At 66.9% G+C, this 57,251-nt stretch carries 43 protein-coding genes (1 of these 43 running past the window's edge); 22 read left to right on the top strand and 21 right to left on the bottom strand.

The genetic code is table 11. The annotated features are described in order from the left end of the window. A protein-coding gene (mnmG, locus tag AC3WUT_RS23500; protein ID WP_492349496.1) for a tRNA uridine-5-carboxymethylaminomethyl(34) synthesis enzyme MnmG crosses the window boundary here: on the bottom strand, positions 1-1,989 show its 5' portion. It extends 9 nt beyond the left edge of the window; 1,989 of the gene's 1,998 nt are visible here — the first part of the coding sequence; its start codon is at positions 1,987-1,989; its stop codon lies beyond the left edge, outside the window. Between the two features lie 252 nt (positions 1,990-2,241). Between mnmG and AC3WUT_RS23495 the strand changes: the two genes are divergently transcribed. Further along, positions 2,242-2,568 carry a YkgJ family cysteine cluster protein gene (locus AC3WUT_RS23495; protein ID WP_492349495.1) on the top strand — a complete coding sequence of 109 codons (327 nt, stop codon included), beginning with the start codon at positions 2,242-2,244 and terminating at the stop codon, positions 2,566-2,568. Between the two features lie 14 nt (positions 2,569-2,582). Here the strand turns inward: AC3WUT_RS23495 and AC3WUT_RS23490 are convergent, their stop codons facing one another. The 3 genes from AC3WUT_RS23490 to AC3WUT_RS23480 form a co-directional block, all read right to left on the bottom strand. Then, entirely contained in the window at positions 2,583-6,329 is a 3,747-nt protein-coding gene (locus AC3WUT_RS23490) for a PAS domain-containing hybrid sensor histidine kinase/response regulator (protein ID WP_492349494.1), read from the bottom strand. 3 nt (positions 6,330-6,332) lie between these two features. Further along, positions 6,333-7,499 carry an HD domain-containing phosphohydrolase gene (locus tag AC3WUT_RS23485; RefSeq protein WP_492349493.1) on the bottom strand — a complete coding sequence of 389 codons (1,167 nt, stop codon included), beginning with the start codon at positions 7,497-7,499 and terminating at the stop codon, positions 6,333-6,335. A gap of 112 nt (positions 7,500-7,611) precedes the next feature. Beyond that, a complete protein-coding gene (locus tag AC3WUT_RS23480) occupies positions 7,612-8,832 on the bottom strand; it encodes a YbfB/YjiJ family MFS transporter (RefSeq protein ID WP_492349492.1) in 1,221 nt (406 codons plus the stop codon). A 218-nt stretch (positions 8,833-9,050) separates the two neighbouring features. Here AC3WUT_RS23480 and AC3WUT_RS23475 point away from each other — a divergent pair, with 218 nt between their 5' ends. The 7 genes from AC3WUT_RS23475 (at position 9,051) to AC3WUT_RS23445 (ending at position 18,389) form a co-directional block, all read left to right on the top strand. After that, entirely contained in the window at positions 9,051-10,148 is a 1,098-nt protein-coding gene (locus AC3WUT_RS23475; protein WP_492349491.1) for an alkene reductase, read from the top strand. Between the two features lie 78 nt (positions 10,149-10,226). Further along, positions 10,227-10,898, top strand: a complete 672-nt coding sequence (locus tag AC3WUT_RS23470; protein WP_492349490.1) for a response regulator — start codon at positions 10,227-10,229, stop codon at positions 10,896-10,898. Positions 10,899-10,903: 5 nt separating this feature from the next. Then, a complete protein-coding gene (locus AC3WUT_RS23465) occupies positions 10,904-12,313 on the top strand; it encodes a sensor histidine kinase (protein WP_492349489.1) in 1,410 nt (469 codons plus the stop codon). A 100-nt stretch (positions 12,314-12,413) separates the two neighbouring features. Then, on the top strand, positions 12,414-13,607 hold the full coding sequence (locus AC3WUT_RS23460) for an efflux RND transporter periplasmic adaptor subunit (protein WP_492349488.1): 1,194 nt from the start codon (positions 12,414-12,416) through the stop codon (positions 13,605-13,607). Then, the gene (locus AC3WUT_RS23455) at positions 13,607-16,702 is read left to right on the top strand and encodes an efflux RND transporter permease subunit (RefSeq protein WP_492349487.1); all 3,096 of its coding nucleotides are present in this window, start codon (positions 13,607-13,609) and stop codon (positions 16,700-16,702) included. The genes AC3WUT_RS23460 and AC3WUT_RS23455 overlap by 1 nt, the downstream gene beginning before the upstream one ends. Next, positions 16,699-17,052 (top strand): DUF3240 family protein, encoded by a 354-nt coding sequence (locus tag AC3WUT_RS23450; RefSeq protein WP_492349486.1) that lies wholly within the window; start codon positions 16,699-16,701, stop codon positions 17,050-17,052. Before AC3WUT_RS23455 ends, AC3WUT_RS23450 begins: the two co-directional genes overlap by 4 nt. Continuing rightward, on the top strand, positions 17,049-18,389 hold the full coding sequence (locus AC3WUT_RS23445) for a TolC family protein (RefSeq protein ID WP_492349485.1): 1,341 nt from the start codon (positions 17,049-17,051) through the stop codon (positions 18,387-18,389). Before AC3WUT_RS23450 ends, AC3WUT_RS23445 begins: the two co-directional genes overlap by 4 nt. A gap of 33 nt (positions 18,390-18,422) precedes the next feature. On the opposite strand, the gene AC3WUT_RS23440 is transcribed toward AC3WUT_RS23445, so the two are convergent. From AC3WUT_RS23440 to AC3WUT_RS23430, 3 genes are all read right to left on the bottom strand, one after another. Beyond that, positions 18,423-19,001 (bottom strand): hemerythrin domain-containing protein, encoded by a 579-nt coding sequence (locus AC3WUT_RS23440; protein ID WP_027474890.1) that lies wholly within the window; start codon positions 18,999-19,001, stop codon positions 18,423-18,425. An 85-nt stretch (positions 19,002-19,086) separates the two neighbouring features. Further along, the gene (locus tag AC3WUT_RS23435; protein WP_492349484.1) at positions 19,087-20,523 is read right to left on the bottom strand and encodes a sensor histidine kinase; all 1,437 of its coding nucleotides are present in this window, start codon (positions 20,521-20,523) and stop codon (positions 19,087-19,089) included. Next, positions 20,520-21,206, bottom strand: coding sequence for a response regulator transcription factor (locus tag AC3WUT_RS23430; RefSeq protein ID WP_492349483.1), 687 nt, complete (start codon positions 21,204-21,206; stop codon positions 20,520-20,522). The genes AC3WUT_RS23435 and AC3WUT_RS23430 overlap by 4 nt, the downstream gene beginning before the upstream one ends. Before the next feature lie 209 nt (positions 21,207-21,415). On the opposite strand from AC3WUT_RS23430, the gene AC3WUT_RS23425 reads away from it, so the two are divergent. From AC3WUT_RS23425 to AC3WUT_RS23400, 6 genes are read left to right on the top strand one after another with little or no spacing between them, the layout of a single operon-like run. After that, positions 21,416-22,696 carry a TolC family protein gene (locus tag AC3WUT_RS23425; RefSeq protein ID WP_492349482.1) on the top strand — a complete coding sequence of 427 codons (1,281 nt, stop codon included), beginning with the start codon at positions 21,416-21,418 and terminating at the stop codon, positions 22,694-22,696. Between the two features lie 48 nt (positions 22,697-22,744). After that, positions 22,745-23,977 carry an efflux RND transporter periplasmic adaptor subunit gene (locus AC3WUT_RS23420; RefSeq protein WP_492349481.1) on the top strand — a complete coding sequence of 411 codons (1,233 nt, stop codon included), beginning with the start codon at positions 22,745-22,747 and terminating at the stop codon, positions 23,975-23,977. Further along, on the top strand, positions 23,974-27,057 hold the full coding sequence (locus AC3WUT_RS23415) for an efflux RND transporter permease subunit (RefSeq protein ID WP_492349480.1): 3,084 nt from the start codon (positions 23,974-23,976) through the stop codon (positions 27,055-27,057). Before AC3WUT_RS23420 ends, AC3WUT_RS23415 begins: the two co-directional genes overlap by 4 nt. 5 nt (positions 27,058-27,062) lie before the next feature. Further along, complete coding sequence (locus AC3WUT_RS23410) at positions 27,063-27,887, top strand: alpha/beta hydrolase (RefSeq protein WP_492349479.1); 825 nt, start codon at positions 27,063-27,065, stop codon at positions 27,885-27,887. Between the two features lie 19 nt (positions 27,888-27,906). Then, positions 27,907-28,176 (top strand): acyl carrier protein, encoded by a 270-nt coding sequence (locus AC3WUT_RS23405; RefSeq protein WP_492349478.1) that lies wholly within the window; start codon positions 27,907-27,909, stop codon positions 28,174-28,176. Next, a complete protein-coding gene (locus tag AC3WUT_RS23400; RefSeq protein ID WP_492349477.1) occupies positions 28,173-29,411 on the top strand; it encodes a beta-ketoacyl-[acyl-carrier-protein] synthase family protein in 1,239 nt (412 codons plus the stop codon). Before AC3WUT_RS23405 ends, AC3WUT_RS23400 begins: the two co-directional genes overlap by 4 nt. Before the next feature lie 45 nt (positions 29,412-29,456). Here AC3WUT_RS23400 and AC3WUT_RS23395 read toward each other — a convergent pair whose 3' ends face one another. Beyond that, on the bottom strand, positions 29,457-31,103 hold the full coding sequence (locus AC3WUT_RS23395) for a methyl-accepting chemotaxis protein (RefSeq protein ID WP_492349476.1): 1,647 nt from the start codon (positions 31,101-31,103) through the stop codon (positions 29,457-29,459). Positions 31,104-31,236: 133 nt separating this feature from the next. Further along, complete coding sequence (locus tag AC3WUT_RS23390; protein ID WP_492349475.1) at positions 31,237-33,468, bottom strand: heavy metal translocating P-type ATPase; 2,232 nt, start codon at positions 33,466-33,468, stop codon at positions 31,237-31,239. A gap of 145 nt (positions 33,469-33,613) precedes the next feature. Between AC3WUT_RS23390 and AC3WUT_RS23385 the strand changes: the two genes are divergently transcribed. The 3 genes from AC3WUT_RS23385 (at position 33,614) to AC3WUT_RS23375 (ending at position 34,551) form a co-directional block, all read left to right on the top strand. After that, positions 33,614-33,811: a heavy-metal-associated domain-containing protein gene (locus tag AC3WUT_RS23385; RefSeq protein ID WP_492349474.1), complete on the top strand. Its 198-nt coding sequence runs from the start codon at positions 33,614-33,616 to the stop codon at positions 33,809-33,811. After that, on the top strand, positions 33,808-34,287 hold the full coding sequence (gene cueR / locus AC3WUT_RS23380) for a Cu(I)-responsive transcriptional regulator (RefSeq protein WP_492349473.1): 480 nt from the start codon (positions 33,808-33,810) through the stop codon (positions 34,285-34,287). The genes AC3WUT_RS23385 and cueR overlap by 4 nt, the downstream gene beginning before the upstream one ends. Positions 34,288-34,356: 69 nt before the next feature. Continuing rightward, entirely contained in the window at positions 34,357-34,551 is a 195-nt protein-coding gene (locus AC3WUT_RS23375) for a YgaP family membrane protein (protein ID WP_492349472.1), read from the top strand. Between the two features lie 7 nt (positions 34,552-34,558). On the opposite strand, the gene AC3WUT_RS23370 is transcribed toward AC3WUT_RS23375, so the two are convergent. Next, positions 34,559-35,809 carry a nucleoside recognition domain-containing protein gene (locus tag AC3WUT_RS23370; RefSeq protein ID WP_492349471.1) on the bottom strand — a complete coding sequence of 417 codons (1,251 nt, stop codon included), beginning with the start codon at positions 35,807-35,809 and terminating at the stop codon, positions 34,559-34,561. 59 nt (positions 35,810-35,868) lie between these two features. Beyond that, positions 35,869-36,849, bottom strand: coding sequence for a recombination-associated protein RdgC (locus AC3WUT_RS23365; protein WP_492349470.1), 981 nt, complete (start codon positions 36,847-36,849; stop codon positions 35,869-35,871). A 197-nt stretch (positions 36,850-37,046) separates the two neighbouring features. Here AC3WUT_RS23365 and AC3WUT_RS23360 point away from each other — a divergent pair, with 197 nt between their 5' ends. Next, positions 37,047-37,568, top strand: a complete 522-nt coding sequence (locus AC3WUT_RS23360) for a Spy/CpxP family protein refolding chaperone (protein WP_492349469.1) — start codon at positions 37,047-37,049, stop codon at positions 37,566-37,568. 1,277 nt (positions 37,569-38,845) lie between these two features. Continuing rightward, a complete protein-coding gene (locus AC3WUT_RS23355; RefSeq protein WP_492349468.1) occupies positions 38,846-41,503 on the top strand; it encodes a sensor domain-containing phosphodiesterase in 2,658 nt (885 codons plus the stop codon). 29 nt (positions 41,504-41,532) lie between these two features. Here the strand turns inward: AC3WUT_RS23355 and AC3WUT_RS23350 are convergent, their stop codons facing one another. Beyond that, a complete protein-coding gene (locus AC3WUT_RS23350) occupies positions 41,533-45,984 on the bottom strand; it encodes an EAL domain-containing protein (protein WP_492349467.1) in 4,452 nt (1,483 codons plus the stop codon). 599 nt (positions 45,985-46,583) lie between these two features. Between AC3WUT_RS23350 and AC3WUT_RS23345 the strand changes: the two genes are divergently transcribed. Beyond that, positions 46,584-46,802, top strand: coding sequence for a DUF6566 family protein (locus AC3WUT_RS23345; protein WP_027474877.1), 219 nt, complete (start codon positions 46,584-46,586; stop codon positions 46,800-46,802). A 15-nt stretch (positions 46,803-46,817) separates the two neighbouring features. Continuing rightward, positions 46,818-47,072 (top strand): translation initiation factor IF-1, encoded by a 255-nt coding sequence (gene infA, locus AC3WUT_RS23340; RefSeq protein ID WP_019573714.1) that lies wholly within the window; start codon positions 46,818-46,820, stop codon positions 47,070-47,072. Positions 47,073-47,200: 128 nt separating this feature from the next. On the opposite strand, the gene AC3WUT_RS23335 is transcribed toward infA, so the two are convergent. Genes AC3WUT_RS23335 through AC3WUT_RS23325 form a run of 3 tightly spaced genes read right to left on the bottom strand, consistent with a single transcriptional unit; the run spans position 47,201 to position 50,749 of the window. Continuing rightward, a complete protein-coding gene (locus tag AC3WUT_RS23335) occupies positions 47,201-48,022 on the bottom strand; it encodes a VOC family protein (RefSeq protein WP_492349466.1) in 822 nt (273 codons plus the stop codon). A gap of 11 nt (positions 48,023-48,033) precedes the next feature. Then, a complete protein-coding gene (locus AC3WUT_RS23330) occupies positions 48,034-49,014 on the bottom strand; it encodes a tripartite tricarboxylate transporter substrate binding protein (RefSeq protein ID WP_492349465.1) in 981 nt (326 codons plus the stop codon). Between the two features lie 37 nt (positions 49,015-49,051). Further along, positions 49,052-50,749, bottom strand: a complete 1,698-nt coding sequence (locus AC3WUT_RS23325) for a thiamine pyrophosphate-binding protein (protein ID WP_492349464.1) — start codon at positions 50,747-50,749, stop codon at positions 49,052-49,054. Between the two features lie 117 nt (positions 50,750-50,866). On the opposite strand from AC3WUT_RS23325, the gene AC3WUT_RS23320 reads away from it, so the two are divergent. Next, complete coding sequence (locus tag AC3WUT_RS23320) at positions 50,867-51,544, top strand: GntR family transcriptional regulator (protein ID WP_492349463.1); 678 nt, start codon at positions 50,867-50,869, stop codon at positions 51,542-51,544. A gap of 21 nt (positions 51,545-51,565) precedes the next feature. Here the strand turns inward: AC3WUT_RS23320 and AC3WUT_RS23315 are convergent, their stop codons facing one another. The 6 genes from AC3WUT_RS23315 to AC3WUT_RS23290 all read right to left on the bottom strand — a co-directional run. Continuing rightward, complete coding sequence (locus AC3WUT_RS23315; protein WP_492349585.1) at positions 51,566-52,909, bottom strand: MATE family efflux transporter; 1,344 nt, start codon at positions 52,907-52,909, stop codon at positions 51,566-51,568. 215 nt (positions 52,910-53,124) lie between these two features. Continuing rightward, a complete protein-coding gene (locus AC3WUT_RS23310) occupies positions 53,125-54,009 on the bottom strand; it encodes an HDOD domain-containing protein (protein WP_492349462.1) in 885 nt (294 codons plus the stop codon). 112 nt (positions 54,010-54,121) lie between these two features. After that, positions 54,122-54,622: a GNAT family N-acetyltransferase gene (locus AC3WUT_RS23305; protein WP_492349461.1), complete on the bottom strand. Its 501-nt coding sequence runs from the start codon at positions 54,620-54,622 to the stop codon at positions 54,122-54,124. Next, entirely contained in the window at positions 54,619-56,316 is a 1,698-nt protein-coding gene (gene leuA, locus AC3WUT_RS23300; protein ID WP_492349460.1) for a 2-isopropylmalate synthase, read from the bottom strand. The genes AC3WUT_RS23305 and leuA overlap by 4 nt, the downstream gene beginning before the upstream one ends. A 359-nt stretch (positions 56,317-56,675) precedes the next feature. Next, positions 56,676-57,023 carry a MarR family transcriptional regulator gene (locus tag AC3WUT_RS23295; protein WP_492349459.1) on the bottom strand — a complete coding sequence of 116 codons (348 nt, stop codon included), beginning with the start codon at positions 57,021-57,023 and terminating at the stop codon, positions 56,676-56,678. After that, a partial coding sequence (locus tag AC3WUT_RS23290; protein ID WP_492349458.1) for a GIY-YIG nuclease family protein occupies positions 57,020-57,251 on the bottom strand: 232 nt, incomplete at its 5' end. The genes AC3WUT_RS23295 and AC3WUT_RS23290, both read right to left, overlap by 4 nt.

Here is a 57,251-nt window from a genome sequence, read left to right as displayed (position 1 = left end):
CACCGCCGTTTCGTCGGCCTGGGCAGCCTCGTTGGCAAAGCCACGGAAGCCGCCCTTTTTCAGGTGAATCATCAGCAACGAGATCGCCGCAGGGGTCACCCCCGAAATGCGCGAGGCCAGGCCCAGGGTTTCCGGCCGATGCTTGTTGAGCTTCTGGCGCACCTCGATCGACAACGCCCCCACCTGCATGTAGTCAAAGTCGGGTGGCAGTTTGAGGTTCTCGTAGTGAGCAGCACGCTGCACCTCGTCGCGCTGGCGATCGATGTAGCCCGAATACTTGGCCGCGATCTCAATCTGTTCCACCACGGGTTCGTACAACTCACCCAGGGCTTCGCGTGACACCACCACGGGCTGGGTCTCGCTGGCCACCGGCAGGTACTTGCCGCCGTCCAGCGACATCAGGGCTGCATAGCTCACATCGGGGCGGCGCAACAGATCGGCCAGGTTGTATTCGTGCTCGATGGCCTTGCCCAACACCCGCTCGGATTCGGCCGCCGGCAGGTTGCGCGGATTCACCCAGGTGCCGCGCAGGCGCTCTGTTTCACGTGAAACAGCTTCCAGCTTGCGACTGAAAGCGGCCCAACGCGCATCATCGACCAGGCCCAGGCGCCGGCCCGCCTCGGTCAGGCGCATGTCGGCATTGTCTTCGCGCAGCTGCAGCCGGAACTCGGCCCGGCTGGTGAACATGCGGTAGGGTTCGGTCACGCCCTTGGTGATCAGGTCGTCCACCAACACCCCCAGGTAGGCCTCGTCGCGACGCGGCAGCCAGGACTCGTCGCCACGGCATTGCAGGGCCGCGTTGATGCCGGCGAACAAGCCCTGGGCCGCCGCCTCTTCGTAGCCGGTGGTGCCGTTGATCTGGCCGGCAAAGAACAGGCCACCGATCTGGCGGGTCTCAAAGCTGCTCTTCAGGGCGCGAGGGTCGAAGTAGTCGTACTCGATGGCATAGCCCGGGCGCAGGATGTGGGCGTTCTCCAGCCCCACCATGCTGCGCACCAAGTCGTACTGGATGTCAAAGGGCAAGCTGGTGCTGATGCCGTTGGGGTAATACTCGTGGGTGCTCAGGCCTTCGGGCTCCAGAAAGATCTGGTGGCTGTCCTTGTCGGCAAAGCGGTTGATCTTGTCTTCCACGCTGGGGCAGTAGCGCGGGCCCACGCCTTCGATCTTGCCGGTGAACATGGGGCTGCGGTCAAAGCCGCTGCGGATGATCTCGTGCGTGCGCTCATTGGTGTGGGTGATCCAGCATGGCATCTGCTGCGGGTGCATGGCCACCGACCCCATGAAGCTGAACACCGGGATGGCCCCTGGCAGCCCGCCAGGCATGCCATCGCCGGGCTGTTCAGTGCACTTGGAGAAGTCGATGCTGCGCCCATCGATGCGCGGCGGGGTGCCGGTCTTGAGGCGGCCCTGGGGCAGCTTCAGCTCCTTGAGACGCGCCGACAAGCTGACCGCAGGCGGGTCACCGGCCCGGCCGGCCGAGTAGTTGTTCAGGCCGACGTGGATCTTGCCATCCAGGAAGGTGCCCGCCGTGAGCACCACGGTGCGCGAACGGAAGCGGATGCCCACCTGGGTGACGGCGCCCACCACGCGGTCGCCCTCCACCATCAGGTCATCCACCGCCTGCTGGAACAGCCACAGATTGGCCTGGTTTTCCAGCCGGTGGCGGATCGCCGCCTTGTACAGAATGCGGTCGGCCTGGGCCCGGGTGGCCCGCACGGCCGGCCCCTTGGAGCTGTTGAGGATGCGAAACTGGATGCCCGACTCGTCGGTGGCGATGCCCATGGCACCGCCCAGGGCATCGACCTCTTTCACCAGGTGGCCCTTGCCGATGCCCCCGATCGAGGGGTTGCAACTCATTTGCCCCAGGGTTTCGATGTTGTGCGAGAGCAGCAAGGTCTTGCAGCCCATGCGGGCCGCGGCCAGAGCGGCCTCGGTGCCGGCATGACCGCCGCCAACGACGATGACGTCGAATTCTTGTGGGTAAAGCATGGTGGTGAAAACGGGCCTGTTGAAGCCGCAGACAGAGGTGGCCAAACAAGACCCCAGCGCCGTGGGCGCCAGGCCGGGGGGCCAACGCCCCGGGAGGCGAGATTTTAACGGGCGCGCCCCACCCGCGCACCTGCCGTGGCCAAAGACCGCAACACCGCCTCTGCGAGCCCGTGCGCCACCGTGCGCCAGCGGCACCCCCACCCCATTCAAGCTGACCCAGCCAACCTCACAACAAGCATCACAATGGCGCCCATGAATCAGCCCGTGTTTCACGTGAAACCAAGCCCCCTGCCCCACCCGCCCGATCGGCCTGGGCGCCCCGATTGCCGTCCAGGCTGTGGCGCCTGCTGCACCGCCCCGTCCATTTCCAGCCCTATCCCGGGCATGCCGAAGGGCAAGCCGGCCGGGGTTCGCTGCATCCAGCTCGACCCTCAGGAGCGCTGCCAGATCTTCGGCCACCCGGATCGCCCGGCCGTGTGCGGCCAGTTGCAACCCAGCCATGAGATGTGCCGTGACAGCCGAGAGTCCGCTCTGCAAGGCTTGGCCGAACTCGAAGCATTGACCCGCCCTGGGGCCTGATCAAGCCCCTGGTCTCAACGCCCCAGGCGTTGTCGCAACTCGCGCAGCAGGCGCAAACCCAGCTCGTGCTCATAGCGGCGCACGCTCAGCTCCAGACGCCCCGCCAGCTCGGCCGACACCTCGGTCAGCTCCGCCAACAGGGGCCGCAGCAGTTCATGGGCTTCAAAGCCGGCCTCGATCAAGGCCAGCTCCAGCGCATCCAGCGCCTCGGCGGTCAGCGACGGGCACGACAGCCCTGCCGCCTCAACCAGCGACGGCGAGGCCATGAGGTCGTCCAGAGGCGCCTGCGACCGAGCCACGTCACTCCCTGCCTGGTGCAGCCAGCGGGTCAGGGCGGCATACAGGGCGGGCGGGTCCACCGGCTTGGCCACAAAGTCGTTCATGCCGGCCGCCAGGCAGTTGGATCGCACCTCGGCAAAGGCATTGGCTGTCATGGCCACAATGGGCAAACGGGCGCACCCCGGCAAGGCCCGCAACTGCCGCGTGGCCTCCAGGCCATCCATGCCCGGCATCTGCAGGTCCATCAGCACCAGGTCCGGCAGCACGGGCAAATCGGCACGCACCTGATCCAATGCACGCTGGCCCGACTCGGCGCAGCTCACCCGCAGCCCGACCGAACTCAGCAGCTCGCTGGCCACCTCGCGGTTGATCGGGTTGTCCTCCACCAGCAACACATGCGCGCCGTCAAAGCGGTGCTCGGGCCCCTGCCCGGCCACCCACTGCGCCGGCACGGCCTGCACGGCTTCGCGCACGCGGCTGACCAACAGCAGCAGGCAGTCCAGCAGCGACGAATAGGACACGGGCTTCTCCAGCACCATGGGCACCCCCAGGGTGGCGGCCTCGGCGCGCAGCTGGGCATCGACGCTGGCGCTGACCAGCAGACAGGCCGGCCCCTGCCCCTCGGGGTGGGCTGCACGCAGGGCCCGCACAGTGTCCAGGCCATTCAGGCCAGGCATCAACCAATCCAGCAACACCAAGGTGTAGGGGTCGCCGGCCTGCTCGGCCTGGGCCACCCGGGCCAGTGCCTGCGGACCCGAATCCGCCACATCGGTGCGCAGACCCAACTGGTTCAGCATGTCTGCCAGGGCCTCACGCGCCTCGGGCAGGTCGTCCACCAGCAAAGCGCGCAAACCCGCCAATGGCTGCACCGAGGGCGGGCGGGCCGGGTTTTCGGCTTCTTGCAGCAGCACGGTCACCCAAAAGCAGCTGCCCCGCCCCGGCTCGCTCTCCACCCCGGCATCGCCCCCCATCAGCTGCACCAGGTGGCGTGTGATGGTCAGGCCCAGACCCGTGCCCCCAAAGCGCCGTGTGGTCGAGGCATCGGCCTGCTCGAAGGCGCTGAACATGTGGGGCAGGCGGTCGGCCGGAATGCCGATGCCGGTGTCCCGCACCTCAAAGCGCACCCGCAGCGCGCCCGCCGGGGCCCCGGGCTGCAGCCGGGCCCGCAGCAGCACCAAGCCGCGCTCGGTGAACTTCACCGCATTGCTCAGCAGGTTCAGCAAGGCCTGCGACAGGCGGGTCGGGTCGCCCCGCAGGGTGCGCGGCAGGTGGTCGGTGTCCAGCACCAGCTCCAGGCCTTTCTCGCGGGCTGTCTCCATCACCAGGGCACAGGTGCGCGCCAGCATGGTGTCCAGCGCAAAGTCGATCGACTCCAGGCTCAGCTTGCCGGCCTCGATCTTGGACAGGTCCAGGATGTCATTGATCAAACTCAGTAGGTGGTGGGCCGCATCGTCGATCTTGATCAGGCGCTCGCGCGCCGAGGGGTCGCTCAGATCGCGCCGCAGCAGGTAGGTCAGACCCATGATGGCGTTCATGGGGGTGCGGATCTCATGGCTCATGTTGGCCAGAAAAGCCCCCTTGGCCCGTGCCGCCGACTCGGCCCGGTCGCGCGCGAGCCCCAGCTCTTCATTGAGCTCCAGCAGGCGCTGCTCGGCCTGCTTGGAGCGGGTGATGTCGGTGGCCAGCACGAAAAAGCCACGCACCTCGCCCTCGCGCCAGTCGGGCGTGTAATGCAACAGGGTCACCGCATGCGTGCCGCGGGCACTGAGCTCTTCGCGCTCAAAGCGCTGCGCCTCACCCGCCAGGGCGCCCTGCACCTGACGACCGAAGGTCTGCAGGCGGGCCGGGCCAAAAATTTCTTCCATGCTGCGGCCCGTCACCTGCTCCTCGCGCAGCCCGAACCAATCCAGGTAGCCTTTGTTGACAAAGCGGCAACGCAGATCGCGCCCCCAGTAAGCCACCCGGCCCGGGATGTTGTCGGCCACCAGGCGCAGCAGTTGCTCGGCCTCGCGCAGACCGACCACCAACTCCCGCTGCCGCGCCTCGGCGTCTTTCAGGGCCTGCACATTGGTGGCAAAGAAGTAATAGCCCTGCACCACCCCGTTCTGCCAGTCGGGCAGGCGCTTGACCAGAAAGTGGGCCGACTGCCCGGCCTGCCCGGGCATGTCGTAGTCATCGCTCAGCGTTTCACCTTGCAAAATTCGCTCGATGAAGGGCAACTGGCGCTGGAAGAAGGCCTCGCCCAGCACCTCGCTCACCGTGCGGCCCAGCACCTGCTCGGCACACTGACCGAACCAGTCCAGGTAGGCCTGGTTGGCAAAGCGCAGGCGCAGGCTGCGGTCCCAGTAGGCCACCAGCGCGGGCTGGTTGTCGGTCACGACCTGGGCCCGGGTCTCGCTGGCCAAGCGGGCCTGCACGGCCTGCTCCAGGGCCTGCGTGCGGGCCTCGACCAGCGTAGCCAGGTGCTCACGGTGGCGCGCCAGTTCGGCCGCCACGGCCCGGCTCTCGGTCACATCGGTGAATGACACCAGCACCCCTTGCAAGGCCTGGGTGGCAGGGTCGCGCAGGGGCTCGGCGTTGACGCTCAGCCACAGCATCGAGCCCTGTCCATCCGGGTGGCCCAGCAGGCACTGGTGCACCGCCTGCCCGTCGCGCAGCACCCGGGCCAACGGCAGGTCTTCGGGGGCCAGGATGTGGCCGTCTTCGCGGCGAGCCTGCCAATCCCGCGGGTGGGGAAAGCGCTGCTGCATGTCCTGCAGGGACAGGCCCAGGATGCGTTCCGCCGACGGGTTGCAGGTGCGAATCCGGCCATCGGGTGCGAACACCATCACCCCCTCGGTCAGCGACGACACCATGGTCCGATACACCGATTCGCTGTCGTGCAGGCGCTGCAACAAGCCGCTGCGCGCCCGCTCGGCCCGGTAGATGGCCACGCAAGCCCCCAGCAACAGCAGCAAGGCGGCCAGCAGGCCGGCATCAAAAGCCAGGTTCAGGCGCTGTGACAAGGCTTCGCTGTCCTGTTGCAATTGCCGGTTCACAGCAGCCACCCCGACATCCAGGTGATGCAACATCGTTCGCAGCGACAGGGCCTGCCGGGAATCGGCAGGCAGGCCATTCAAGGCCAGCGCCTGGCGACGGAACTCGGCCAGATCGCGTGGCAATTCAAGCACACCGGCCCGCTCCAGCACCGGCGCCACGGCGGTGGCGGTATAGCCGTTCAGGGCCTCCGTCAGCAGGGCCTCACCGCGCGAGCGCTGCCACGGTGAGGCCTCGTCGCTGGCCAGCATCAGGTGCAAAAAGCCCTGATGCAGATCCTCTCCCGCCTGGGCCAGGGTCTGCATCTGCCGCTGGGCTGCCGCCAGACGCTGTTGCTGGTGCCCATGCAGGCCGGCCATCGACAGGCAGATCAACACCGCGCCCAGCCCGGCCAGCACGACTCGCCGGGGCACCGGGTAGCGGATGGGGGAGCCTGGGAGCGCCATGCATCAATCCAGCAAAACCCCGCCCAAAGACTGGTACTTGGCAACCACCGCGTCCTCGGTATCGGCATGGCGCTCGGCCACAACACAGAAATCGGCAAATCGCTGGGCAAAGGCCGCCGCCACGTCGGGGTCGAAATGGCGCCCGGCCTCGGCCAGGATCATGTCGCGCGCCACCTCGAAGGCAAACGGCGGCTTGTACACCCGGCGCGAGATCAGGGCATCGAACACGTCGGCCAGGGCCATCAGGCGCGCCGCCAGCGGGATCGCCTCGCCGGCCAGGCCGTCGGGGTAACCGCTGCCATCCCAGCGCTCGTGGTGATGCCGGGCAATCTGCTTGGCGCAGGCCAGAAAATCGATGGGTGGGCCGCCCTCGTCCATCAGGTCCTGCTCCGCCCGCTCGATGGCCTGGGCGCCCAGCAGCGCGTGGGTCTTCATGAGCTGCCATTCCTCGGGCGTGAGCTTGCCGGGCTTGAGCAGCACGTGGTCCGGAATGCCCACTTTGCCGATGTCGTGCAGCGGCGCCGACTTGGCAAAGCGCTCGATGGTGTCGGCATCCAGATCGAGGGCATGGCGCGGGTGCAAGGCCAGTTGCGTGGCCAGCAGGCGCATGTAACCCTGGGTGCGCAGCAGGTGGTTGCCGGTCTCGGGGTCGCGGGTTTCGGCCAGCCGGGCCAGGGCGTGGATGCTGATGTGCTGGATGCGCTGGTTCTCGGCCATGCGCCGGGCCACCTCGGCCTCCAGGCTGGCATTGCGGTCGCTGAGCAGGTCCCGGGCACGCTTGAGCTCCAGCTGGGTCTTGACGCGGGCCATCACCACGGGCGGACGCAGCGGCTTGGTGATGTAGTCCAGCGCGCCCAGGGCCAGGCCCTGAGCCTCGTCGGCGGTGTCGTCCATGGCGGTCACGAACAACACCGGGATGTCCTGGGTCTGCGGGTCGGACTGCAGGCGGCGCAACACCTCCAGGCCATCCATGCCGGGCATCATCACGTCCAGAAGAATCAGATCCGGCCGAGGCGCGGAGGCCGCCAGACGCAGGGCCGCCAGGCCCGAGTTCGCCACCCGCACCCGGTAGTGAGCCTGCAAGAGATCGCCAAGCACGGTGAGGTTGTCGGGCAAATCATCGACGACGAGCACCACGGGCCGGGTGTCGCACGGATCGCGCGCTGGCATGAAGGTATCCCCCTGATGGATTTTTCAGGCCATTATGGGCGTCTGCTTATAGTCTGCAAAGCCCTTGTAGCCCTAGCCCCCGATCCATCCAAGCATGGCGCAGATCACGGATTCAGGCCTCCGGCACCACCGCGCCCAGGGGCCGCTGGCGCCAGGCCAGCAAGGCCCCCACCCACAAGGCCAGTGCCGAAAACACCAGGCCACGCACCAGACCGCCGGGCCCGTCGGCAATCCAGCCCACCGCCGTCGGCCCCACGATCTGCCCGGCCGCAAACACGATGGTGAAGGCACTGATGCCGGCCGCCCAGCGCGAGGCCGGCAGGTTGTGGCGCACCAGCGCCGTGGTCGAGGCCACCACCGACAGAAACACCCCGCCAAACATCAGCCCTGACAGCAACAGCGCCGGCCACCAGTGGCTCAGGGCCGGCAACAGGGCGGCCAGCCCCAGCAAGGCATTCAGAAAAGCCAGTGCGCCCCCACCCCGCGCGCGCTCCAGCAAACCAGCCCAGAGCCGCGCAGAGGCCAGCACCGCCCCACCCAACAGGGCATAGAACAGGGTGATGCGTTCAGGCGCCACGCCCTGCTCACGCAACAAGGCCACCACAAAAGTCATGTAGCCGATGTAGCCCACGCCAAAGGCCGTGTAGCCGGCCAGGGCCGGCCACAGCGGTCGCAGGTCAAAGCCCCGCCCCGTGTTGCCCACGGAGGCCGGCGGCAGCAAGGCCGCCAGGCGCCGTGCCGGCCACCACAGCGCCGCACTGGCCAGCAGGCTGGCCGCGGCCAGCGCCCACCAGGCCCAGCGCCAGGCATGGGCCTCATGCACGGCCTGCTGCAAGGCCTCGGGCACCAGCCAGGCCGACAGCGCGATGCCCCAGCCGGTGCCGCCGTAATACAGGCCCAGCAACCAGCCCGAACGCCCGGGCTGCAAGGCCCCCAGGCGGGCGGCCATCAGGCCGCCTGCGATGAACACCAGCGCACTGGCCGCACCGGCCAGCAGGCGCTGGACCAGCAAGGGCCCCGCCTCGGTGAAAAACCCGCTGCAGGCCATGAACAGACTGGCCAGCACCGCACCGCCCAGCAACACCCGTTCGGGCCCCTGGCGACGCAGCAGCCAGGGCGTGGCCAGCGCCCCGATCAGGTAGCCCAGGGCATTGGCCGTGTTCATGGCGCCGGCCAGCGCATACGACCAGCCCAGGTCCTCGCGCATGGTGGGCAGCAGCAGACCGTAGGCAAAGCGGGTGATGCCCAGCGAAACTGCCGCCCCCAGCGACAGCGCCAGGGCCAGCAAGGTGGCGGGCAGGGCCGCGGGAGCGCTCAGGGTGGAACGCGGCATGGGTGTTGTCTCCGGCTATTTGTTATGACGCCACTGTAAGCGCGCCAGCGGCTCACTGCAGGGACGGCACCGGGTCGCGGGGGTGACCCACCGGACCAGTGTCAGGGCCGGCTCTGGCATAAAACGCATGATCTTGCGCAAGCAAGCCCATTGCGGGGGCGCTACGCTGTGCCCACTGTTTTGCGCCCCTCCCGTCCCGACCCTTTTTCAGGAACACCATGAGCTCTCTGTTCGAACCCGTCCAGGCCGGCAGCCTGAAACTCGCCAACCGCATCGCCATGGCACCGCTCACGCGCAACCGCGCCCCGGGCGCCGTGCCGGCAGCCATCACGGCCACCTACTACGCCCAGCGGGCCAGCGCCGGTCTGCTGATCACCGAGGCCACCGCCATCAGCCACCAGGGCCAGGGCTATGCCGACGTGCCCGGCCTGTATGGCGAGGACCAGATCGAGGGCTGGAAGAAGGTCACGGCGGCCGTGCACGCGCAGGGCGGCCAGATCGTGGTGCAGCTGTGGCATGTGGGCCGCGTCTCGCACACCGACCTGCAGCCCGGCAACGCCGCCCCGGTGGCGCCATCGGCCATCCGCGCCAACACCAAGACCGTGCTGATCAAGGACGGCGTGCCCGGCTTTGTCGAAACCTCCACCCCGCGCGCCCTCGAACTGGGCGAGCTGCCCGGCATCATCGAGGACTACCGACGCGCCGCCCGCGCCGCCATCACGGCGGGCTTTGACGGGGTCGAGATCCATGCCGCCAACGGCTACCTGATCGACCAGTTCCTCAAGACCGGCAGCAACCACCGCAGCGACGCCTATGGCGGCTCGATCGAGAACCGCGCCCGCCTGCTGCTCGAAGTGGTGGCCGCCATCAGCGCGGAGATCGGTGGCGACAAGACCGGCATCCGCCTGTCGCCGGTCACGCCGGCCAACGACGTGATCGATGCCGACCCGCAGCCCTTGTTCGAGTACGTGCTGCGCCAACTCGCCCCTTGCGGCCTGGCCTATGTGCACGTGATTGAAGGTGCCACCGGCGGTGCGCGCACCCTGCCCGACCGGCCCTTCGACTACACCGCCGCCAAGGCCGCCTACCGCAACGCGGGTGGCCAGGGCGCCTGGATGGTGAACAACGGCTACACCCGTGAGCTGGCCGATGCGGCCGTGGCCGCTGGCGCCGACATCGTGGCCTTTGGCCGCCCCTTCATCGCCAACCCCGACCTGGTCGAGCGCCTGCGCCGCAATGGGCCCTTCAACGAAGGCCACCGCGCCACCTATTACGGCGGCGGCGAGGCCGGCTACCTCGACTACCCCACGCTCTGATCCGGTGCCAGCCGCCGGTCCGGCCCCCGGCCCGGGCTAACATCGGGCCCGCACCCACCAGAGCCCCGCGAGAGCCCCATGAGAATCCTGCTGATTGAAGACGACCCCCAGCTGAGCGAGGCCCTGGTCAGCTTTCTGCGCGCCAAGGGCTTCGTGGTCGACACGGCCGGCACGCTGGCCCAGGCCCGCGCCACCTTGCCGGCGGCGCACTGGGGCGCGGTGCTGCTGGACCTGCACCTGCCCGACGGCGACGGGCTGGGCCTGTTGCCCCTGCTGCAGCGCCAGCATGCCGACAGCAGCGTCATCGTGCTGACGGCCCGTGACCAGATCACCGACCGCATCCGCGGCCTGGACGCCGGTGCCGACGACTACCTGGTCAAACCATTCGACCCAGAAGAGCTGCTGGCCCGACTGCGTGCCGTGGAGCGCCGCCGTGGCGGCGCCAGCGGCCAGGGCGCCACCCTCACCCTGGGCGCTCTCAGCGTGGACCTGGCGCGCGACCGCGTGCGCGTCAGCGGCCAGCCGGTGGAACTCACGGCCAAGGAATGGGCGCTGCTGCGTGTGATGGCCAGCCGCCCTGAACGCATCCACAGCCGCGAAAGCCTGCTCGATGCCCTGTACGGCTTTGACGACGACACCGACAGCAACACCCTGGAGGTGTTCATCAGCAACCTGCGTCGCAAGATCGGCCGCGAGCGCATCCAGACCCTGCGCGGCCTGGGTTACCGCCTGGCCGGCGACCCGACCTGAAACCCATGCCCACCCCGGCCCGCCCCCCCACCAGCCTGTCGGCCCGACTGAGCCGCAGCCTGGTGCTGTGGGTGTGTGCGCTGTGGCTGATGACGGCGGTCGGCACCACCTGGTACGTGCGCACCGAGGTCAACGATGTGTACGACAGCGCCCTCAGCGAAAGCGCCTGGCGCCTGCTCGACCTGGTCAGCCACGAGATCGATGAACACGGCGCCAGCCCGGTGCTGGGCGAGGCACCGCCGCCGCGCTCGAGCAGCTTTCCGCTGCACCTGGCACCGCACCACCTGATCTACCAGATCACCAGCCCCGAAGGGCGCCTGCTGCTGCGCTCTGCCGACGCGCCCACCGAGGTGCTGGCCCCTGAGGTGCGCTACGGCTTTTCCGAGCAGGGCCCGTGGCGCGTGTTCAGCCTGACCCACCCGACCCGCCAGGCCCGCATCCATGTGGCCGACGCACTGCAGCACCGCCAGCACACCCAGATCGATGTCGTGCTGTCGCTGCTGCTGCCTTTGCTGGGCCTGCTGCCTTTTCTGGCCCTGCTGATCCGCCACATCACCCAGCGCGAACTGGCCAGCGTGGGCGCACTGGCCGATCAGATCCGCGAGCGCAGCGACCGCAACCTGAGCCCGCTGTCCAGCGCCGGCCTGCCCGCCGAACTGACCGTGATCACCGAGCGCAGCAACCACCTGCTGCAGCGCCTGTCGGGGGCCCTGGACACCGAGCGCGCCCTGGCGGCCAACGCCGCCCACGAGCTGCGCACCCCGCTGGCCACCACCCGGCTGCGCCTGCAAGGGGTGCAGGCCCTGCTCGGCCAGGAACCCACCGAGGTGGTGCAGCGCGAACTGCAGCATGCCCTGGACTCGCTGGCCCAACTGAGCCGGCGCACCGAGAAGCTGCTGCAGATGTCGCGCGCCGAATCAGGCGCCGCCCTGGCCCGCGAGCGTGTGCCCCTGACTCGCCTGGCCGCCGCCGTGGCGCAGGAGTTCTGGGCCGACCCGGCCCTGCTCAACCGGCTGCAACTGCAGTTGCCCGAACACGGCGAACCCGAGGCCCTGGGCGACTTCGACGCCCTGGCCATCGCTCTGCGCAACCTGCTTGAGAACGCCGCCCGCCATGCGCCCCAAGGCCCCATCGTGCTGGGCGTGCACCTGCCGGCCCAACTCAGTGTGAGCGACTGCGGCCCGGGCATTCCGCCCGAGCGCCAGGCCGACCTGCTGCAGCGCCACCAGCAAGAAGGCACGCCATCGCGCAGCACCCCGCAACCCGGCTACGGCCTGGGCCTGTCCATCGTCAGCACCATCATCGAACGCCAGGGTGGCCGGCTGAGTCTGCAGTCGCCCGCCCCCGGGCACACCGATGCTGCCCACCCGGGCCTGTGCGTGACCCTGGCGTTGCGGCCTGCCCAGGGGGCTTGACCGCTTCAAAACGGGGCCTCCGCCGGAGGGCTCCAGCCTTTCATTCATGAAACATTAAGGTGCAGGCCCTAGGCTCGGAAGCTCGCTCCAGAATATGCCCATGAACCTCCGCCACTCCTTCCTGCGGGCCACCCAGCCCGCTCTGCGAACCCTGCGCTCGCGGCACACCCTGGCTGCCGGCCTCACCCTGGGCCTGTTGGCGGGGGTGCCGTCTCAGGCCGCAGAACTGCTCAAGCTCAGCCCGGCCCAGGCCGAGGCCGCCCAACTGCGCACCCAGCCCGCCCAGACGGCCAGCGCCGCCAACACCGGCGCCAACCTGGTGTTGCAAGGCACGGTGATGCTGCCCAGCCAGGCCACCGACCTGGTCAGCGCCCCGGTGGCTGGCGTGGTCCAGGCCGTGTTGGTCAGCCCCGGCCAGAGCGTGCGCGCCGGCACGCCAGTGGCCCGACTGCTCAGCCCGCAACTGGTGGAATGGCAGCGCGACTGGCTGCAGGCCGACACCCAGGCCCAGTTGGCGCGCGAACGCCTGCAACGTGACGAGCAACTGTTTGCCGAGGGCATCATCGCCGAGCAACGCCTGCGCGAAACCCGCGGCCAGGCCCGCATGGCCCAGGTCACGCTGGACGAGCGCAGCCAGGCGCTGCGCCTGGCCGGCGTGTCGGCCCAGCAACTCAAACACCCGGCACTCGACGCCAGCCTCACCCTGGTGGCCCCCGCCAGCGGTACCGTGCTGGAACTCTCGGCCACCCCGGGCCAGCGCCTGGACGCCGGCATGCCGGTGGCCAAGCTCGCGCGCGCCGGCCTGCTCAGCATCGAGGTGCAGGCCAGCCAGCAGCAACTGGGCTGGCTCAAGGTGGGTGACGCCCTGAAGGTCGACGGCTGCAAGACCCCGGCCCGCCTGGCCGCCATCACGCCCCAGGTCAGCAGCGCCAGTCAGGCCGCACTGTTGCGTGCCGATTTCAGCGGCAGCGAGAACTGCCTGCGCGTGAACCAGTTCGTGCAACTGCACGCGGCTGCGACGCTGCCGGCCAGCGGCGCCATCAGCGTGCCCACCGCCGCCCTGGTGCAGCATGAAGGCCAGCCCCATGTGTTCGTGAAACGGGCCCAGGGCTACGAACCCGTGGCCGTGCGCACCGGCGCTGCCGGGGGCACGCAGATCACCGTGCTCAGCGGCCTGAAGGCCGGCGACGAAGTGGTGGTGCAAGGCACCGCAGCCCTGAAGGGCCTGTGGCAGGGGCTGGGCCTTGAAGGTGCACCGGCAGAAGCGCCCACCACCCCGACCAAGGCCAAATGATGCTGGCCCGTCTGATTGCCCTGGCGCTGTCGCAGCGCCTGTTCACCCTGGTACTGACCCTGGGCCTGATCGGCGCCGGCCTGCTGGCCCTGCGTGACCTGCCGATCGACGCCTTTCCGGATGTGTCGAGCACCCAGGTCAAGATCATCCTGAAAGCCCCCGGCATGACGCCGGCCGAGGTCGAGTCCCGCATCGTGGCCCCGCTCGAACAAGAGCTGCTGGGCATTCCCAAGCAAGTCATGCTGCGCTCCAGCAGCAAGTACGCGATTGCCGACATCACCCTCGACTTTGCCGATGGCACCGACATCTACTGGGCGCGCCAGCAGGTCAGTGAACGGCTGAACGGCGTGATGGGCGAACTGCCCCCGGGCATCGGTGGCGGACTGGCCCCCATCACCACCCCGCTGGGCGAGATGTTCATGTTCACGCTGGAGGGCGAGGCCAGCCTGGCCGAGCGCCGCATCGTGCTGGACACCCTGATCCGCCCACGCCTGCGTGGCATCAACGGCGTGGCCGATGTCAACTCGCTGGGCGGCATGGTGCAGACCTTCGAGGTGGTGCCCGACATGGCGGCCCTGTCGGCCCGCCACATCGCGCTGAGCCAGTTGCAAACCGCCCTGGAGGGCAACAACCGCAACGACGGCGCGGGCCGCCTGCAGGCCGGCGAAGAATCACTGCTGGTGCGCAGCGAGGGCAGCATCCGCAGCCTGGACGATGTGCGCGCCATCGCCATCACGGCGCGTGACGGCCAGTCGGTGCGCGTCGGCGACCTGGCCACCGTGCGCCTGGGCGAGCTGGCCCGCTACGGTGCCGTGACACGCAACGGCACCGGCGAAACCGTGCAGGGCCTGGTGCTGGGCCTGCGCGGCGCCAATGCCCGCCAGCTGGTGCGCGAGGTGCGCGCCACCCTGGATGCCCTGGGCCCCACCCTGCCACCGGGCATCACCATCGTGCCCTTCTACGACCGTGGCCAACTGGTCGATCGTGCCGTGGGCACCGTCACCAAGGCCCTGGGCGAAGCCATCGTGCTGGTGCTGATCCTGCTGCTGCTGTTCCTGGGCAACCTGCGCGCCGCGCTGGTGGTGGCCCTGATCCTGCCGCTGTCGGCCCTGGCCACCTTTGTGCTGATGCAGCAGTGGGGCCTGTCGGCCAACCTGATGTCGCTGGGCGGCCTGGCGATCGCCATCGGCATGCTGGTGGATGCCGCGGTGGTGGTGGTCGAGAACATCGAGGCTCGCCAGAGCAGCCTGCATGGGCCGGCCCTGGCCCTGCCCAACCGGCACCATGTCTACCGTGCCACCGTCGAGGTCGCGCAGCCGGTGGGCGCGGGCGTGGCCATCATCATGATCGTGTTCCTGCCCCTGCTCACGCTGCAGGGCCTGGAGGGCAAGCTGTTCAGCCCTGTGGCCCTGACCATCGTGTTCGCGCTGGGGGCCTCCCTGCTGCTGTCGCTGACCGTGATCCCGGCACTGGCCTCGTGGCTGCTGCGCCTGCCCCAGCCCGGGCACAAACCCCACCAGGCCCCCTGGCTGGTGCGGCGACTGGAGGCGCTCTACACCCCGATGCTCGACTGGGCACTGGGCCACGGCAAGAGCGTGGTGCTGGGCTCGGTGCTGGCCCTGGCTGGCGCGCTGGCGGTGTTTCCGCTGCTGGGCAAATCGTTCATGCCTTCGCTCGATGAGGGTGACGTGATCCTGCAGATCGAAAAGCTGCCGTCGATCTCGCTGGACTCGTCGAGTGCCACCGACCTGGAGCTGCAGCGCCGCGTCCTGAAGGCCGTGCCCGAGGTCTCGGGCATCGTGGCCCGGGTGGGTGCCGACGAACTGGGCCTGGACCCCATGGGCTTCAACGACACCGACACCTTCCTGGTGCTCAAGCCCCGCGACAGCTGGCGCTTTGCCAGCAAGGACGCGCTGATCGATGCCCTGCGCGAAGCGGTGGCTCCGGTGCCCGGCATCAACCTCAGCTTCACCCAGCCCATCGAGATGCGCACCTCCGAGATGCTGTCGGGTGTGCGCGGTGATCTGGCCATCAAGGTGTTCGGCCCCGACCCACAGGAGCTGGCCCGCCTGGCCACGCAGGTGGTGCAGGTGGTGCAGGGCGTGCCCGGCAGCGAAGACGTGATCACCGCGCAGAACGAGGGCGTGCAGTACCTCAGCGTGGCCATCGACCGGACCGCCGTGGGCCGCCTGGGCCTGTCCGTCGAGCAGGTACAGAACGATCTGCGCGCCCTGCTCGAAGGTCGGCGCAGCGGCACCGTGGTGCAGGGCATCCGGCGCGTGCCGTTGATGATCCGCGGCAGCGATGCGCTGCGCATGGCCCCCGAGCAGTTTGCCCAGCTGCGCCTGCCCCTGCCCGACGGCGCCTCGGTGCCCCTGAGCCAGGTGGCCGACATCCGCGTGGTGGATGGCCCGGTGAAGATCGACCGCGAAAAATCCATGCGCATGTCCGTGGTGCGCGCCAATGTGCGTGACCGTGATCTGGTCGGCTTTGTGGACGACGCCAAGGCCGCGGTGGCACGCGAGGTCAAGCTGCCCCCCGGCTACCTGCTGGCCTGGGGTGGCCAGTTCGAGAACCAGCAACGCGCGGCGGCCCGCCTGAGCGTGGTGGTGCCGGTGGCCCTGGCCCTGATCCTGCTGGTGCTGTTCGCCACCCTGGGCCAATTGCGCCAGGCCCTGCTGGTGTTTGCCAACATCCCCTTTGCCCTGGTCGGTGGTGTGTATGCCCTCGGCGCTACCGGTGAGTATCTTTCGGTGCCGGCCTCGGTGGGCTTCATCGCGCTGATGGGCATTGCCGTACTCAACGGCCTGGTGCTGGTGACCTGCTTCAACCAGCTCGCCGAACGCCACCTGCCGATCGACGAGGTGGTGCGCCAGGGTTGCCTGCGCCGCCTGCGCCCCGTGCTCATGACCGCCAGCATCACCGGCCTGGGCCTGGTGCCCCTGCTGCTGGCCACCGGACCGGGCTCGGAGATCCAGCGCCCCCTGGCCATCGTGGTCATGGGCGGGCTGTTCAGCGCCACGGTGCTGACCCTGTTCCTGCTGCCACTGCTGTACCGTCACTTTCACCGGCCCTCGCGCCAGGCCCTCGCATGAGCCCTGAAACCCTTTCTGCCCCCCTGCTGACAGCACCCTCTTCCGTGCCGATGTGCCTGCTGACGCTGTCGCTGCCCCAGGCCCTGGAGGAAACCCTGCTCGACGCCTTGCAGGCCCTGCCCGAACACCCCGGCCCCTACACCGTGCTGCAAGGCCACAGCCTGGGCGCCGGCGTGGACCTGCCCAGTGCCATGGAGCAGGTGAAGGGCCGGGCCCGGCGCACCCTGGTGCTGACCGTGCTGGCCGCGAGCACGGTGCCGGCCCTGATCCAGGCCTTGCAGGCCAGCGTGCCCCACCCCGACATCAGTTGGTGGACTGCACCGCTGTTGCAACACGGGAGGCTGGCATGACCCGCGCATCCATCAGCCCCCCACGCCTGCTGGTGCTGGCCCTGTGCACCGCACTGAGCCTGCCGGCCTTCGCCGACACGCCGCCAGGCCCGGCCCACACCGACCCCGCCGCCACGCTGGAGCGGGTGCCCCTGCCCTGGGCTGGCCGGCTGCAGAACGTGCTGCCCCCCGAAGAGCGCGTGCGCGCCATGCTGCTGCGCCAGCCCATGGTGCAGGCGGCGCGCGCCAACGTCGATGCCGCCGCCGGGCGGCAGGCCCGGCTGAACGCCGGCCCGCACGAGTGGACGTTCAAGGCCGGCGTGCAGCAACGCCGTGAAATGCCTGGGCCGCGCTACCGCGAAACCGAACTGGCCCTGGAACGCGGCCTGCGCCTGCCGGCCAAACTCGATGCCGATCAGGCCCTGGGCCGCAATGAGGCCGAGGTCGGGATGCTGGCGTTTGAAGACACCTGGCACGAATCTGCCCGCGCCCTGCTCAAGGCCTGGTTCGACGCGCTGCGCGAAGCCCGCACCCTGCAGGTCCTGCGCGAGCAGGTGGCCCTGGCCGAGCAACAACGCTCGGTGGCACAGAGGCGCCTGCAAGCGGGCGAGGCCGCCCGGCTGGAGCTGCTGCAGGCCGAGGCCGATGTGGGCCGGGCCCAGGCTGCCGCCCAGCAATCGGGCACCCGGCTGCGCGCCCTTCAAGCCGACCTGCGCCTGCGCTACCCCGATGTGCAAGCCGGGCTGGAGCCGACCTCCAGCGGTCTGCCCGCGCCTGCCGGGCTGGCTGAGACCGCCCAGCAGTGGGTAAAGCGGGTGCTCTCCGACAACCACGAGTTGGAACTGGCCGAAGCCCAGGCGCGCCACGCCGAACTGGTGGCCCGCCGGGCCGGGCTGGACCGACAGGGCGACCCGGTGCTGGGCGTGCGCGCCTCGCGCGAGCGCGGCGGCCAGGAGCAGGTGCTGGGCGTGTATGTGTCGCTGCCCTGGGGCGGCGCCGGGCGCCGGGCCGACGAGCAGACCGCCCTGGCCCTGGCCGAGATGGCCCGCCAGAAGGTGGACGAGGTGCGCCAGCGCGTGGGCTCGGAAGCCTGGCGCGTGGCCATCAATGCGGTGGAAGGTGAAGCCAGCTGGCAGGCACTGGAGGCCGCCTGGCAACGCATGGACCAGAGCGCCCGCCTGGCCGGGCGGGCCTACGGCCTGGGTGAATTGCCGCTGGGCGACGCCCTGCAGGCCCGCCGGCTGGCCCTGGAGGCCCGGCTGAATGCCGACGCGGCCCGACTGGACATCCTGGAAAGCCAGAGCCGCCTGCTGCTGGACGCCCACCAGATGTGGACGCCGCCCGGGCACGGCGGTTGAGTCAGGGCTTGTGGACAGGCCCTGACCGGGCGTTCAGCCCAGGCCCACCGGGCTGGGCGCCCGCATCACGATGCGGGTGAACAGTCGGTCGTAGGCCGGGTCGCGAAGGCTGGGGTTGACCAGCGGGTCGGCATTGCTCAGGAAGGCCTCGTCCAGGGCCTTCCAGTCGCCCTCGTCGAGCACCTTGCGGGCTTCGGGAATGATCACGGTCTCTTCAAGCCGCATGTGGTCGAGGTAAAAATCGATGTAGCGGCGCAACTCGTCTTCGAAGCGCTTGCGGCGGCCGTCGCCCATCAGCTCCCAGGCCAGCAGCAGGTGCTGCAGCTCGCGCACCGCGGTCTCGCCCTTCATGTGGTCGCGCTCCAGTTGCTCGACCACCGTCATCACATGCGGCGAATGCCGCGCCACCCGCGGAAACAACAGGTCCGACTCTTTCGGGTGGTGCAGGCGTTCGGGGAACTCATCGATGTAGAACAGCATCGCCCGCATGACGTCAAAGAAGCTTTCTGGCTCGTCACCCGGCCCCCGGTCGAGCATCATCAGCATGGAGCGCAGCATGGCCGCCAGCGCCGTGTGTTCTTCCTGGATGACCTTGATGCATTCTTGTGCCATGGTGTGCCCCGGGGTGTCTGTGAGAAGAGCACGAGGGTGCCACGCCGCCCGGCGCAAGTCCCTGACCCAGATCAAGTGCCGCCCCTCAAAGCGAGGCGCCAGGCTCGATCAGCAGCTCCGGGGGCAGCACGATGCCCGCCTTCAGGCCTTGCCCGTCCGGGCCCCGGCCCAGCTCGAAGCGCGCGCCCAGCAACTGCGCATAGCGCGACACGATGGCCATGCCCAGGCCCACGCCTTCGCCCATCCATTCGCGCTCCTCGCCCTGCACCCAACGCTGCAGGATCCGTTCGCGCTCGGCCCCCGGGATGCCGGGGCCGTTGTCGATCACCGACAGGTGCACCCCGTCGGCCTGGCGCTGCAACTCGACGGTGATGCTGCCGCCCTCGCCCGAGGCCGGTCGCCCATAGCGCAGGGCGTTGTCCAGCAGGTTGTTGAGAATGCCTTCCAGCAGCGTAGGGTGGCCCATCACGCGCAGCGGCTCATCGAGCCCGCGCCCGCCCAGGTCGATGCCGGCGGCATCGGCACGCGGCAGCAGGCGCAACACCGCATCGCGTACCAGCTCATCGAGGGCCACCGGCACGGCCTGCATCTGGGTGCGGGCCTCGTCGGCCAGGGCCAGGGCCAGCAGTTGATCGACCAGGTGGCTGGCACGGGCCTCGCTGCCCACGATGCGCTGCAACTGCATGCGCCAGGCCTCGGGCTCGCGCTGGGCCAGGCCATATTCGGCCAGGGCCCGGATGCCGGCCAGCGGGGTGCGCAGCTCATGCGCCACGTTGCCGGCAAACTCACGTTGGGCCTGCACGCCGCGGGCCACCCGGGCCAGCAGGGCATTGAGCGAATCCTCCAGCAGGTGCACATCTCGGGTGTTGGCCTGCACCTGCAAAGGCGTCAGGTCCTGGGCGTTGCGCTGGCCCAGCGCCTGCTGCAGGCGGGCCAGGGGCTGCAACTCGGTGCGGATGGCGCGCCCCAGCCAGGCCGCCAGCAGCACCAACAGCAGCACCTCAGGGATCACCGAGTACAGCAGCAGGTTGCGCAGCAGTGCGCTGCGGCTCTGTGTGGTCTGGGCCATGATGACCTCGAAGGCCAGCGGCTCGGATCGGCGCAGGCGCACCGCCCGCAGGGGCTTGCCCTGGTAGTAGATGTCGGCAAAGCCATACACGGCTTCGTCGGTGTCGGAGATCGGCGGCATGTTGAGCCCCGAGTGCCCGGCCAGCAGGCTGCCGTCGGGCCGGCGTACCGCAAAGTACACGCTCTCAACCTGGTCGAACAGCACCGCCCGCACCTCGCGCGAAGACAGCATCAGCTCCAGACCGGCATCGTTGGCGCGCACATTGCTGGCCACCGAATACGCGTCATCCAGCAAAGACCGGTCGTAGGCCGCCTGGGTGAAATGGCGCGCCAGCGAGATCGAGACCACGGCCCCGGCCAGCCAGGTCAGGCCCAGGGGCAGCAACACATGGCGCAGCAGCCGCGAGCGCAGAGAAGGCAGGGCCAGGGTGGCCGCCCCGGCGGCGCCCGTCATGCCTCGGCCTCCAGCAGGTAGCCCAGGCCGCGCAGGGTGCGGATGCTGGCACCGCTGCCCACCAGCTTTTTGCGCAGCCGCGAGATGAAGGCCTCCAGGGCGTTGTCGGCCAGGGCTTCGTCAAAGCCCGACAGCTTGTCAGCCAGGGTGCGCTTGCTGACCACCCGGCCCGGTGGGGTCATCAGCTCCCACAGCACCTCGAACTCGCGCGCGGGCAGCTCGAACCAGTCGCCCTGCAGGCTCAGGCGGCGCGCCTTGCGGTCCAGCGTCAGGGTGCCCACGGTGGTGATGTCCTGGGTGCCCTGGCTGCGCCGCACCAGGGCCCGCAAGCGGGCCTCGACCTCGGCCAGGTCAAAGGGCTTGCCCAGGTAGTCGTCGGCCCCGGCATCCAGGCCGGCGATGCGCTCCTCGGTGCGGTCGCGGGCCGTCAGCACCAGCACCGGCACCTGGTCCCCGCGGGCCCGGGCGGCCCGCAGCAGGGTCAGGCCGCTGCCCAGGCCCTGGCCCACCTGGCCCACGGGCAGGTTCAGATCGAGCAGCACCGCATCAAACAGCTGGATGCGCCAGAAATGGTCGGCCTCACCCAGTGTGGCGGCCTCATCCACCCGGTGGCCCGCCTCACTCAGGCTGCGCACCATCACGTCCCGGAGCACGGCGTCGTCTTCAATCACCAGAATTCGCATGCTTGTCATTCCTGAATGGCAGGATGCAAGCCTACCCCGATTCGCCCACCTTGCCTGCGCCAAGGTGTTCGGCGGCACGAGGCAAACGCCGTCCCCCCGGTTGACCGGTCTGCCCAAGGCCATTGGCGCTCCGTGAACCTGGGGAAAACACCCAAAAGTCAGGTCCTGGTCAGGTTCAGGTCAGGGACCATGAGGCATAAGCTGTAACGATGAGCATCCGACAGATTTCCATGGCCGTGACGCTGGCCTGTGCCTGCGTCACGGCCGCGCTGGCCCAGACGGCCGCGCCCACCCCCTCCGTGCTGCGCCTGGAGCAGGTGCTGCAAGGGGCCCGCAACAACCTTGACGTGCAGTTCTCCAACGAGCTGGCAGCGGCGGCGCGGGCCGACATCGTCAGCGCCGACCACGCCCCGCTGCCGGTGCTGACCACCAAGGCCAGCCAGATGGACCTGCAGCATGGGTTGGGCAGCGGCAGCGTGCTCAATGAGAAGCGCATCGACAAAAGCGTCGGCCTGGACTGGACCTGGGAACGCGGCAACAAGCGGGCCTTGCGCACGCTGTCGGCGCAACGCGCGGCGGATGCGGCCCAGGCCGATGTGGACGACACCCGGGTGCTGCAACTGCAGGCCGGGCTGACTGGCTTCTACGATCTGTTGGCGGCCCAGGAGCGGCTGGCCGAAGTGCGCGCCATCAGCCAGAGCGCCAGCCAACTGGCCGGCACCGCGGCCCAGCGCGTGCGCGCCGGCGACCTGGCAGCCCAGGATGCCGCCCGCACGGAGATCGAGGCCCAGCGCGCCCAGGGTGATGTGCGCCTGGCCGAGCTGGAGCGCCAACGTGCCGGCGCGGCCCTGAGCCAGGTGCTGGGCCGCAGCACGGCCACCGCGCTGGAAGTAGCCCCCGACTGGCCGGCCCTGACCCCACCGGACACCGGCACCGACCTGGTGGCCGTGGTCGATGCCCGCGCCGATGTGCGCGCCGCCCAGGCCCGCGTGGATGCCGCGCAGTCCGCGCTGGACAACGCCCAGGCACTGACCCGCAGCGACATCACCGTGGGGGCCTCGCTGGACCACTACCCCGGCACCTCGACCCGCCTGCTGGAGCTGCGCCTGCAGATGCCGCTGCAGACCCACTACGCCTACCAGGGCGAGATCGCCCGCGCCCTGGCGGGCCTGAACCAGGCCCGCACCCTGCTCGAACGCGTGCGCCTGAACGCCTTGCTGGAGCTGCAAAGCCTGCAGCAAAGCCTGCTGGGCACCCTGGCCCAGGCCCGCAGCTACGAGACCGAGATCCTGCCGCGCGCGCGCCAGGTGGCGGCCGGCGCCGAGCTGGCCTACAGCAAAGGTGCCATCCCGCTGGTGGATCTGCTCGATGCTCGCCGGACGCTGCGTGCCACCCTGATCGAAGCCGTCAACGCGCGCGCCGAGCACGCCCGTGCCCAAGGCCTGTGGCTGTTGCGCACCCAACCCCAGCGCCTGCTGGCCACCCCCTGATTCACACGGCCCCCTTTCACGGCGCCCCAACCCACTTCTGCCTACCCCATGCGCAAGCTCCCACTCCATCGCCTCTGCACCCTCGCTGTTCTGACCAGCGCGCTGCTGTCGGCCTGCGGCCCAGCCCCCACGCCCAATGCCGCCCCGCAACCCGCCACCCCCATCGTGCAGGGCCAGCAGTTGCGCTTTCCGGCCGGTCACCCCCAACTGGCCCTGCTGCCCACCCAGGCCGCCCGGCCCGCCCAGGACATCACGGTCGAACTGCCCGCGCGCATGGTCTGGAATGAAGAACGCACCCAGCGCATCTACCCCGCCTTTGCCGGCCGGGTCACCCGCATCGATGCCGACGTGGGCCAACGCGTGCAGCCCGGCTCGGCCCTGGCCCATCTGGCTTCGCCCGATTTCGGCCAGGCCCAGGCCGACACCGCGCGCGCCCAGGTCGATGCCCGCCTGATGAACCAGGCCGTGCAGCGCCAGCGCGAACTGTTTGCCGCCGGCATCATTGCGCGCAAGGATCTGGAGCAAAGCGAGGCTGACGCCTCGCGCGCCCAGGCCGAAGTGGCCCGCGCCCAGGCCCGCACCGCCCTGTATGGCGGCTCGGCCCAGGTCAACCAGCAGCTCAGCCTGAGCAGCGGCATCGCCGGCGTGGTGGTGGAGCGCAACCTCAACCCCGGCCAGGAACTGCGGCCCGACCAATCGGGGCCCGGCGTACCGGCCCTGTTCGTGGTCAGCGACCCAGCCTCGCTGTGGGTGCAGATCGATGCCCGCGAGATCGACACCGGCATCCTCAAGCCCGGTGCCAGCTTCGAGCTGGAAGTGGCGGCCTACCCAGGCACCCTGTTCCAGGGCAAGGTGCTGGCAGCGTCCGATTTCATCGACCCCAGCACCCGCACCATCAAGGTCCGTGGCCTGGTGGCCAATGCCGACCGGCGCCTGAAAGCCGAGATGCTGGCCACCGCCCGCGTGCACCAGACCTTCAGCAGCGGTGTGGTCGTACCCGCGGCCGCCATCACCCTCAATGGCACCCACCATGCGGTGTTCGTGCAGACCCAACCCGGGGTGTTCGAGCCGCGTGACGTCACCCTGGTGCACCAGGGGCCCAAAGAGGTCGTGGTGAGCAAGGGCCTGCAGGCCGGCGAGTTGGTGGTGTCGGACAACGCCCTGCTGCTGGCACGCCAGTTCCACGTGGCCCAGGAAGACTCGATCGGCCGCAGCGACAGCCCGAAGAGCGCCCCCGCCACTGAAGGCAAAGAGAGCACCGGCAAAGGGAACGCCCCATGAGACGCCTGATCCAGTACGCGCTCTACCAACCGCTGTTCATCGTCCTGGGCACCCTGCTGTTTGCCCTGGCCGGGGTGATCGCCTTCAAGAACCTGTCGGTCGAGGCCTTTCCCGACGTCACCGACACCCAGGTCACGGTGATCACGCTGTTCCCGGGGCGGGCCGCCGAAGAGGTGGAAAAGCAGGTCACGCTGCCGATCGAGGTGGCCCTGTCGGGGCTGCCGAATTCGATCCGTGTCTTCTCGCACACCCAGTTCGGGCTGAGCTTCATGGTCGTCACCTACGACGACAAGGCCGATGTGAACCTGGTGCGCCAGCAGGTCAGTGAGCGCCTGCGCGGCGTGGACCTGCCCGCCGGCGTCGAGGCCGAGATCGCGCCCAACGCCACCCCCGTGGGTGAAATCATGCGCTACCGCCTGCGCGGCGACGGGCTGAGCACCACCGACCTGCGCACCCTGGAAGACTGGGTGGCCGAACGTGCGCTGCGCCAGGTGCCCGGCGTGGCCGATGTGGTGGCGATGGGCGGCTCGATCAAGCAGTACGAGGTGCAACCCGACCTGGACAAGCTGCGCGCCTACCGCCTCAACTTCCAGAACCTGCTCGATGCCCTGGGGCGCGGCAACTCGAACGCGGGCGGCAGCTATGTGGCCCAGGGGGCTCAGCAGTACACCATCCGCGGCCTGGGCCTGCTCAAGTCGTCGGAAGACATCGGCCGCATCGTGGTGGCCGCACGCAACGGCACCCCGATCCTGATCCGCGACATCGCGCAGGTGAAGATCGGCGCCGTGCCCCGTCTGGGCGTGGTCGGCCAGGACCTGGACGACGACGTGGTGACCGGCATCGTGATCATGCGCAAGGGCGAGAACCCGAGCGTGGTGCTCAAGGGTGTGAAAGACAAGATCGCCGAGCTCAATGAGCGCGGCCTGCCCCCGGGCGTGAAGATCGAGCCCTTCTACGACCGCACCTGGCTGATGGACAAGACCCTCACCACGGTGTTCCGCAACCTGGTCGAGGGCGCGGTGCTGGTGTCGCTGGTGCTCTACATCTTCCTGTCCAACCTGCGCGCCAGCCTGGCCGTGGTGGTGGTGATCCCGCTGGCCCTGTTGGCCACCTTCATGGGCCTGAAGATCATGGGCGTGCCGGCCAACCTGCTGAGCCTGGGAGCCATGGACTTCGGCATCATCGTCGACGGCGCCGTCATCGTGATCGAGAACATCCTGCACCGGCTGGCGCAGAACCGCGAGGACATGCCCGATTCGGAACGCAAGCAGACCATCATCGACGCGGCCAACGAAGTGGGCCGCCCCACGCTGTTCTCGATGCTGATCATCATTGCCGCGCACATCCCCATCTTTGCGCTGCAGCGCCACGAAGGCCGCATCTTCCAGCCCATGGCCTTGTCGGTGACCACGGCCCTGATCGGCTCGCTGGTGTTCTCGCTCACCCTGGTGCCGCTGCTGGCCTACTGGATGCTGCGCCGCAAACTGCCCCACCACGACAACCGCGTGGTGACCGCCGCCAAGGGCTTGTATGAACCCGTGCTGGGCTGGGCGCTGAACCACCGCCGCAAGGTGCTGGGCATTGCCGTGGCGGCCTTCGCCATGTCGGGCGTGGTGGCCTCGCGCCTGGGCTCGGAGTTCCTGCCTGAGTTGAACGAAGGCACCACCTGGATCAACTTCGCGCTGTCACCCAACGTGTCGACCGAAGAGGCCGCGCGCATCCTGCGCATGGCTCGCAAGGCCTTGCTGACCGTGCCCGAGGTGCGCACCACCGTGTCCAAGGCCGGCCAGCCCGAAGACGGCACCGATCCCAAGACCATCAGCATGGCCGAGATCTTTGTGGACTTGAAGCCCGAGCACGAATGGCGTGCGGGCATGACGCACGACAAGATCATTGACGAGATGGACCACGCCCTGTCGGCCATCCCCAGCATCGACCCGGCCTTCTCGCAGCCGATCCGCGACAACGTGCTCGAATCGATCTCCCAGATCAAGGGGCAGATCGTGATCAAGCTCGCGGGTGACGACCTGGCCGAGATGCGCCGCATCACCGAAGCCATCACGCGTGAGGTCAAGCAGGTGCAGGGGGTGTCGCGGGCCGAGATCGACCGCGACGGCCAGGTGCCGCAGTTGTTGATCGACATCGACCGCGACCGGGCCGCCCGCTACGGCCTCAACGTGGGCGACATCCAGGACGTGATCGAGGCCGCCCTGGCCGGCAAGGCCGCCACCAGCCTGTGGGAAGGCGAGCGCAAGTTTGCCGTGGCCGTGCGCCTGCCCGCCGAAGACCGCCTGGTGGCCAAGCTGGAACGCACCCCCATCCCCACGGCCGACGGTGGCTATGTGCAACTGGGCGCGGTGACGCACATCACCGAAACCAGCGGCGCCATGAACATCGCCCGTGAGGCCGGCCGGCGCACCACCGCCATCGGCATCTTCATCAAGGACCGCGACATGGGCTCGGTGGTGGCCGACATGAAGGCCCGGGTCGCCAAGATCGACATCCCGGCCGGCTATGTGGTGAACTGGTCGGGTGAGTTCGAAAACCAGGAACGCGCCATGAAGCGCCTGTCCGTGGTGGTACCGATTTCGCTGCTGCTGATCTTTGTGCTGCTGTTCGATGCCTTCAAATCCTTCAAGATGGCCTCGCTGATCCTGCTCAACGTGCCTTTGGCCCTGGTGGGCGGGTTTGTGGCACTTTGGATCTTCGGCATCCCGTTGTCGGTGTCAGCGGCCATCGGCTTCATTGCCCTGAGCGGCCAGGCCGTGCTCAACGGGGTGGTGATGCTCTCGGTGTTCCAGCAGTTGCGCAAGGCCGGCCACACGGTGTACGAAGCGGCCCGCATCGGTTCCATGCAACGCCTGCGCACCGTGCTCATGACGGCCATGCTGGCCGCCCTGGGCCTGCTGCCCATGGCACTGTCGCGTGAGATCGGCTCCGAAACCCAGCGCCCGCTGGCCATCGTGGTCATCGGCGGCCTGGTCACGGCCACCTTGCTCACCCTGGTCGTGCTGCCCTCGCTGTACGTGTCGTGGTTCTCGCGGGCCAAGAACGCCAAGACCAGCGAAGGTGCCTCCTGAAGGCCATGACCCAGGCTGCCCTGCCCAGTACGGCCGTGGTGTTGCTGCACGGCCTGTGCAGCACACCCGACGAGTTGCTGAGCGTGAACGGCCCCTTGCGTCAGTTGGGCTGCAGTGTGGTTCCCTTGCAGATCGCAGGCTATTCCTTCGATGCCGAGCACCCCGAGGCACCGGCCCAGCGCTTTGAGCACTGGGTCCGGGCCGTGCACGCCTGCGTGCGCCATCAGCGCGAAAGCCACCAGCGCGTGGTGCTGGTCGGCATCTCGGCCGGGGCCGGCCTGGCCCTGAGTGCCGCCATGGACCCGGCCACCCCGGTGGACGGCCTGGTGCTGATGTCCACCACCCTGCGCTACGACGGCTGGGCCATTCCACCCTGGCATTTTCTGTTGCCGCTGGCGCTGTACACCCCGATCGGGCGGCTGTGGCAGTACAAGGAAAAGCCCCCCTATGGGGTCAAGAACGAACGCATCCGGGCCTGGATCGCGCGCGAGCTGGAGAACCGGCGGGTGTCACGTGCGGGCAGTGCCACCCTGGGCGTGAGCTACCTGCGCGAAAACGACCGGCTGCTGCGCCGCCTGCGCCGACATCTGGGCCAGGTCATCTGCCCCCACATCCTGGCTTTGCATGCCGAAGAAGACGAGGTTGCCAGCCCGGACAATCTGCGTCTGCTGGCAGTTGGACTATCATCCGCGCCTGTCTCACTCAAGACGGTTACCGTCAGAAACAGCTTTCACATGATCAGTATCGACAATGATCGGCAGCAAGTTGTTCGCGAAACCGTCGATTTCGTGCGCTCGCTGCCCGCGAGCTCTCCTGTGCCCCCGATCTGAGCTGCCAGCCGCCTCCAACATGACTCCCGATATCGACCAGACCATTGCCCAGATCCTGGTGGACAAGTTCCACATCGAAGCCGAACGGGTCAAGCCCGACGCGGCCCTCGAGGACCTGGGTCTGGACTCACTGGCCCTGATGGAATTCGTCTTCGCCATTGAAGACGCATTTCAGCTTCGCATTCCCGAAGAACGCCTGGACCCGCGCCAGGGTGGCATCACCCTGCAGCACCTGGCCGGCGTGATCCGCGAACACCTGGGCACCAGCCCTAAACCTGCAGGCGCATGAGCAGCACCGCAGCCCGCATCGGGGTAGCGGGCCTGGGGCTGATCAGCCCCCTGGGCCACACCCCGGAAGCCTTCCAGGCCAAAGTGATGGCCGGTGAGTCCGCGGTCGGCCCCTGGCTGCTCGACCTGCCGGGCATCGACCCGGTGATCCTGCCTCTGGCCCGCTGCGATTTCAACGACGGTGCGGTGCGCACCCCTTCACGGGTGCCGGCCGACCGTGGCACCTCGATGGCCCTGACGGCGGCCCAGTCGGCCTGGGCCGCCAGCGGGCTGGACATGGCGGGGCTCGATGCCGAGCGCGTCGGCCTGTACTGGGGCAGCGGCATGGCCGGTGCACACAGCTTCGACGCCAGTTGCCACACCTTGTACGGCGAGCACAAGCGCCTGCGCCCGACCACTGTGCTGAGCACCATGCCCAATGCCGCAGTGGCCGAGATCAGCCTGCAGCTCGGCATCCGCGGCCCCTCACTGACCTACGCCTGTGCCTGTGCCTCGTCGGCCGTGGCCATCGGCGAGGCCCTGCGTGCCCTGCGGGGCGGCTGGATCGATGTGGCGGTGGTGGGCGGCCATGAATCCATGCTCAGCCCCGGCGTGCTGGCCAGTTGGCAAGCCATGCGGGTCATGGCCCCGACCGGTCCTGAAGGCAGCCTGGCGGCCTCGGCCTGCCGCCCTTTCTCGGCCGACCGGCACGGGTTCGCCATGGGCGAAGGCGCTGCGGCCCTGGTGCTGGAAAGCCCGGCCCATGCCCTGGCCCGGGGTGCCCAGCACACGCTGTGCCTGTCAGGTTACGCCACCAACAGCGATGCCCGCCACATCAGCCAGCCCGATGCAGCCGGCCAGGTGCGCGCCATGCAGGCCGCCCTGCGTGATGCCGGCCTGCAGCCACAAGACATCGGCTACGTGAATGCCCACGGCACAGCCACCCAGGCCGGCGACCGTGCCGAGGCCGAATCGCTGCAAACGGTGTTCGGGGAACGAGGGGTGGCGGTCAGTTCCACCAAGGCCATTCATGGGCATCTGCTGGGGGCCGGTGGCGCCATGGAACTGGTGGTGGCGTTGCAAGCCCTGGCCACTGGCCAGGTGCCTCCCACCGCCCACCTCCACCAGGCTGACCCGGCCTTTGCACTGGACCTGGTCACCGGTGCAGCCCGCGCCGTGCCGGGCTTGCGCCACGCGATGTCGAATTCATTCGCCTTTGGCGGCACCAACGCCGTGCTGATTGCCAGCCTGGCTTGAAGAGTGCCGCGAACCGGCCCTGCGCGGGGCCGGTTCATGCCGGGTTCACATGCCCAGCAGATGGGGTTCGCCAGCCGACGAACCCAGGTAGCCGCCCCGGCGGCTGCTTTGGACCGCACTGGCGTGCTGATCGCTCAGGCGGAACTGGCGCACCACGCTGGCCAGGCGATCCGCCTGCTCACGCAGCGATTCGGCGGCGGCGGCCGACTGCTCGACCAGGGCCGCGTTCTGCTGGGTCATCTGATCGATCTGGTTCACGGACTGGTTCACATCGCCAATGCCGGTGGACTGCTCGGAGGCCGCGGCCGTGATCTCGCCGATGATGTCGCTCACGCGCTGCACGCCGGAAACGATCTCGTCCATGGCCGACCCCGCGTCTTCGACCAGCTTCACGCCGCCATCGACCGCGCTCACGCTGTTCTTGATCAAGCCCTTGATTTCGCTGGCGGCCTCGGCCGAGCGCTGGGCCAGGCCACGCACTTCGCTGGCCACCACGGCAAAGCCACGCCCCTGTTCCCCGGCACGGGCCGCTTCGACGGCTGCGTTCAGGGCCAGGATGTTGGTCTGGAAGGCGATGGTGTCGATCAGTCCGATGATGTCGTTGATCTTGCGGCTGGAGGCCGAGATCTCATGCATGCTGCTGATGGCCTGGCGCACCACCGAGCCGCCGCGCACCGCGGCGGTAGAAGCCGAACCCGAGAGCTGGTTGGCCAACTGGGCCGACGACGCCGTCTGCTGCACATTGCCCGTCAGGTTGCTGATGGACGACACCGTGGCCTGCACGTTGGATGCCGTCTGCTCGGTGCGGCCCGACAGATCCTGGTTGCCCGAGGCAATCTCATGGCTGGCAGTGGCAATGCTTTCGCTGGCGTCACGCACCTGCGACACCATGGAACCGAGCCCGGCCTGCATGTCGGCCAGGGCGTTCAGCAGATCGGTCACCTCGTCTTTGCCCTCGGCCTCGATGCGGCGCGACAGATCGCCCCCGGCAATGGCCTGCGCGGCCTGGCGGGCCACCTCCAGTGGGCGGCAGATCGAGTGCATGTTCAGCAGGGTCAGGGGCACCACCACGATCACCGTGATCACCACGGCTGCCGCAAACAGCAGTTGGGTCTGCTTGGACACCCGGGCCTGATCGGCCACGGCTTCATTGACCTGGGCCGTCAGGCTCTTTTCGATGGCGGCCACGGCCTTCTCAGCCTCGTCGTACTGGGCCACCGAGCGAGCGCTCATGCGGTTGGCAGTGGTCGCGGACTCATACCCGCCCGACTCCAGTTGATTGGCCACCGAGGCAAACTGATCTCGGTAGGCCACCAGCTTCTGGCCCACGGTTTCCAGTTCAGGCTTGTTGCCCATGGTTTCGCTGCTGGCCATGCGCTTGATCATCTGATCAGCCCGGCCCAGCGACTCCAGCCATTTGGCCCGCAGCTGCTTGACCTGCTCGGGCTTCTCGTACTGGATGATCATGTCCTTCTCGAACCGGCGGGTCTGCCCCAGTTCGGCGCGCAACTCCGCCAGATTGCCCATCGAGGCATAGGAGTGGGTCATGAAATCCTCACTCATGGTCTGGATGCGGAACATGCCCAGCATGCCGGCGCCGCCCAACAGACTCAAGAGTCCCAAGACCACCGCAATGGCACCGATCATCCGGAAGCGGATGGTGAACAAGCGCATCAGCGCAAACACATTCATACAAGAACCTCCGGGTGGCACTCAGAAATGACAGGCCTCACCTGTGAAATCTGGACAGGGCACAACGTGTGAAGAATTCCCCAGTTTGCCAGACTTTTACGTCTGAAACAGGTCCAGAACAACCCGAGCGACTTCAGGGTCTCCAGCGCTTGAGCAACAGGGCATTGGTCATCACGCTGACCGAGCTCAAGGCCATGGCAGCACCGGCCACCACCGGGCTGAGGAAGCCCAATGCCGCCAGGGGCAGGCCCGCCACGTTGTAGGCAAACGCCCAGAACAGGTTCTGCCAGATCTTGGCCACCGTGCGCCGTGACACCTCCAGCGCCTGGCCGACCAGGGCCACGTCGCCACGCATCAGCGTGATGCCGGCAGCGTGCATCGCCACATCGGTCCCGGTGCCCATGGCCATGCCCACATCGGCCGCGGCCAGAGCCGGGGCATCGTTGACGCCATCGCCCACCATCAGCACCGTGGCACCCGCCTGTTTCAGATCGCGGATGTGCGCCGCCTTGTCGGCCGGCAGCACCTCGGCCATCACCTCGTCCGGGCCCAGGCCCAGGCGTTGGCCCATGGCCAGCGCCGCGACCCGGTTGTCACCCGACAGCATCAGGATCCGCAGCCCACGATCGCGCAGCCCCGACAGGGCCTGGGCCGCGCCCGGTTTGGGTTCATCGGCAAAACCCAACAAGGCGCAGGCCTCCAGCCCCTCGGGCCGGCGGCGCATCAGCACCGACACCGTCGCGCCCTGGGCTTGCAAGGCGGCCAGCGGCGCCGGCAACCAGCCGGGGGCCAGTCCCAGTTCATTCATCCAGCGCAAGCTGCCCAGCAGCCATGCCTGGCCGGCCACCTCGCCCTGGCTGCCGCGCCCGACCACCGCCTGCACCGCGTTGGCCGCCTGCAACACCAGCCCACGCTGTTGGGCCTCGGCCAACACCGCCCGGGCCAGCGGGTGCTCGCTGCCGGCCTGCAGACTGGCCGCCGCCAGCAACAAGGGCGACGGCGCCAGGCCGGGTGCGGGCTCGAACGCCAGCAAGCGCGGCTGCCCCACGGTCAGGGTGCCGGTCTTGTCGAACACCACGGTGTCGACCCGGCGAGCCAATTCCAGCGCCTGGGCATCCTTGATGAGAATGCCATGGCGTGCCGCCACCCCGGTTCCGGCCATGATGGCCGCCGGTGTGGCCAGGCCCAGCGCACAGGGGCAGGCAATCACCAGCACCGCCACCGCATGGATCAGCGCCGGCTCCAAGGCCCCGGCATGCCACCACCAGGCCCCGAGGGTGATCAGGGCCAGGCCCAGCACCACCGGCACAAAAACGGCAGACACCTGGTCGGCCAGCCGCTGGATGGGCGGCTTGCCCGCCTGGGCGTCCTCCACCAGCCGGATGATGGCTGCCAGCACCGTCTCCTGACCCACGGCCGTCACCTGCATCAGCAATCGGCCTTCGCCATTGATCGAGCCGCCGGTCAGGACGGCGCCCAGCGCCTTGGGTACCGGCAAAGGCTCGCCGGTGAGCATGGATTCATCGACCTGGGACTCGCCCTCTTGCACCAGACCGTCCACGGGCAGGCGTTCGCCCGGTCGCACCACCAGCCGATCGCCTACCAGCACCTCACCCAAGGGCACGTCCACCTCGCCCTCGGCCGTCAACAAGTGGGCCTGATCGGGACGCAGGGCATGCAAGGCGCGGATCGCTGAGGTGGTCTGGCGTTTGGCGCGGGCCTCCAGCCACTTGCCCAGCAGAACCAAGGTGATCACCACGGCCGAGGCCTCGAAATACAGGTGGGGCATCTGATCGGGCGGCGTGTTCAGCCACAGCCAGATCGACAGGCCATAGCCCGCGGATGTGCCCAGCGACACCAGCAGGTCCATGTTGCCCGTGCCCGCTTTCAAGGCATGCCAGCCCGCCTTGTAGAAACGGGCGCCAAGACCGAACTGCACCGGCGTGGCCAACAGCCATTGCCACCAGGCCGGCAGCATCCAGTGCCGGCCCGCCAGGTCGCCCAACATGGGCACCACCAGGGGCAATGACAGCAGCAAACCCAAGGCCACCGGCCCGAAACCCGACCACGGCGACAGCTCGGCGGGATCTTCCAGGCCGGCCACCCGGGGCTCATAACCGGCGTCCCGCACCGAGCGACGCAACAGGGCTTCCGCCTGGGGGCTGGCCTGCACCACCACCCGGGCCGATTCGGTGGCCAGGTTCACGGTGGCCTGCTGGACACCAGGCACCTTGCGCAGCGCACGCTCAACCCGGCTCACGCAAGAGGCACAGGTCATGCCGCCAATGCCGATGTCCAGCGTGCAGACGTCGGTCGAAGCCGGCTCGGACCGGGGGGAAGCGTCAATCGAAGATGGAGAAGTCATGTTGACAAGCCTAAAGCCTCCCACCATGGCAAGGTCAATGAAAAAAAGAGCCGCCAAAATACACCGCAAGGCTTGACCTTCCCACGGTGGCAAGCTTGATCATCACCCCCACGGTCTGAATCCAGACCCCTTCAGGAGAAAGCTCATGGAACATCAATTTCAAGTGCAGGGCATGACCTGCGGCCATTGCGAACGCGCCGTCACCCAAGCCGTCAAGGCTGTCGACCCTCTGGCCCAGGTGCAGATCGACCGCCCAAGCGGTCAGGTCACGGTACAAAGCGAAAAACCTCGCGAACCCCTGGCCGCGGCCATCGCCGAGGAAGGCTACGCCGTCGCCGCATGACACCGAGCCCACAGCGCCGCCAAGACACCGGGCCCGTGCAGATCGGGGAAGCGGCTCGCCTGGCCGGGGTGTCGGCCAAGATGGTCCGTCACTACGAATCATTGGGCCTGCTCGCTGCCGTGCAACGCACCGACAGCGGTTACCGCCTGTATGGTCAGGCCGATGTGCATCGGCTGCGCTTCATCCGGCGCAGCCGCGAGCTGGGTTTTTCGATGGCCGAGATCGCCGAACTGCTGGGCCTGTGGGGCAATCAGGAACGCACCAGCGCCAGTGTCAAACGCATCGCCCAACACCATGTGGATGAGTTGTCGCGCCGCATCGCGGCCATGCAGGCCATGCAACGCTCGCTGCAACACCTGCTGCAGTGCTGCTCGGGTGACGAACGCCCGGAATGCCCGATCCTGGACGACCTGGCGGGCCTGCATGAGGCTGAAGCCAACCCCTGTGCGGGCTCGTGCCCATCGGTAGAACATTGACACAGATCATGTCGATGATACCCCGTGGGGTATCAAATTCAGTCTTCAACAACCCTTCTGGAGCTATTCATGACCAAGAACGTCGGCGGTATCGACCGCATCCTGCGCATTGCCGTGGGCGCCGTGCTGGTGGCCCTGGCAGCCACGGGCACCGTGGGGCTGTGGGGCTGGATCGGTGTTGTGCCGCTGGCCACCGGTCTGCTGGGCTGGTGCCCGCCTTACCAATTGCTGGGCTGGAACACCTGCGGCCTGCGCAAGGATTGAAGCGGTTTCAGCGCCACAGCGCATAGGCCACGCCAATGGCCGCCAACAGGCCCACGGCGTCGGCCACCAGGGCACACACCAGGGCATGGCGGGTGTGGCGGATGCCCACGCTGCCGAAATACACGGCCAGCACGTAGAACGTGGTTTCAGTCGATCCCTGGATGATGGCGGCCAGGCGTCCCACAAACGAATCCACGCCGTGGGTCTGCAACACGTCGACCATCAGCCCACGCGCCCCGGCACCTGAAAGCACCTTCATCAACCCCACCGGCAAGGCGGGCAGAAAAGCCGTGTCCCAACCCAGGGCCGACACGCCCTGGCCCAACCAGCCCATCAGGGCATCCATGCAGCCAGCCGCACGGAACGCCCCCACCGCCACCAGCATCGCCACCAGGTAGGGCACGATCTGCACCGCCACGCTGAAGCCTTCGCGGGCACCGTCGATGAAGGCCTCGTAGACCGGTACCCGGCGCCAGCTGCCCACCCCGAGAAACAGCATCACCAGCGCCACAATCAGAAAAGCCCCCACCGCCCCCGTGAGGCGAGAAGCCTGCTCGGCTGGCAGGCTGGCCAGGCCGGCCACCAACGCCAGCAGGCCAGCCACCGCCGCCAGCCCGGTCAGCCAGAAACGGGGCCGCCACCAGGCCATGCGCTGGGCCACCGCCACCGCCAGCACGCCGGCCAGCAAGGACGTGAGGGTGACCACCAAGGTGGGCAAGAAAATATCGGCGGCATTGAAGGACAGCAGGCCCTGCTTCAAGGCCACGCTCTGCCGGATGGCAATCACCGAGCTCGGGATCAGCGTCAGGCCGGCGGTGTTGAGCACCACGAACATCACCTGCGCATGGCTGGCCACCTCCGGCTGGGGGTTGAGCGTCTGCAACTCCCGCATGGCCTGCAAACCCAGCGGCGTGGCGGCATTGTCCAGACCCAGCAGGTTGGCCGACAGATTGAGCGTCATCGCCCCTTGCGCCGCATGCCCGGCCGGCACCTCCGGAAACAGACGTCGCAGCACCGGGCTGGCCAGCCGCGCCAGGCTGGCCACCATGCCGGCCTTTTCGCCGACACGCATCAGGCCCAGCCACAAGGTCATGATGCCGGCCAGGCCCAGCGACAACTCAAAGCCCGACCGGGCTGAATCGAACATGGCCCCGAGCAGGCCCGGAAAGGCCGCGGCATCCCCCCCCACCAGCCAACGCCACAGCGCAGCGGCAAAAGCCGCGCCGAACAGACCGACCCAGACAAAGTTCAAGGCCATGGCGAAATTTCAGTCAAATGTCAGCAAATATCAGCAGATTTCAGCCGAAGTCAGCGCACTCAGAAAGGCGGCGAATCGTCCTCGTCTGCCGAGGCTGCCGCCCCCGGGGCCACCGGCTGCGCGGCCTGGGCCTCCGCCGGGGCCAGGCTGGGTCGCTGGGCTTCGCCCCCCAGCGCATTGATCAGGTCGGGCAGCATCTGCACCAATTCACCGGTGGCGATGGCCACATCGGCGTCAAAACCACCGTCGTCGGCCGATTTACCCTCGAACACCACGTCCTGGAAACTGATTTTCTTGAGCTGCATGCCCTCGGTCAGCATGAAGGAGACCCGGTCATCCCAACTCAAGGCCAGCCGGGTGGGCAGCTTGCCCTGGGCGATGTGTTGCTTGACCTCGTCGTTGTCGAGCGGGTGGCGGGCGTAGCGCACCACCGACTTGGATTCATCTCCGGCCTTGAGCTCGCATTCCTGCTCAATGGCAAAGCCCGCCGGTGGCTCCTGGGTGGTCAGCCACTCGGCCATGGCGCTCACCGGGCTGATCTGGGTGTCGAGCAGGGCCACGGCAAAACCATCGAGCGACTTGACCAGAGCGGTCACCACCTCATCGGCCCGCCCCTGGCTGCCCGCTTCGATCATCAGCAGGCGCGCCGACTGATCGATCCAGACCAACACCGAGCCCTGCTTGGAAAAGGCCATCGGCAGCAGGCTGTGCTTGATCTCTTCCTTGAGTTCCTTGGTTTCCTTCTTGCCGGGCTTGCGGCCGGTGGTCTGCTCGATCTGCTGGGCCCGTTCCTTGGCCTTGCGATTGAGCACCGAGCCGGGCACGCTTTTCACCTCGATCATGAACTTCAGGATCCACTGCCCGCCCACCGACTCCAGCAAGGGGCCGTGGGCATCGCCACGGGGTTCGACCCAGCCGACGGATTTCTCCTGGCTGGCACCGCATTCCACGTAGCGCACCTTGTCGAGCGCCGCTTCCACCTCTTCCATGGAGGCCGTCCAGCCTTCACCCAGGCGGTAAACAATCAAATTCTTGAACACTGAAATCCCTTGAATCAAAAAGGCATCCGGGAACTGTGAATTTCGACAGGTCCCCACCCCTCCATTGTGAGGGCTGGCGGGGGCCTGCAGCTTTACTTAGTCTCACCGCCCACTCATGGCCGCGAAACAGCATCCCAGCAGACTGGGAACCCTGTTGATGTGCCCCCCGGCACGCCAGCTCCCCTGAAAGGAAAGCCATGAAATCACTGACCAAGATCGGATGGTCTGCCTACCTGCTGGTCGCCACGGCCTGCATCGGTCTGGCCCAGGCGGCCCCCACCACGGATGGGGTGACAAACACGCCCTCCCCACGCAGCATGCAGTTCAGCGACTCAGGCCACCATCGACCCGACCCGGCCCGCCGACTGGCCCGATTCGAACGCCACAGTGCCGAACTCAAGGCCCGGCTCAAATTGCGGGCCGATCAGGAAACCGCCTGGACGGCCTTCACCAACGCGATCAAACCGCCGGCCTCCCCACCCACCCGGCCTGACCGGGCCGAACTGGCCCAGCTCAGCACGCCTGAGCGCCTGGACCGACTGGAAACCCTGCACCAGCAGCGCGCTCAAAGCATGGGCCAGCGGCACCAGGCGACCAAGGCGCTTTATGCAGCACTCGATGCCGAACAGCAAAAAGTGTTTGATGCCGAAGCCCAGCGCCTGATGGCCCCCAGGTCAGGCCCAGAACACGGCATGCACCACCCCCATCACCCAGCCTGAGAAAAGGAGGCCAGCACAACACAGGACGCCAGACCCTTCCAAGATTGATCACGCGCAACCCCCCAGCACCGTCAGGTCCTGGGGGGTTTGTTTTTTGCATTATGAAATTTACGAGTCAAAATGCCGCGGAAAACCCTGGGGATAGCGCAAGAACAACTCGGGGTTTGTCCACAGCCGCCGCGCAGCGATCCCAGTTGTCCCCGGCCAAGCCCGAAATTCCCAGGCCTCGTCCCACAACGTTTGAAGTGTGACAAGTATTTGATTTAAATAGAAAAAAGTGACTTATCCACAGAAAAGTACCTTGCTTACTACTACTACTATTTAAATAAATTAAATACAAAGAAGAAGTCAGGGACACCCGCACGGGTCCATGGAAGACGCGTTTTTCTTGAATGGGGTGCTGTGGTGAGCAACGAATCGGGCGTCTGAAAAACAAGTTCAAAGGTCTTCGGCCACCCTGACCACACAGGCCGTCCGACCTGAACAGCCTTGATGACCCGGTTGTGCGCTGCCCAGAGCACCAGAAACCCCTGTACAAGCTCTTTTTTTCCAGGTCCGGCAGGGTGACCCCTTGCATCACAGGCCAGCCTTCGCCAACTCAGGCGCTCCAAAATCGTTGAAGCAGGGCTCAGGCCACAGCAGATGGGCAAAAAAGCCCTGTCGCGCGTCCCTTCAGCCAACGGCGTTGGTTGACTGTTGTTTTATTGATCAACGCTGTTCGAGCCCTCCAAAGAGGGTCTGCACGGGACAAGTTTGGGGATAAATCCAGAACAAGCCCCTGCTTGTCCACAGGCTGGCGCATCAAGCCAAAGTTGTTGATGAAAGTGAAACACCTTGAGAGCAGAGCTGCGCACAGGCTTCAATCATCTGCAAGTTATTGTCAAAGATAGAGAAAGATGAGTTATCCACAGACTAGGACGCCCCTTACTACTACTACTATTTCAATATATTGAATACAAAGAAGAAGTCAGGGACAACTGGGTGGCCCCAAATGTGATTGAAATGCGGGTCATAAATGATTTCCGCTCTTTTCCGTCGGTCTGGAATGTAAAAATTGCCCGTTTTGGCGCTTTGAACGCGTTTTTGTCGCCAGAATCACGGTTCGCTGCTGGGTCTGTGCCCTGGCAAAACCTGTTTGTCCTCCCTTTTTTGATGCTTTTTTCTGTTCCAAACACGGATGGGTCCGGTGAACGTCGCCTGCATGGGTGGTGCTTTCACACGCCGATACCCATGCGCTGCGATGCCAACCGGTTACGGTGGACGGGCTGCGCACGTTCATGAACTGGATGGGAAACCCGGGGCAGGAGCAGGCCCGAAAGCTCAGCTTGCAGCGCTATCAAGTGCTCGACACCGAAGCCGAGGCCCCTTTTGACGAATTGACCCAGTTGGCCACCCGTTTGCTGGGGGTGTCGACGGCCTTGGTGGGCTTTCTGGATGACCCACGCTGGTGGTTCAAGTCCCGGGTGGGGTTTTCGCTGGAACAATTGCCCCTGGAGCAGTCGTTTTGCCGCGAAATGTTGTCCACAGGTCAAATGCTGACGGTGGATGACGCCAGCATCGACCCCCGTTTTGCCCAGCATCCTCTGGTGTTGGACGGGCCCCAGATCCGCGCCTATGCCGGCGTGCCTTTGATCAATGATGAAGGCCATCTGCTGGGCAGCCTGTGTGCTTTGGATTCTTCGCCACGTCAGTGGCTCGAAGCGGATCGGGTCCAACTGCGTCTGCTGGCCGATCTGGTCATGGCACGCCTGGAATTGCGCCGTCGCCAGATCGAGCTGGCGGCGACCCATCAACGGCTGAGCCACAAGGAGCGCCTAGGGGCGGCCTGTGAACAACAGCTGAACCAGTTGGCCCGTTGGATGCCGACGGCGATCTATCAATTTCGCCTGTCTTCGCCCGGTGTCGGGTCGTTTCCTTTTGCCAGCCATGCGTTCCTGGATCTGTTCGGCTTGGCGCCGGAGGTCTTGAAAGCCGACGCAGCGCCGTTTTTTGAGCAATTGCATGCCGATGACCGCGAAGCGATGAGGCAATCGGTGCTGGCTTGCGAAAAGACGCTGACGCCCTGGTCCATGGAGTTCCGCAGCCATCTGCCAGACGGCCGGCTGGAGTGGTTTCAGGGCAAGTCGAGGCCGACCATGGAGCCTGACGGCTCGGTGCTCTGGCACGGGCTTTTCATCCGAATCTCTGACCGCCGCCGTGCCGAGCAGGAACTGCGCGAGGCCGAGGCACGCTGGAAATTCGCACTCGAGGGGGCTGCTGCCGGGGTCTGGGACTGGAACATCGAAAGCAACGAGCACTATTTTTCGCCTCAGTACCGCGCCTTGTATGGCTACGGCGAGGCTGAAGCGTTGCCGGGCGACGATCCCGATGCCTGGGTGCATCCGGAAGACCTGGCCGCCCACCAGGCGGCCCGCCAGCAGCATTTCGAGGGTGTCGCCCCTTTGTTTCGCAACGAGCACCGGGCACGTTGCCGCGACGGACAATGGAAATGGATCCTCAGCCGTGGTCTGGTGGTGGCCCGGGATGCCCAGGGTTGCCCCTTGCGCATGATCGGGACCCACACCGACATCACCGAACGCAAGTTGACCGATGAGGACAACTTCCGGCGTGCCTACTATGACCCGCTGACCAGCCTGCCCAACCGGGCATTGATGGTGGCCAAGCTGTTCGAGTGGCTGCAGGCTTGCCCGCCCGAAGGGTCGGGTGCCGTCATCCATGTGGATCTTGACGGCTTCAAGCGCCTCAACCATGCGCGAGGCCATGGCCAGGGCGATGTGCTGTTGCGCAGTGTGGCGCGGCGGTTGAGTGAATCGCTGGGCCCGGACGCCATCCTGGCCCGCCTGGGAGCCGACGAGTTCGTGGTGCTGTTGCCACATCTGCCGCGTTCTGCATCGTTGCTTCCGTGGCAACAGGCTCAGGCCCTGGCCGAGCAGTTGCGGGTGGCCTTGCTGCAACCCCTGCCGCTGGGAGACCAGAGCTTCAGCGTGACCGCCAGCCTGGGCGTCACCGTGTGCCCACAACTCGATCAGGGGTCGGATCAGGGGGCCTACCCCGACGCTGAAGATGTGCTGCGCCAGGCTGACGCCGCCATGAACCATGCCAAGGCCACCGGGGCCAACCGGGTGGCCTTGTTCGAGCCCGGTATGCAGACCGAGATCGAAAAGCGGTTTTTGATCGAAGAAGACCTCAAGCACGCGCTGCAGGATCAGCAACTGTCGCTGCACGTGCAACCCCAGTTCAGCACCGGGCAGGTGGTGATCGGGGCCGAATTGTTGATCCGTTGGCAACACCCGGTGCGAGGAGCGGTGTCGCCGGTGGAGTTCATCCCTGTGGCCGAGACCTCGGGCCTGATCGTGCCCCTGGGTGAATGGGTGCTGGAGCAGGCCGTGCAGGCCTTGCTGCAGTTGCAGGCGGCCGGGCTGGCGTTTCCGTTGTCGGTGAACGTGAGCCCCAGGCAGTTCCGCCAGCCTGATTTCGTGGAGCGGGTGCGCGCCCTGTTGCAACGCAGTGGTGCCCCGGCCAACCGCCTGATCTTCGAAATCACCGAAGGCTTGCTGCTGGAGCGTTCAGACAGCGTGCAGTCACAGATGAACGAGCTGATCGCACTGGGCATCCGTTTCTCGATCGATGATTTCGGCACGGGTTTTTCCAGCCTGGGCTACCTCAAGCGGCTGCCGATCCATGAGATCAAGATCGATCGCAGTTTCATCGATGGCATTCCAGAGGATGAAGGCGATGTGGCCATCGTGCGTTCGGTGCTGTTGATGGCGCGCCAGTTCCGGCTGCAGGTGATTGCCGAAGGGGTGGAGAACGAACGCCAGGTGGCGTTCCTGTTTGCCCACGGATGCGATGGGCTGCAGGGGTATCACTTTGCGCGCCCCACCCCCTTGTTGCCCTGGCTGGCCAGCTGTACCCGGGGCGAGGCCCCGGCCTGACGCCGGGACCCGCAGGCCTGCCCTGCACTTCAGTGCATCGGCTGCAGGTTCTGGTTGCGGCTCAGGAACTGGCTCAGTTCCTGATCGGCCATCGGCTTGCCGAAGGCGTAGCCCTGGAAGGCATGGCAGTCGTGGCGTGCGAGAAAGTCTTGCTGGTCACGTGATTCGACGCCTTCTGCGATCACCGCCAGCCCCAGGCTGCGGCCCAGGTTGATGATGGTGCGCACGATGGCCGCGTCGTTGGGATCGGTGAGCACATCGCGCACGAAGGACTGGTCGATCTTGAGCTGGTCCAGCGGCAGGCGCTTGAGGTAGCTGAGGCTGGAGTAGCCGGTGCCAAAGTCGTCCAGCGAGAATCCCACCCCCAGGTTTTTCAACTGACCCATGCGTTCAATGATGGCGTCCATGTCGTCCACCAGCAGGCTTTCGGTCAGCTCCAGCTTGAGCCGGTCCGGTCGGGCTCCGTGGGCGTCCAGTGCGCTGATCACGTGTTGCACAAAATCAGGGTGTTTGAATTGGCGTGAACTGACGTTCACGGCCACGCTCAGGGACTCGGTCTCGACCTGTCCGGCCCAGCGTGCGAGCAGGCTGCAGGCCGTGTCGAGCACCCAGCGCCCGATGGGAATGATCAGCCCGGTATCTTCGGCCAGCGGGATGAACTCGGCAGGTGACACCATGCCGCGCACCGGGTGGCGCCAGCGCACCAGTGCTTCCACCCCACTGACGTGCCGGCCCTGTTCGGTCTGTGGCTGGTAGTGCAGCATCAGCTCGCCCCGGGCCAGTGCCTGGCGCAGTGCCGCTTCCAGGGTGGCGCGGGCACTGACTTCGGCCTGCATGGCCGGGTCGAAGAAGCGCAGCGTGTTGCGCCCGGCCGTCTTGGCCTGGTACATGGCCAGGTCGGCCTGCTTGAGCAGTTCGCTGATGCCGCTGTTGCCATCCATGAAGGGGGCCACGCCAATGCTGCAACTGCTTTCATGCTGTTGGCCGGCCAGCAGGAACGGCGCCGCCATGGTGGCCAGCACCTTGCCCCCGATGCGGCTGGCGTGTTCGATCACGTCCTGGTGGGCCTGGCCCAGGTTTTCCAGCATCACCACGAACTCGTCCCCACCCAGGCGGGCCACCGTGTCCGATTCACGCACGCAGGCGCTCAGGCGCCGCGCCACCTGGCGCAGCAGCTCGTCACCCTGGTCATGGCCCAAGGTGTCGTTGAGGGTTTTGAAGTTGTCCAGATCGATGAACAGCAAGGCCCCGCCTGCGCCGGTGCGTGTGCTGCTGGCGAGTGCATGCTGCAGGCGGTCCATCAACAGCTGGCGGTTGGGCAGTTCGGTCAGGGCATCGAAGAAGGCCAGGCGCTGGATCTGCTGTTCCGCCTGTTTGCGGGCCGTCACATCGGTGTTGATCGACAGAATCGCCTCAGGCGTACCGAAGGCATCGTGCACCAGGGTCCACCGGCTCTCCACGGTGAGCGAGCTGCCATCCTGGCGCTGTTGTTCAATTTCGCCGCTCCATTCGCCGTCTTGCAGCAGGTGCGCGGGATCAAGATCGAAGTGCAGGTGCTCACGTTCGATGCACAGGCCGATCTCGGGGTCCAGGGCCTGGGCGGCGGTGAAGCCGTACAGGCGTTCAGCTCCCTTGTTCCAATAGCTCAGCCCGCCATCGATGCGGCGCACGATGATGGCGTCTTGGGCCTTGTCCAGCAGCGACGCTTGATCGCGGATCTGGCTGTCTGCGGCCAAGCGGGCCAGTTCGGCGCCGGCGCGCGCGGCAAAGATGTGCAGGGCCGACACCAGAAAGCTGGTCTGGGCCAGCGGTCGCTCGAACAGGGCAAACACCAGGCCCACCGGTTCACCGGCCGCGTTGTCCAGGCGCCGGCCCACATAGGCCACCGCCGGCGCGTGCCCCGCCATGCCGGGATAGGCACAGGCCAGTTCTTTGCGCACCAATCCCATGCCGTCTTTCAGCACTTGTTCACAGGGGGTCCCGGCGAGCAGGTAATCGGCTTGGGCGATGGCCTGCCCAGCCACCTGGGCCGCAATCAGGCGCAGGCGAGCGGGTGAGTCTGCCGTGGCCGGTAGCAATCGGGCCACGAAACCGGCCTGCGCATCCAGGGCCTCGGCCATGTTGCGGGCCAGTTGATCGAAGAACGCCGTGCCGGTGCTGGCCGACACGGCCGTGGCCAGCTTCAGTACGGCATGTTGCAGGCGGTTCTGCTCTTCCTGGGCCCGCAGGTTGCTGATGCCAAAGGCCAGATCGTTGGACAGGGACTGGAGCAACTGCTCTTCGGCATGGCTGATCCGGCACGCTTCGTCCGAGTGCAGTGTCAACAGGCCCAGACGGCGAGCGCCGACGCGCAGAGGCAGGCACACCAGGCCGCGCAGCCCATGTTGCAGCGCCTTGGATCTCCAGGCCGCCCAGTCCGGGCTTTGCTGCAGATCCGCCAGGATCAACAGTCGTCCGTCGAGCAAGGCCTGGGCCATGGGGCTTGGCGGGGCATCGGCCTGGTCCAGTTGTTCCAGAAATCCACCACCCTGGCCGTATCGGGCCACGGCCCTGATCTGCTGCTGGGGCTCGTCCAGCCCCAAGTAAGTCACCCAGGCCAGGCGGTAGCCGCCGATGTCGACCAAGGTGCGGGTCACGTCCTCCAGCAGGCCCAGTTCGGTGTTGGCACGCACCAGCGCTTCGTTGCAGGCGCTGAGGGTCAGTTGGGCCCGAGTCAGGCGCTGCTGGTCGCGCGCGGCGCGTTGCCGTTCGGTCACGTCGGTGGCGATCACCAGCCGGGCCGCCTCACCGTCGAAGGTGATGGTGTTGGCTGTCACTTCCACATCCATCAGCGTGCCGTCGCGCCGGCGGTGGCAGCGTGGCGTGTTGATCTGCACGTCACCGCGCTGGATCGATGCCAGTCGCTCCTGACGCGAGGCTTCGCTGTCGTCGACCCAGAATTCGGGCGCCTTCATGTGGCGCAGTTCCTCATGGCTGTAGCCGTAGTGCGCCACCATGGCCTTGTTGGCGGCCAGCATGCGCATGTCACCGATGCTGTGCACCCACATGGGCTGTGGGTTCAGGTCGAAGAGCAATCGGTACTGGGCTTCCGAGGCCTGCAATTTGGCCCCCAGGCGCTGGCGCTGAATCACACCGCCCAGTGTCAGGACCAGGATCTGCAAGTTGGTTTCATCGCGCAGGCTGAAGGCCTCGGGTCGGCCCGAGACCACCCGGATCACCCCCAGCACCTGCTCGCCCGCCTTGAGTGGTGCCACGATCAACGAGCGCACTCCCAGTGCGCGGGCCAGCGAAACCTGGACGCGCGGGTCTTGCTCAGTGTCCTGGCAGCGCACGGTGTTGTTTTGCAGCAGCACCTGGCCTGCCAACGTGTCGTGCAGCGCGATGCGCCGGCCCACATAGGCACTCAGCGTGCCGGCGCAGGCCATGCAGACACAATCCAGCGCGTCCACCAGCTCGACCGAGCTGCCTTCGGCACCGGTCAACTCGGCAGCGCGCCGGGCCATCAACTCCAGAACGCCGTCCAGGTCGAGTTCGGCGTTGGCGATCTCTTGCTGCATGCGCACGATGGCCAGCCGGGTTTCAACCTCACGCTTGCGGGCATCGATGTTCTCCAGGGCCCCCTGCACTGCCACGGTGGTGCCCTGTTCGTCACGCACGGCTTCGCCGATCAGCCGTACCCAGATGGCCTGGCCGTCGGCGCGGCGCAGCATCAGTTCAAGCTCGAACCGGGCGCCCTCGCGCACGCAGGCCCGGTAGGCGGTGTTCAAGCGTTGCTGATCGTCGGGCAGGTAGAAGGCAAAGGCCTGTTCCGCCGTGATGGTGGTTTCGGGACTCACACCATGGATGTGGGCCACTTCGGGCGACCAGACAAACTGGCGATCCGGCAGGGTCAGGATCCACCCGCCGACTTCTGCCACCTGCCCGGCAATGCGCTGGGCCTGTCTTTGCAGTTGCTGCCATTGGCGAGCTTGGCGGTTCTGTGTCTCTGCGTCGTTCCAGCGGGATTGCTGGCGCCCGAACTCCAGCAGCAGCAAGGCTTGCGAGGCCAGGGCGTCCAGGGCTTCGCGTTGTTCGGTGTCCAGCTCTCGTGCCTGCGAATCAGCGACACACAGCATGCCCATGCGTTCGCCGTCACGGCTGCGCAGGTCCACGCCGGCCAGAAAGCACAGGCCGGGCGGCCCCTGCACCCAGGGGTGGCCGGCCCAGGCCGGGTCCTGTTGCGGAGAAAACTGGCGGATCGTCCCGTCTGCGGCCTCGGACCATGCGGCATGCAATGCACTTGTCCACCGCATGGGGCCCAGTGTGACCCCGGTGCCGGCCACCACCACGGGGACCTGGTCCTGCCACACCGCAAACCAGGCCTGGCGCGTACCGCACAAGGTGGCTGCCAGGCGCACCAGACGATCAAAGTGGGGGGCAGTGGCCAGATCGGGCAGGTGGGGGGTTGACGCTGCGGAGACCGGACGGGTGTCCGTGCTCATGACCGTGCCCGAGCGGCACATCGAAGATGGCACTGGAGACCGGTCGGCAGGGCCGGCTGCCCAGGCGAGAGGGAATAATCAATGAAGGCGCTCAAACGGACAACTCACAGCCCTTGCGAAAAAGTAAAGCAAGGAAATTGTGACCAATGGTTTCAGATGGCAGAGGGGTCGTCAATTGGGGCTCGACACAGGACTGACATTTTTGCAACGGAATCCAGCAGCAGCGTTTTTGGGGCGAGTGTGTTACATTGCGGGATCGCCCTTGGCGACTGACTGCGCCTGTTCACTGGTTGAGCGGATGCGCCCACCCCCGGCAGAGGGGGTTGTCGGTCCAGCCCTGCTTGTGGCGTGTCCGTCAGCTCACGCACCATGCGGGGCGCTGGCGGCTTTCCCCTTCTGTTGACGCTGCCACTGCTGGCGCGTTGCCGGGTTCGCGCCAGTTGTGGCCGGGTTCTCTGGTTGTTCAGGACGGGCTCCCTAGGCATTTGGGGCTGCCAGTATTTTTTGTCCGGGACCATTTGGTCACAGCTGACCCAGGTCTTTTCAACCCCTTGATGATTTTCAACTCGAACTCAACAACTGCTTCAGACCCCATTCAGATGGGCAAGTACCGAATTGCTGCCTGCGCCCGCGAACTGGAAGACGGCGCTTTTGCCTCCCAGGTTTCCATCGCCAGTGGCCGTGGCAGCGCCAGTACCGACCGGGTGATGCGTTTCACCCCCCAGTTTTCGACACGTGCCGCTGCTTCGGGCTATGCCATCGAACAGGGCATCCAATGGGTACGCGACCTTGCGCGCCCTCAACTCCTGACACCGTAATTAAAGGAAAGCACCATGGCCAAGGAAGAGCTGATTGAAATGATGGGTGTTGTGAACGAAGTGCTGCCTGACACGCGTTTCCGTGTCACGCTGGACAACGGTCACGAACTGATTGCCTATTCGGCCGGCAAGATGCGCAAGAACCACATCCGCATTCTGGCTGGCGACAAGGTGTCGCTGGAACTGTCGCCCTATGACCTGAGCAAGGGCCGCATCAAGTTCCGCCACATCGAAGGCCGTGGCCCGATGGTGCCGCGCCGTCCGCGTTGATCGCTGCCAAGGGCTGAGTCGCTTCAGCCCAAGGTCTTTCAGCGATTGAGCTGTCAGGCCATCCATGACCAGTCTGCCTTGCGTGCGGGCGTGGTTGCAAACCCCACCTGGCGTGGGGTTTCGTGTTTTCAGGGACGCTTCAGTGGCGATGCCCAGCTCAGGGCCACACCGTGGCTGAGTTCAAAAGGCAGTTCGACCGGTTGGGCTGCGGGTTCGCCGCGCAACACCAGGGTGCAGGGTCCTTCGCCGCGTGTGGCCAGGCGGTGTTTCAGTGCCTGGGCCCGTGCATTGCCCGCCTCGTCCGGGGCAGGGCTTTGCAAGCGCAACTCGGTGGCCCCCAAGAACAGGCTGATTTGCTGCACGCCTTCGTCGAGCAACACAGGGCCGGCTTGAAGATCGGGACCCAACAAGGCCTGGTAGCGTGTCAGCGAGGTTGGCAAGGCCTGCACGGCGATGTCCAGTCTGGCCACGCCCAGGCTGCCATTGGGGTGCAAACGATCGGCTGGCAACTCGGACACCCGCAGCGCCCGCGGGCTGATGTCACCGCACAGAAACGGCAGGTCGGGGCTGGCATGGCGCGCAGTCTGCCAGCGCAGTTGGGCCCCGTCGGGGCGCAGGCGGGCGCCGTCAAAGGGGCCCTCCAGGCTGAGCAGGCCACGGGCGCGCGCCGCGTTCAACACCTCGGTGGTGTCGCCGGGCAGCAGGGCGAAGTCGACCAGGCCTTCGCCGGCATTTTGCAAGGTGTTGTACCAGCGCTCCTGGGGGGCTGGGCCCTCCCAGGCGATCAGTTCCAGGTAGCTGCCGTCCTGGAACACCACCAGCGCGTTGTGCGAGGTGCGTCCGTTGTGCCGCCCACCGATCAAGACCTGAAAGCCCAGCGCCCGGTAGTCGGTGATGGCCTGATCCAGCCTGTGCACGGCAATGACGATGTGATCGAGTGGCAGGGGCATGGCGGTTCTTTCTAGTCGTCGAGTTTCAGATGGGTCTGGCGCACGAACAAACCCCAGCGTTCATATTCATCCTTCAGGTGGCGGTCGAGGGCTGGGCCGTCGGTGGCCATCACCTCAAAACCTGCCAGGCTGAGTTTCTGGTGGATGTCCGGGCTGTTGAGTGTGGCCTGAAAAGCGTCGGTCAGTTGCCGTACCGTGGCTGCGGCCGTGCCCGAGGGGGCAAAGATCCCGATCCACGAATAGGCCTCGAAGCCGGGATAGCCCGATTCGGCCACGGTGGGGACCTCGGGCAGTTCCGGCAGGCGTCGTGCCCCGGTGACGGCCAGTGCCTTGAGTTTGCCGGCTGCAATCTGACTGCGCAGCGCGGCATAGCTCAGCAGGGTCAGGCTGGTCACATCGCCGAGCACGGCCTGCACCGCCGGGCCGCCGCCGCCGAAAGGCACGTGCAGCACAAAGATGCCGGCGCGCCGCTTGAGGTCTTCCATCACCAGGTGGTTCATCGAACCCAGCCCGGTGGAGGCATAGCTGAATTTCCCGGGCGCTTTGCGGGCCGCTTCGATGAAGCCGCGCAGATCACGCGCCGGTACTGAAGCCGATGCAGCAATCACCAAAGGGAAACGCAAGGCCAGCGACACGCCCGTGAAATCCTTGAATGTGTCGTACGGCAGGCGTGGTTTGGCGATTGGGTTGATGGCATGGGTGTCGAAGCTGACCAGCAGGGTGTTGCCATCGGGGGCTGATTTGGCGACGTATTGCGTGGCCACCTGGCTGGCGGCCCCCGGGCGGTTTTCGATCACCACGGGACGGCCAAGCTTCTCGGACAGGCGCGGCTGCAGGATGCGCGCCGCGATGTCGGTGCTGCCTCCCGGTGGAAAGGTGATCACCAGCTTGAGCGGGGTGTCGCTGTCGGCTCGGGCCACGGGCGACAGCGCCAGGGCGGCTGCGCCCAGCAGGCTCAGGGCGTGGCGGCGGTGCAGAGGGAGGTCGGACATGGGCAGACTCCTGGTGGGTGGCAATGTTGGAGAGGGGTCAACCCATCCACTGGCTGACAGGTACGGCAGTGTCCTGCAATTCCTGCGAGATCACGTCGACCAGGGCGGGGCCGTCGTGCATGAGGGCGGCCTTGAGCGCGGCTTCGAGTTCGGATGGGTCTTCCACCCGCCAGGCCTTCACCCCAAAGGCTTCGGCCACGCGGGCGTGCTGGGTGCGGTTGAAGTCGACTGAAAAATAGCGCTGTTCATAGCCCGTCTTCTGGCTGGCCTTGATCCAGCCATACACCGAGTTGGAAAACACAATCATCTTCAGCGGGACGTTGCGCCGGACGATGGTCTCCAGTTCGCCGCAGGTGAAGCCGAAGCTGCCGTCACCCATGACCGACACCACCACCGAGTCAGGCTGCCCGAAGGCCGCCCCCACGCCGGCTGACATTGAAAAGCCCAGCGCGCCGTGCGCCCGGTTGGTGATGAAATGCCGCCCTGCCTGGGGGGCATTGAAGTAGGCCGAAAAGTAAGGGCAAGGTGTGCCCGGATCGGCCACCACGATGGCCCGGGCCGGCAGCAGCCGGTTGAGCAGATCGACCACCCGCTCGGGCTTGATCGGGCGGTCCAGCGAAGCGGCCAGCGGGGCAAAGAAAGCCTGCTTTTCAGCCCGTGCCCGGGCGGCCAGGGCTCGGCCATCGGCCACATCAGCCGGTCGCCGGGCGGCCCGCTGGGCCACCGCGGCTGCCAAGGCCTGCAGGCCCAGCAGGGCATCGCCCACCAGAGCGACGTCGGTGCGGTAGTTGGTGGCAATGGTCATGGGGTCCACGTCCAGGTGCACGATGGTGACGCTGCGCGGCGGCATCTGCCAGTGCTCGGTGGTGGTCGAGCCGGCGCGGCAGCCCACAAACAGCACCAGGTCGGCTTGCGCCACCACGGCGCGGGTGGCGGCCACGCCGCCGTTGGTGCCCACCACCCCGGCATTCAGGGGGTGCGTGTCGGCCAGGCTGCCCTGGCCACTCACGGTGGTGCACACCGGCGCGTTGAGGTGGGTGGCCAAGGTGGCCAGGGCCTCGCAGGCGCCAGCAATCACCACCCCGCCGCCGCAGATGATCACGGGGGAGCGAGCGGCCACCAGGCGCTCGGCCGCCTGCTCGATGGCCACCGGATCGGGCGCGCTGCGGTAGGCCGGTACGTGGTCGTGCCCGGGCTGGGCCCAGACATCGGCAGGGTCGAGCGCATGCTTTTGCACGTCGTAAGGCAAGGCGATGTGGGCCGCCCCGGGGCGGCCCGTGGTCATGGCCCGAAAGGCGCTGCGCACCGCGCCGGGGATCTGGTCCACCCGGTCGATGGTGGTGTTCCACTTGGTCAGCGGCTTGTACAGCGCCTGCTGATCCAATTCGGTCAGCGGAAACTTGCCACGGGCCCCCACCGACACATCGGAGGTGATGCCCAGCACCGGCACCGACGACTCATTCGCTTCCACCAGGCCCGGCAACAGGTAAGTGGCGCCGCCGCCACTGGGGCCTTCGCACACGCCCACCTTGCCAGTCACCCGGGCATAGCCGTCGGCCATGTAGCCGGCACTGCGTTCGTCGCGCGTCAGGATGTGGTCGATGCCGTGGTCCAACCGGGCCATCGCGTCATAGAAAGGCAGGCTGGTATCACCGCACAGGCCGAAGATGTGCTTCACCCCATTGAGTTGCAGCATGCGCACCAGGCCGTCGGCGCCGTTGAAAGAAGAGCTCATGGACCATCCATTGCGTGAAAGTGGGGCTGCTGCCAGCAGCGGGTTGGCCTCGAAAGGCATGTTTCGATTTAAGTATACTTAAATCAGGCGACGCGTCCAGAGGCACAATCCAGACCCATGAAAGCCCCCATTTCCTCGATCCGGCGCGAACGCGGCAGCGGTGTGTTCAATACCTTGCGTGAGATGGCCATCAGCTGCCAGCTCAAGCCGGGCGAACGCTTGAGCGAGATTGAACTGGCGGCCCGCCTGGGTGTCAGCCGAACCCCCGTGCGCGAGGCACTCAACCGGCTGGTGACCGAGGGGTTTCTGCAGCCCTGCTCGCGGGGTTTCATGCGGCGCCCGCTGGATGTGCAGGAGACGCTCGATCTGTACGAGGCGCGGGTGGCGGTGGAACGCGAATGCCTGCGCCTGGCCCTGTTGCGTGGCACCCCCGAGCAACTGGATGAAACACAGGCTTTTTTGAGCCACAGCCGTGGCGTGCCTGCCGATACGCCCATGGCTGAGTTGGTTGCCCTCGACGAAGCTTTTCACCAGCGTCTTGCCGCCATGTCGGGCAACGCTGAGTTGCAGCGCATGCTGGCGAGCCTGAACGACCGCATCCGTTTCATCCGTTGGATTGACATGGAGCACGTGGGCCGTGACTCCACCCAGCAAGAACATCAGGCCATCCTGGAGGCCTTGCGCCGTCGCGATGCGGCGGCGGCCGAACAAGGCTTGAGTGAGCACATTGCCCTGCGCCGTGACCAGATTGCCGAGGCCATCCGCCTGGCGCTGGCCCGTCTCGAAGCCGCCTGACGCAAGGCCGGCGGCATCGGCTCAGTCGCTGAACCACACCCCTTTGGCGATGGCTGCGGCATTGATGCCGCCATAGGCAGCCAAGGCCAAAGCCTGGGCCGCAAACACCCCGGCCAGCCCCCAGCCGGCGCGCCAGGCCAACCAGCCGCCCGCCGCTGCAATCACCAGCCGAGCGATGTTGCCCAGCACCGGCCACAGCAGGCGCCCCGCCCCTTGCGAAGCAAAGTACAGGATCAGACCCAGGCCGAACAGCCCATACACCGGCCCCACGATGCGCAGGTATTGCGCCCCCACCGCCTGCATGCCGGCATCGCTGTCGAACAGCGACAACCAGGCGTGTGGAAAGGCCGCGGCTGCCAGCCCGATCAGCTCGCACAGGGTCACCGCCATGGCCGCCCCGATCCAGGTGGCGCGCAAGGCCCGGTCACGCCGCCCTGCCCCCATCGCTGTCCCCACCATGGCGACCAGCGGCCCCCCGAAGCCAAACACCAGCGGGACCAGCAGGTACTCCAGCCGCGATGCCGTGCCATAGCCGGCAATGGCCTCAGGCCCGAAGCGCCCGGCCAACCCGGTGGCTATCGCGATGGCCACATTGGTCGCCACCGTTGAGATTGCACCGGCCAGGCCCACGCGCAAGATGTCACTGAACAAAGGCCAGCGCAGTCTCGCATCGGCCCAGGTGGGGCGCAGCAGGCTGCGGGGCGACAGCAACCACAGACCCAGCGCCACCGAGCCGCCTGCGTAATACAGCAGCAGAGCCAGGGCGCCGCCGGCAATGCCCATGGCCGGCACCGGGCCCCAGCCGAAAATCAGCAGCGGTGACACCGGCAGCAGCAGCAGCGTGCCCACGCTGATCACCTGAGCCGGCAGGGCCATGTTGCCGGTGCCCCGGATCACCGAGGCCAGCGAGTTGAACAACCACACCAGCACGGCGCCGGCAAACACCCAGTTCGAGTAGGTCAGCGCGGCTTGAAGCGACCCTCCCTGTCCGCCCATGGCGGCATACAGGGGGGCTCCACCCAGCAGCGCCGCCGCCGTGAAGGCCAGGCCGAACAGGCCCGACAACACCAGCGCATGAAACACCAGCGCGTGGGCATCGTGGCGCCGATGGGCGCCCAGCGCCCGGGCAATGGCCGAGGCAATGCCCCCGCCCATGGCGCCGGCCGACATCATCTGCATCAACATCACCACCGGAAACACCAGCGCCATGCCCGCCAGCGCATCGGTGCCCAGCCGGCCCACAAACCAGGTTTCGATCAGGCCAGCGGCGGCCTGGGCCACCATCACGACCACATTGGGAGCGGCCAGGCGCAGCAAGGTGGGCGCGATCGGCCCTTCCAGCAGCAGCCGGGTGCGCGGGTCCATGGCTGGGGGCTGGGTGGGGGCCGCCGTAGCGGCGGTGGTGGCGGTGGCCAGGGCAGGTCTGGGATGCATGGTGTCTCGATGGCCAACGGACCGAAGGGCCTTGGCTTAAATAGATGTATATGCATCAATTATGGGTGACTTGTCCATTTCCTGCTGGCGCGCGCAAGACACGGGTCCGCGCGCGCCGGATCAGGGGGGCTTGGACGGCAGGCCGATCAGCCTGGGGCGGCTGCAGAGTCGACCTTGTGCAGAAAGGCCAGCGTCACGCGTGGGCTGGCGTTGAGCAGCTTGGCCAGTTCCTCGATGTCGCTGCCCAGAGCCGGGTTGTCCCAGCCTTTCATGGTGTGGCGGGCCAGGCGTGAGGCCAGCACCACGTTCTGCACACTGGGGTGATCGGCATGCTTGCCGTCACTGATGCGGATCAGCAGCCGGGGCAGGTGCCACAGGCGCAGCAGCGCCTGACGCAGGTCGTCGAGTTCGACATTGAGCAGGCTGCGCTGCGCCAGCACGCTGCGCAGACCCGGGTCGCGTTGCTGGGCATGGCGCACCTGCAGCATCAGGTCAGGCGCATGGCACCACATCAGCAACTCTGCGAAGTCGTGCAGAAAGGCGGCCTCGTGGATCATGTCGATGTCGGTGTCACTGCGGTGCACAGCAAAAGCCATGGCGAAATGGGCCGCGCGCTCGCTGCGTTGCAGCACCTCGTACAGGGCCTCCAGTGCCTCGGGCTGTTCACGCAGGCGATCCTCGACCGTGGGTTGTGGCCCGAATCGGTTGAAGAACGGCGTGATGCCTGTCATGACCAGCGCACTGGTGATGCTCTCGGTTTCCGTGTCGTCTTCATCGCGGCGCAGTGTCGCCACATGGGCCATGAACTTCACCGTCATCAAGGGGTCGGCGCGCAGCACCGGCCCCAGGTCGCCAGGCCCGATGTCGTCCTCGCGGGCCCGCAGTTCCTCCAAGGCCTGGGCCGTGCTGGCCAGCACCGGAATTTCGGCCCGCATGAAGTGCCGTACCCAGGTGCGCAGGTCGCGCAAAGGCCACTTCAGGAACACGGGGGCCGGCGTTTCATCGCTGGCGTGGGGGGCGGTGATGTCCATCGGTGGATTGGGCAGGGGAGAGTCCGGCTAGTGTCATTTTGTGACTGCCGCAGGTCAAGGTCTTCGTGGGACCGTGCTTACCCTGGCCTCCCGTGTTCGACGGCCCGGGTTGTCAGACCCGGGCTTGCATGGGTTGCCAGCGCCAGCCGGCCTCTTCCTGAGCCGCCCCATCGATCACAAAGCCCAGCTTTTCGTAGGCCGCCACCGCATTGAGCGAGGCATTCACCGTGAACGGTGCCGTGTCGGCCTGCTGCTGGAGTGCGTGTTCGCGCGCCACCTGCCACAGGGCACGGGCGATGCCCCGGCCTTGCCAGCGTGGGCGCACGAACAGGTACTGCAGCTTGCGCACGCCCTGCAGGGCGATCACGCCGCAGGGGTCGCCGCCTTCGGCGTCCAGCGCCACCCAGAACGGCTGCTGTCCATCGCCCAGGCGCTGGCGCAGCCCGGCCCGCGCGTAGCTCGCCAGCACCCGATCACGGGCACTGGCTTCCAGCGTGGGCCAGATCGAGCGGATGGTGGCAGCCACCATCAGGGCCTGGATCGCATCGGTGTCACCCGGGCCCGCGGGCCGGATGGGCCAGGCCAAGGCACTCTGTGGCTCGCGCGCGCTCATGCGTCCACCTTGGCATTCGTTTCGGCATCCCGCGCCGGGCGACGCTCCTGCAAGCGGTTGGCCACGCTGATCACGGCCTGGATCGAGGCGGTCACGATGTTGTGGCTCATGCCCACACCAAAGCCGCTGCCGGCCACGCCTTCGAGTGCGGCCTCGACGATGGCCAACGCCTGGGCATCGGCACCGCTGCCGGTGGCGCGTTCTTCGTAGCTGTCCACCCGCATCGGCAGACCCAAGGCATCCACGGTGGCGGCAATCGGGCCGTTGCCCTGACCAGACAGGCGTTGGCGCACGCCCTGGATGCTCAGGTCCAGCTCGATGCCCTGGCCGCTGCTGTCCAGGGTGTGGCCGTGGTACTGGATGGCATCGGTGCCGCTGCTGCTGCCGCGCAGATAGGTGTGACGGAACAAGGTCCAGATGTCTTCGCCATTGATCTCGGTTTCGCTGGCATCGGTCTGGCGTTGCACCACCGCGCTGAACTCGACCTGCATGCGGCGCGGCATCACCACGCCACGCTCGCGCTCCAGCAAGAAGGCGATACCGCCCTTGCCCGATTGGCTGTTCACCCGGATCACGCTGTCATAGGTGCGGCCGAGGTCGGCCGGGTCGATCGGCAAGTAGGGCACCTCCCACAGGCCGTTCGGGTCCTGGGCGGCAAAACCCTTCTTGATCGCATCCTGGTGCGAGCCCGAAAACGCCGTGAAGACCAGGTCGCCTGCATAGGGGTGGCGGGGGTGCACCGGGATCGAGGTGCACTCTTCGGCCACACGGGCCACGGCGGTGATGTCCGAAAAATCGAGCTGAGGGTGTACGCCCTGGGTGTACAGATTGAGCGCCAGCGTCACGATGTCCACATTGCCGCAGCGCTCGCCGTTGCCGAACAGGCAGCCTTCCACCCGGTCGGCGCCCGCCATCATGGCGAACTCGGCCGCCGCCACGCCTGTGCCCCGGTCGTTGTGCGGGTGCACCGACAACACAATGTGCTCACGTGGCACCAGGTGGCGGTGCATCCATTCAATCTGGTCGGCAAACACGTTGGCGGTGGCGTTCTCCACGGTGGTGGGCAGGTTGATGATCACCTCCCTGCCCGGGCCCGCGCCCCAGCTGTTGATGGCCGTGTGGCAGGCCTGGAGCGACACTTCGAGCTCGGTGGCGCTGAAGGTCTCGGGCGAGTACTGCAAGGTCCAGCGGGTGTCGGGCTGGGCGTCGGTGAGCTGCTTGAGGTAGCCCACGTGGTGGGCAATCAGGCCCATCACCTGCGGCACGCTCATGCCGAACACGATGCGGCGCCAGGCGGGTGCGGTGGCGTTGTACAGGTGCACGATGGCACGTGGGGCGCCTTTCACGGCCAGCACCGTGCGGGCAATCAGGTCTTCGCGCGACTGGGTCATGACCATGATGGTCACGTCATCGGGAATCAGCTTTTCCTCGATGAGCTTGCGCACAAAGTCAAAGTCGGTCTGCGAGGCGGCTGGGAAGCCCACCTCGATCTGCTTGAAGCCGATGCGCACCAACTCCATGAACAGACTCATCTTGCGCTCGGCGTTCATCGGCTCGAACAAGGCCTGGTTGCCATCGCGCAAGTCGGTGGACAACCACAAGGGGGCCTGGGTGATGGTGCGCGAGGGCCACTGGCGATCAGCGAGGGCGATCGGGGCAAAAGGGGCGTACTTGGCAGACGGGTTGGCAATCATGTCGGGCTCCACGAACAGTTGGCGGCGCCTGGGTGTCCGGGCGCGGCCGCAAGGGTCGAAACAAAGAAAACTAAGAGAAGGCGACGACATCCCCTGCAGCCCTTTGCGCTAGGCAAAGGCTGGTTCGTGGGCCGGGGTCAGGGGGAAGTCTTGGAAGAGCGCGAAGCTCAGGACACGAACGCGAGCAGACCCCGGCCGAGCACTAGGCTTAGCTTCAGGGAGGTGGTTTGCTGGCGTTGCATGGGCGAAATGCTATCACAGCTTTTTTCTAAGGGCCTGCGTACCCTGCCTATCGCTGCGATAGCCGCTTCGACGTAGCGCCTGCTTTCGCCCGGGGCCGGGGGGCGCCCGCCCGCAAATTAGGGCGCGCAGGCCCTTGTGGCGGTGCCTCGCGCCTCGTGCAGCAGGCGCCGGCCCGTTGCACGCAGCGCGACGTGGCGCTTGCCATCGCCATCTGCCGTGCGCTCAACCAGCCCTGTCTTCTCCAGCGGCAGCAGCCGAAGCAGCAAGTGCGAGGCGGACATCCGCAAGCTGCGTGCCAGCGCCGCCGTGGGCATAGCGCTGCCGGCGGCATCCAGCACCGTCAGCAGCACGAAATCGGTCCACGACAGGCCGTGATGTGTGCCGAGTTCATCGTCGAGCTTGAACACGATCGCCGAGTGCTCCAGGTGTCGATCCACGCAGGCCTGCAAGGCTTCTTCGCTCATGGTGCCAGCCCTTGCAGTTCGCGGTGAATCTGCTCCAACGCTTTCAGTTCGCCCGCATAGTCGAAACTCTCATCCTGGCGTTCCTTCACGAGTTCCAGCACTTCGAAGGCGAGTCCGTCCTCGCCGCTGCAATTCCACCCGGCCTGCAGCTTGAGGTTGCCCCTGAAAATCGGAGTGCATAACCGGTCTTCAAGCGGCAGATTTGTGCTGCGCCGCCAACCAGCGATT

This window comes from Curvibacter sp. EU05-FHT14A10, assembly GCF_058791075.1.
This window is presented reverse-complemented; position numbering and strand designations above follow the sequence as displayed.

What these genes read in the sequence shown, in the direction of transcription:
- AC3WUT_RS23385 (WP_492349474.1), top strand. Translation starts at nt 33,614, where the DNA reads ATGGAACATCAATTTCAAGTGCAGGGCATGACCTGCGGCCATTGCGAA.
- AC3WUT_RS23345 (WP_027474877.1), top strand. Translation starts at nt 46,584, where the DNA reads ATGGGCAAGTACCGAATTGCTGCCTGCGCCCGCGAACTGGAAGACGGC.
- AC3WUT_RS23415 (WP_492349480.1), top strand. Translation starts at nt 23,974, where the DNA reads ATGAGACGCCTGATCCAGTACGCGCTCTACCAACCGCTGTTCATCGTC.
- AC3WUT_RS23400 (WP_492349477.1), top strand. Translation starts at nt 28,173, where the DNA reads ATGAGCAGCACCGCAGCCCGCATCGGGGTAGCGGGCCTGGGGCTGATC.
- AC3WUT_RS23480 (WP_492349492.1), bottom strand. Translation starts at nt 8,832, where the DNA reads ATGCCGCGTTCCACCCTGAGCGCTCCCGCGGCCCTGCCCGCCACCTTG.
- AC3WUT_RS23320 (WP_492349463.1), top strand. Translation starts at nt 50,867, where the DNA reads ATGAAAGCCCCCATTTCCTCGATCCGGCGCGAACGCGGCAGCGGTGTG.
- AC3WUT_RS23425 (WP_492349482.1), top strand. Translation starts at nt 21,416, where the DNA reads ATGAGCATCCGACAGATTTCCATGGCCGTGACGCTGGCCTGTGCCTGC.
- AC3WUT_RS23305 (WP_492349461.1), bottom strand. Translation starts at nt 54,622, where the DNA reads ATGAGCGCGCGCGAGCCACAGAGTGCCTTGGCCTGGCCCATCCGGCCC.
- cueR (WP_492349473.1), top strand. Translation starts at nt 33,808, where the DNA reads ATGACACCGAGCCCACAGCGCCGCCAAGACACCGGGCCCGTGCAGATC.
- leuA (WP_492349460.1), bottom strand. Translation starts at nt 56,316, where the DNA reads ATGATTGCCAACCCGTCTGCCAAGTACGCCCCTTTTGCCCCGATCGCC.
- AC3WUT_RS23360 (WP_492349469.1), top strand. Translation starts at nt 37,047, where the DNA reads ATGAAATCACTGACCAAGATCGGATGGTCTGCCTACCTGCTGGTCGCC.
- AC3WUT_RS23475 (WP_492349491.1), top strand. Translation starts at nt 9,051, where the DNA reads ATGAGCTCTCTGTTCGAACCCGTCCAGGCCGGCAGCCTGAAACTCGCC.
- AC3WUT_RS23315 (WP_492349585.1), bottom strand. Translation starts at nt 52,909, where the DNA reads ATGGACCCGCGCACCCGGCTGCTGCTGGAAGGGCCGATCGCGCCCACC.
- AC3WUT_RS23420 (WP_492349481.1), top strand. Translation starts at nt 22,745, where the DNA reads ATGCGCAAGCTCCCACTCCATCGCCTCTGCACCCTCGCTGTTCTGACC.
- AC3WUT_RS23445 (WP_492349485.1), top strand. Translation starts at nt 17,049, where the DNA reads ATGACCCGCGCATCCATCAGCCCCCCACGCCTGCTGGTGCTGGCCCTG.
- AC3WUT_RS23485 (WP_492349493.1), bottom strand. Translation starts at nt 7,499, where the DNA reads ATGCCAGCGCGCGATCCGTGCGACACCCGGCCCGTGGTGCTCGTCGTC.
- AC3WUT_RS23330 (WP_492349465.1), bottom strand. Translation starts at nt 49,014, where the DNA reads ATGTCCGACCTCCCTCTGCACCGCCGCCACGCCCTGAGCCTGCTGGGC.
- AC3WUT_RS23470 (WP_492349490.1), top strand. Translation starts at nt 10,227, where the DNA reads ATGAGAATCCTGCTGATTGAAGACGACCCCCAGCTGAGCGAGGCCCTG.
- AC3WUT_RS23450 (WP_492349486.1), top strand. Translation starts at nt 16,699, where the DNA reads ATGAGCCCTGAAACCCTTTCTGCCCCCCTGCTGACAGCACCCTCTTCC.
- AC3WUT_RS23355 (WP_492349468.1), top strand. Translation starts at nt 38,846, where the DNA reads ATGAACTGGATGGGAAACCCGGGGCAGGAGCAGGCCCGAAAGCTCAGC.
- AC3WUT_RS23495 (WP_492349495.1), top strand. Translation starts at nt 2,242, where the DNA reads ATGAATCAGCCCGTGTTTCACGTGAAACCAAGCCCCCTGCCCCACCCG.
- AC3WUT_RS23460 (WP_492349488.1), top strand. Translation starts at nt 12,414, where the DNA reads ATGAACCTCCGCCACTCCTTCCTGCGGGCCACCCAGCCCGCTCTGCGA.
- AC3WUT_RS23375 (WP_492349472.1), top strand. Translation starts at nt 34,357, where the DNA reads ATGACCAAGAACGTCGGCGGTATCGACCGCATCCTGCGCATTGCCGTG.
- AC3WUT_RS23370 (WP_492349471.1), bottom strand. Translation starts at nt 35,809, where the DNA reads ATGGCCTTGAACTTTGTCTGGGTCGGTCTGTTCGGCGCGGCTTTTGCC.
- AC3WUT_RS23440 (WP_027474890.1), bottom strand. Translation starts at nt 19,001, where the DNA reads ATGGCACAAGAATGCATCAAGGTCATCCAGGAAGAACACACGGCGCTG.
- AC3WUT_RS23395 (WP_492349476.1), bottom strand. Translation starts at nt 31,103, where the DNA reads ATGAATGTGTTTGCGCTGATGCGCTTGTTCACCATCCGCTTCCGGATG.
- AC3WUT_RS23350 (WP_492349467.1), bottom strand. Translation starts at nt 45,984, where the DNA reads ATGAGCACGGACACCCGTCCGGTCTCCGCAGCGTCAACCCCCCACCTG.
- infA (WP_019573714.1), top strand. Translation starts at nt 46,818, where the DNA reads ATGGCCAAGGAAGAGCTGATTGAAATGATGGGTGTTGTGAACGAAGTG.
- AC3WUT_RS23430 (WP_492349483.1), bottom strand. Translation starts at nt 21,206, where the DNA reads ATGCGAATTCTGGTGATTGAAGACGACGCCGTGCTCCGGGACGTGATG.
- AC3WUT_RS23310 (WP_492349462.1), bottom strand. Translation starts at nt 54,009, where the DNA reads ATGGACATCACCGCCCCCCACGCCAGCGATGAAACGCCGGCCCCCGTG.
- AC3WUT_RS23295 (WP_492349459.1), bottom strand. Translation starts at nt 57,023, where the DNA reads ATGAGCGAAGAAGCCTTGCAGGCCTGCGTGGATCGACACCTGGAGCAC.
- AC3WUT_RS23405 (WP_492349478.1), top strand. Translation starts at nt 27,907, where the DNA reads ATGACTCCCGATATCGACCAGACCATTGCCCAGATCCTGGTGGACAAG.
- AC3WUT_RS23435 (WP_492349484.1), bottom strand. Translation starts at nt 20,523, where the DNA reads ATGACGGGCGCCGCCGGGGCGGCCACCCTGGCCCTGCCTTCTCTGCGC.
- AC3WUT_RS23335 (WP_492349466.1), bottom strand. Translation starts at nt 48,022, where the DNA reads ATGCCCCTGCCACTCGATCACATCGTCATTGCCGTGCACAGGCTGGAT.
- AC3WUT_RS23455 (WP_492349487.1), top strand. Translation starts at nt 13,607, where the DNA reads ATGCTGGCCCGTCTGATTGCCCTGGCGCTGTCGCAGCGCCTGTTCACC.
- AC3WUT_RS23410 (WP_492349479.1), top strand. Translation starts at nt 27,063, where the DNA reads ATGACCCAGGCTGCCCTGCCCAGTACGGCCGTGGTGTTGCTGCACGGC.
- AC3WUT_RS23325 (WP_492349464.1), bottom strand. Translation starts at nt 50,749, where the DNA reads ATGAGCTCTTCTTTCAACGGCGCCGACGGCCTGGTGCGCATGCTGCAA.
- AC3WUT_RS23390 (WP_492349475.1), bottom strand. Translation starts at nt 33,468, where the DNA reads ATGACTTCTCCATCTTCGATTGACGCTTCCCCCCGGTCCGAGCCGGCT.
- AC3WUT_RS23490 (WP_492349494.1), bottom strand. Translation starts at nt 6,329, where the DNA reads ATGGCGCTCCCAGGCTCCCCCATCCGCTACCCGGTGCCCCGGCGAGTC.
- AC3WUT_RS23465 (WP_492349489.1), top strand. Translation starts at nt 10,904, where the DNA reads ATGCCCACCCCGGCCCGCCCCCCCACCAGCCTGTCGGCCCGACTGAGC.